Source organism: Pseudoalteromonas sp. SG43-7 (genome assembly GCF_014164295.1).
GTDB lineage: Bacteria > Pseudomonadota > Gammaproteobacteria > Enterobacterales > Alteromonadaceae > Pseudoalteromonas > Pseudoalteromonas rhizosphaerae.
The window spans coordinates 1-57,671 of the sequence record NZ_JACJEY010000026.1 but is presented as its reverse complement, the minus strand read 5'-3'; the positions used below and the strand labels follow the sequence as shown (position 1 = coordinate 57,671).

General features: G+C 41.0%; 50 protein-coding genes, 15 tRNA genes and 1 pseudogene (1 of these 66 running past the window's edge). 47 read left to right on the top strand and 19 right to left on the bottom strand.

What is annotated here, in order from left to right:
• The 8 genes from H5200_RS13205 to H5200_RS13170 all read left to right on the top strand — a co-directional run.
• Positions 1-525, top strand: partial view of a TIGR03503 family protein gene (locus tag H5200_RS13205; RefSeq protein WP_404699424.1) — the end only. The gene continues 819 nt to the left of window position 1, outside the view; the window shows 525 of its 1,344 coding nt (coding positions 820-1,344); its start codon lies off the left edge, out of view; the stop codon is at positions 523-525.
• Between the two features lie 98 nt (positions 526-623).
• A tRNA-Asp gene (locus tag H5200_RS13200) sits at positions 624-700 on the top strand.
• A gap of 27 nt (positions 701-727) precedes the next feature.
• A tRNA-Asp gene (locus tag H5200_RS13195) sits at positions 728-804 on the top strand.
• Between the two features lie 41 nt (positions 805-845).
• Positions 846-922 (top strand) — tRNA-Asp (locus tag H5200_RS13190).
• Between the two features lie 31 nt (positions 923-953).
• Positions 954-1,030, top strand: a tRNA-Asp gene (locus tag H5200_RS13185).
• Between the two features lie 38 nt (positions 1,031-1,068).
• Positions 1,069-1,145 (top strand) — tRNA-Asp (locus H5200_RS13180).
• A gap of 37 nt (positions 1,146-1,182) precedes the next feature.
• Positions 1,183-1,259, top strand: a tRNA-Asp gene (locus H5200_RS13175).
• Positions 1,260-1,313: 54 nt separating this feature from the next.
• Positions 1,314-1,390, top strand: a tRNA-Asp gene (locus tag H5200_RS13170).
• Positions 1,391-1,558: 168 nt separating this feature from the next.
• On the opposite strand, the gene H5200_RS13165 is transcribed toward H5200_RS13170, so the two are convergent.
• Positions 1,559-3,505, bottom strand: a complete 1,947-nt coding sequence (locus tag H5200_RS13165) for a S9 family peptidase (RefSeq protein ID WP_182761638.1) — start codon at positions 3,503-3,505, stop codon at positions 1,559-1,561.
• 191 nt (positions 3,506-3,696) lie between these two features.
• On the opposite strand from H5200_RS13165, the gene H5200_RS13160 reads away from it, so the two are divergent.
• Both H5200_RS13160 and H5200_RS13155 read left to right on the top strand, forming a co-directional pair.
• Positions 3,697-4,287, top strand: coding sequence for an ATP-binding cassette domain-containing protein (locus H5200_RS13160; RefSeq protein ID WP_182761637.1), 591 nt, complete (start codon positions 3,697-3,699; stop codon positions 4,285-4,287).
• A pseudogene (locus H5200_RS13155) lies at positions 4,284-5,398 on the top strand (DUF6136 family protein). The gene H5200_RS13160 and the pseudogene H5200_RS13155 overlap by 4 nt, the downstream one beginning before the upstream one ends.
• A 4-nt stretch (positions 5,399-5,402) precedes the next feature.
• Here H5200_RS13155 and fadE read toward each other — a convergent pair.
• Complete coding sequence (gene fadE / locus H5200_RS13150) at positions 5,403-7,859, bottom strand: acyl-CoA dehydrogenase FadE (protein ID WP_149982939.1); 2,457 nt, start codon at positions 7,857-7,859, stop codon at positions 5,403-5,405.
• 299 nt (positions 7,860-8,158) lie between these two features.
• Here fadE and H5200_RS13145 point away from each other — a divergent pair, with 299 nt between their 5' ends.
• Positions 8,159-8,923: a class II glutamine amidotransferase gene (locus tag H5200_RS13145; RefSeq protein ID WP_149982940.1), complete on the top strand. Its 765-nt coding sequence runs from the start codon at positions 8,159-8,161 to the stop codon at positions 8,921-8,923.
• Between the two features lie 103 nt (positions 8,924-9,026).
• Here the strand turns inward: H5200_RS13145 and H5200_RS13140 are convergent, their stop codons facing one another.
• The 5 genes from H5200_RS13140 to cmoA form a co-directional block, all read right to left on the bottom strand.
• Positions 9,027-9,824 (bottom strand): DUF3108 domain-containing protein, encoded by a 798-nt coding sequence (locus H5200_RS13140; RefSeq protein ID WP_404699423.1) that lies wholly within the window; start codon positions 9,822-9,824, stop codon positions 9,027-9,029.
• Positions 9,778-10,425 carry a phosphoribosylglycinamide formyltransferase gene (gene purN, locus H5200_RS13135; protein ID WP_145242362.1) on the bottom strand — a complete coding sequence of 216 codons (648 nt, stop codon included), beginning with the start codon at positions 10,423-10,425 and terminating at the stop codon, positions 9,778-9,780. Before purN ends, H5200_RS13140 begins: the two co-directional genes overlap by 47 nt.
• Positions 10,425-11,477: a phosphoribosylformylglycinamidine cyclo-ligase gene (gene purM / locus H5200_RS13130; RefSeq protein WP_145242360.1), complete on the bottom strand. Its 1,053-nt coding sequence runs from the start codon at positions 11,475-11,477 to the stop codon at positions 10,425-10,427. The genes purN and purM overlap by 1 nt, the downstream gene beginning before the upstream one ends.
• Positions 11,478-11,677: 200 nt before the next feature.
• Complete coding sequence (gene cmoB / locus H5200_RS13125) at positions 11,678-12,646, bottom strand: tRNA 5-methoxyuridine(34)/uridine 5-oxyacetic acid(34) synthase CmoB (protein ID WP_182717957.1); 969 nt, start codon at positions 12,644-12,646, stop codon at positions 11,678-11,680.
• A 20-nt stretch (positions 12,647-12,666) separates the two neighbouring features.
• On the bottom strand, positions 12,667-13,392 hold the full coding sequence (cmoA, locus tag H5200_RS13120; RefSeq protein WP_145242356.1) for a carboxy-S-adenosyl-L-methionine synthase CmoA: 726 nt from the start codon (positions 13,390-13,392) through the stop codon (positions 12,667-12,669).
• Positions 13,393-13,507: 115 nt separating this feature from the next.
• On the opposite strand from cmoA, the gene H5200_RS13115 reads away from it, so the two are divergent.
• Entirely contained in the window at positions 13,508-14,197 is a 690-nt protein-coding gene (locus tag H5200_RS13115) for a DUF3334 family protein (protein ID WP_145242354.1), read from the top strand.
• Positions 14,198-14,328: 131 nt separating this feature from the next.
• Here the strand turns inward: H5200_RS13115 and rarD are convergent, their stop codons facing one another.
• Positions 14,329-15,228: an EamA family transporter RarD gene (rarD, locus tag H5200_RS13110; protein ID WP_182717959.1), complete on the bottom strand. Its 900-nt coding sequence runs from the start codon at positions 15,226-15,228 to the stop codon at positions 14,329-14,331.
• A 107-nt stretch (positions 15,229-15,335) separates the two neighbouring features.
• Here rarD and H5200_RS13105 point away from each other — a divergent pair, with 107 nt between their 5' ends.
• On the top strand, positions 15,336-15,788 hold the full coding sequence (locus H5200_RS13105; protein WP_182740037.1) for an Lrp/AsnC family transcriptional regulator: 453 nt from the start codon (positions 15,336-15,338) through the stop codon (positions 15,786-15,788).
• Between the two features lie 162 nt (positions 15,789-15,950).
• On the opposite strand, the gene H5200_RS13100 is transcribed toward H5200_RS13105, so the two are convergent.
• Positions 15,951-17,207, bottom strand: a complete 1,257-nt coding sequence (locus H5200_RS13100) for an adenylosuccinate synthase (RefSeq protein ID WP_182717960.1) — start codon at positions 17,205-17,207, stop codon at positions 15,951-15,953.
• Between the two features lie 122 nt (positions 17,208-17,329).
• On the opposite strand from H5200_RS13100, the gene H5200_RS13095 reads away from it, so the two are divergent.
• Positions 17,330-18,223, top strand: coding sequence for a LysR family transcriptional regulator (locus H5200_RS13095; RefSeq protein ID WP_145242350.1), 894 nt, complete (start codon positions 17,330-17,332; stop codon positions 18,221-18,223).
• A gap of 48 nt (positions 18,224-18,271) precedes the next feature.
• Here the strand turns inward: H5200_RS13095 and H5200_RS13090 are convergent, their stop codons facing one another.
• Entirely contained in the window at positions 18,272-18,769 is a 498-nt protein-coding gene (locus H5200_RS13090; RefSeq protein WP_149982946.1) for a M48 family metallopeptidase, read from the bottom strand.
• Positions 18,770-18,807: 38 nt separating this feature from the next.
• Positions 18,808-19,656, bottom strand: coding sequence for a DUF72 domain-containing protein (locus H5200_RS13085; protein WP_182717961.1), 849 nt, complete (start codon positions 19,654-19,656; stop codon positions 18,808-18,810).
• A gap of 203 nt (positions 19,657-19,859) precedes the next feature.
• Here H5200_RS13085 and aspS point away from each other — a divergent pair, with 203 nt between their 5' ends.
• From aspS to H5200_RS13070, 3 genes are all read left to right on the top strand, one after another.
• On the top strand, positions 19,860-21,638 hold the full coding sequence (gene aspS / locus H5200_RS13080; protein ID WP_145242380.1) for an aspartate--tRNA ligase: 1,779 nt from the start codon (positions 19,860-19,862) through the stop codon (positions 21,636-21,638).
• Positions 21,639-21,751: 113 nt separating this feature from the next.
• Positions 21,752-21,979, top strand: a complete 228-nt coding sequence (locus H5200_RS13075; RefSeq protein ID WP_149982948.1) for a hypothetical protein — start codon at positions 21,752-21,754, stop codon at positions 21,977-21,979.
• On the top strand, positions 21,972-22,562 hold the full coding sequence (locus tag H5200_RS13070) for a pentapeptide repeat-containing protein (RefSeq protein ID WP_149982949.1): 591 nt from the start codon (positions 21,972-21,974) through the stop codon (positions 22,560-22,562). The genes H5200_RS13075 and H5200_RS13070 overlap by 8 nt, the downstream gene beginning before the upstream one ends.
• 30 nt (positions 22,563-22,592) lie before the next feature.
• Here the strand turns inward: H5200_RS13070 and H5200_RS13065 are convergent, their stop codons facing one another.
• Positions 22,593-22,916 carry a hypothetical protein gene (locus H5200_RS13065; RefSeq protein WP_182717963.1) on the bottom strand — a complete coding sequence of 108 codons (324 nt, stop codon included), beginning with the start codon at positions 22,914-22,916 and terminating at the stop codon, positions 22,593-22,595.
• A 176-nt stretch (positions 22,917-23,092) separates the two neighbouring features.
• Between H5200_RS13065 and H5200_RS13060 the strand changes: the two genes are divergently transcribed.
• Together H5200_RS13060 and H5200_RS13055 are read left to right on the top strand one after the other, a co-directional pair.
• The gene (locus H5200_RS13060; RefSeq protein ID WP_182761636.1) at positions 23,093-23,830 is read left to right on the top strand and encodes an alpha/beta hydrolase; all 738 of its coding nucleotides are present in this window, start codon (positions 23,093-23,095) and stop codon (positions 23,828-23,830) included.
• 46 nt (positions 23,831-23,876) lie between these two features.
• A complete protein-coding gene (locus H5200_RS13055) occupies positions 23,877-25,865 on the top strand; it encodes a DUF2207 domain-containing protein (RefSeq protein ID WP_182740042.1) in 1,989 nt (662 codons plus the stop codon).
• Positions 25,866-25,928: 63 nt separating this feature from the next.
• On the opposite strand, the gene H5200_RS13050 is transcribed toward H5200_RS13055, so the two are convergent.
• Positions 25,929-27,131, bottom strand: a complete 1,203-nt coding sequence (locus H5200_RS13050; RefSeq protein WP_182761635.1) for a bifunctional alpha/beta hydrolase/OsmC family protein — start codon at positions 27,129-27,131, stop codon at positions 25,929-25,931.
• Between the two features lie 254 nt (positions 27,132-27,385).
• On the opposite strand from H5200_RS13050, the gene H5200_RS13045 reads away from it, so the two are divergent.
• Positions 27,386-28,225 carry an isopenicillin N synthase family oxygenase gene (locus H5200_RS13045; RefSeq protein ID WP_145242335.1) on the top strand — a complete coding sequence of 280 codons (840 nt, stop codon included), beginning with the start codon at positions 27,386-27,388 and terminating at the stop codon, positions 28,223-28,225.
• Between the two features lie 210 nt (positions 28,226-28,435).
• On the top strand, positions 28,436-29,839 hold the full coding sequence (locus tag H5200_RS13040) for a DEAD/DEAH box helicase (RefSeq protein WP_182761634.1): 1,404 nt from the start codon (positions 28,436-28,438) through the stop codon (positions 29,837-29,839).
• A 54-nt stretch (positions 29,840-29,893) separates the two neighbouring features.
• Here the strand turns inward: H5200_RS13040 and H5200_RS13035 are convergent, their stop codons facing one another.
• Together H5200_RS13035 and H5200_RS13030 are read right to left on the bottom strand one after the other, a co-directional pair.
• Positions 29,894-30,640: a DUF3307 domain-containing protein gene (locus H5200_RS13035; RefSeq protein WP_149982955.1), complete on the bottom strand. Its 747-nt coding sequence runs from the start codon at positions 30,638-30,640 to the stop codon at positions 29,894-29,896.
• Positions 30,637-31,266, bottom strand: coding sequence for a hypothetical protein (locus H5200_RS13030; RefSeq protein WP_145242329.1), 630 nt, complete (start codon positions 31,264-31,266; stop codon positions 30,637-30,639). The genes H5200_RS13035 and H5200_RS13030 overlap by 4 nt, the downstream gene beginning before the upstream one ends.
• Before the next feature lie 154 nt (positions 31,267-31,420).
• On the opposite strand from H5200_RS13030, the gene H5200_RS13025 reads away from it, so the two are divergent.
• The 13 genes from H5200_RS13025 to H5200_RS12965 all read left to right on the top strand — a co-directional run bounded on the left by H5200_RS13025 (position 31,421) and on the right by H5200_RS12965 (position 42,833).
• Positions 31,421-31,927, top strand: a complete 507-nt coding sequence (locus H5200_RS13025; protein WP_179959226.1) for an NYN domain-containing protein — start codon at positions 31,421-31,423, stop codon at positions 31,925-31,927.
• 119 nt (positions 31,928-32,046) lie between these two features.
• Positions 32,047-32,475, top strand: a complete 429-nt coding sequence (locus H5200_RS13020) for a hypothetical protein (RefSeq protein ID WP_149982956.1) — start codon at positions 32,047-32,049, stop codon at positions 32,473-32,475.
• 1 nt (position 32,476) lies between these two features.
• The gene (locus H5200_RS13015; RefSeq protein ID WP_182717968.1) at positions 32,477-32,689 is read left to right on the top strand and encodes a helix-turn-helix transcriptional regulator; all 213 of its coding nucleotides are present in this window, start codon (positions 32,477-32,479) and stop codon (positions 32,687-32,689) included.
• Positions 32,690-33,063: 374 nt separating this feature from the next.
• Positions 33,064-33,978, top strand: coding sequence for an N-acetylglucosamine kinase (gene nagK / locus H5200_RS13010; RefSeq protein ID WP_182717969.1), 915 nt, complete (start codon positions 33,064-33,066; stop codon positions 33,976-33,978).
• On the top strand, positions 33,978-35,096 hold the full coding sequence (nagA, locus tag H5200_RS13005; protein ID WP_182761633.1) for an N-acetylglucosamine-6-phosphate deacetylase: 1,119 nt from the start codon (positions 33,978-33,980) through the stop codon (positions 35,094-35,096). The genes nagK and nagA overlap by 1 nt, the downstream gene beginning before the upstream one ends.
• Before the next feature lie 60 nt (positions 35,097-35,156).
• The gene (nagX, locus tag H5200_RS13000) at positions 35,157-36,299 is read left to right on the top strand and encodes a transmembrane glucosamine N-acetyltransferase NagX (RefSeq protein WP_182761632.1); all 1,143 of its coding nucleotides are present in this window, start codon (positions 35,157-35,159) and stop codon (positions 36,297-36,299) included.
• A 216-nt stretch (positions 36,300-36,515) separates the two neighbouring features.
• Positions 36,516-37,310 (top strand): glucosamine-6-phosphate deaminase, encoded by a 795-nt coding sequence (gene nagB / locus H5200_RS12995; RefSeq protein ID WP_182761631.1) that lies wholly within the window; start codon positions 36,516-36,518, stop codon positions 37,308-37,310.
• Positions 37,311-37,444: 134 nt separating this feature from the next.
• Complete coding sequence (nudC, locus tag H5200_RS12990) at positions 37,445-38,368, top strand: NAD(+) diphosphatase (RefSeq protein WP_182717972.1); 924 nt, start codon at positions 37,445-37,447, stop codon at positions 38,366-38,368.
• Positions 38,369-38,413: 45 nt separating this feature from the next.
• Positions 38,414-39,595 carry a cystathionine beta-lyase gene (locus tag H5200_RS12985; protein WP_182761643.1) on the top strand — a complete coding sequence of 394 codons (1,182 nt, stop codon included), beginning with the start codon at positions 38,414-38,416 and terminating at the stop codon, positions 39,593-39,595.
• Positions 39,596-39,718: 123 nt separating this feature from the next.
• Positions 39,719-40,537 carry an ABC transporter permease subunit gene (locus H5200_RS12980; RefSeq protein WP_182761630.1) on the top strand — a complete coding sequence of 273 codons (819 nt, stop codon included), beginning with the start codon at positions 39,719-39,721 and terminating at the stop codon, positions 40,535-40,537.
• Complete coding sequence (locus tag H5200_RS12975; RefSeq protein WP_182761629.1) at positions 40,534-41,448, top strand: ABC transporter ATP-binding protein; 915 nt, start codon at positions 40,534-40,536, stop codon at positions 41,446-41,448. Before H5200_RS12980 ends, H5200_RS12975 begins: the two co-directional genes overlap by 4 nt.
• Positions 41,448-41,822: a PH domain-containing protein gene (locus H5200_RS12970; RefSeq protein WP_145242310.1), complete on the top strand. Its 375-nt coding sequence runs from the start codon at positions 41,448-41,450 to the stop codon at positions 41,820-41,822. The genes H5200_RS12975 and H5200_RS12970 overlap by 1 nt, the downstream gene beginning before the upstream one ends.
• A gap of 216 nt (positions 41,823-42,038) precedes the next feature.
• The gene (locus H5200_RS12965; RefSeq protein WP_145242308.1) at positions 42,039-42,833 is read left to right on the top strand and encodes a putative porin; all 795 of its coding nucleotides are present in this window, start codon (positions 42,039-42,041) and stop codon (positions 42,831-42,833) included.
• Between the two features lie 86 nt (positions 42,834-42,919).
• On the opposite strand, the gene H5200_RS12960 is transcribed toward H5200_RS12965, so the two are convergent.
• Positions 42,920-44,764, bottom strand: coding sequence for a M2 family metallopeptidase (locus tag H5200_RS12960; protein ID WP_182761628.1), 1,845 nt, complete (start codon positions 44,762-44,764; stop codon positions 42,920-42,922).
• 180 nt (positions 44,765-44,944) lie between these two features.
• On the opposite strand from H5200_RS12960, the gene H5200_RS12955 reads away from it, so the two are divergent.
• On the top strand, positions 44,945-47,221 hold the full coding sequence (locus H5200_RS12955) for an acyl-CoA dehydrogenase (RefSeq protein ID WP_182717976.1): 2,277 nt from the start codon (positions 44,945-44,947) through the stop codon (positions 47,219-47,221).
• 68 nt (positions 47,222-47,289) lie between these two features.
• Here the strand turns inward: H5200_RS12955 and H5200_RS12950 are convergent, their stop codons facing one another.
• A complete protein-coding gene (locus tag H5200_RS12950) occupies positions 47,290-47,730 on the bottom strand; it encodes a hypothetical protein (RefSeq protein ID WP_182717977.1) in 441 nt (146 codons plus the stop codon).
• Positions 47,731-47,872: 142 nt separating this feature from the next.
• Positions 47,873-48,841, bottom strand: coding sequence for a cysteine synthase A (gene cysK, locus H5200_RS12945; protein ID WP_149982968.1), 969 nt, complete (start codon positions 48,839-48,841; stop codon positions 47,873-47,875).
• A gap of 421 nt (positions 48,842-49,262) precedes the next feature.
• Here cysK and H5200_RS12940 point away from each other — a divergent pair, with 421 nt between their 5' ends.
• The 12 genes from H5200_RS12940 (at position 49,263) to H5200_RS12885 (ending at position 54,819) form a co-directional block, all read left to right on the top strand.
• Positions 49,263-50,414, top strand: a complete 1,152-nt coding sequence (locus tag H5200_RS12940; RefSeq protein ID WP_145242298.1) for a dicarboxylate/amino acid:cation symporter — start codon at positions 49,263-49,265, stop codon at positions 50,412-50,414.
• A gap of 108 nt (positions 50,415-50,522) precedes the next feature.
• Positions 50,523-51,173 carry a UvrY/SirA/GacA family response regulator transcription factor gene (gene uvrY / locus H5200_RS12935; RefSeq protein WP_016707677.1) on the top strand — a complete coding sequence of 217 codons (651 nt, stop codon included), beginning with the start codon at positions 50,523-50,525 and terminating at the stop codon, positions 51,171-51,173.
• Between the two features lie 9 nt (positions 51,174-51,182).
• A complete protein-coding gene (uvrC, locus tag H5200_RS12930; protein WP_145242296.1) occupies positions 51,183-53,006 on the top strand; it encodes an excinuclease ABC subunit UvrC in 1,824 nt (607 codons plus the stop codon).
• A 42-nt stretch (positions 53,007-53,048) separates the two neighbouring features.
• Positions 53,049-53,594, top strand: coding sequence for a CDP-diacylglycerol--glycerol-3-phosphate 3-phosphatidyltransferase (pgsA, locus tag H5200_RS12925; protein ID WP_145242294.1), 546 nt, complete (start codon positions 53,049-53,051; stop codon positions 53,592-53,594).
• A gap of 216 nt (positions 53,595-53,810) precedes the next feature.
• Positions 53,811-53,886, top strand: a tRNA-Gly gene (locus tag H5200_RS12920).
• Positions 53,887-53,912: 26 nt separating this feature from the next.
• Positions 53,913-53,986: transfer RNA gene (locus H5200_RS12915), tRNA-Cys, on the top strand.
• A gap of 36 nt (positions 53,987-54,022) precedes the next feature.
• Positions 54,023-54,109: transfer RNA gene (locus tag H5200_RS12910), tRNA-Leu, on the top strand.
• 66 nt (positions 54,110-54,175) lie between these two features.
• Positions 54,176-54,251, top strand: a tRNA-Gly gene (locus H5200_RS12905).
• A gap of 39 nt (positions 54,252-54,290) precedes the next feature.
• A tRNA-Leu gene (locus tag H5200_RS12900) sits at positions 54,291-54,377 on the top strand.
• A 150-nt stretch (positions 54,378-54,527) separates the two neighbouring features.
• Positions 54,528-54,603: transfer RNA gene (locus H5200_RS12895), tRNA-Gly, on the top strand.
• 18 nt (positions 54,604-54,621) lie between these two features.
• Positions 54,622-54,695: transfer RNA gene (locus H5200_RS12890), tRNA-Cys, on the top strand.
• 37 nt (positions 54,696-54,732) lie between these two features.
• Positions 54,733-54,819: transfer RNA gene (locus H5200_RS12885), tRNA-Leu, on the top strand.
• A gap of 953 nt (positions 54,820-55,772) precedes the next feature.
• Here H5200_RS12885 and H5200_RS12880 read toward each other — a convergent pair.
• Positions 55,773-57,194: a sodium:alanine symporter family protein gene (locus H5200_RS12880; protein WP_182740048.1), complete on the bottom strand. Its 1,422-nt coding sequence runs from the start codon at positions 57,192-57,194 to the stop codon at positions 55,773-55,775.
• Positions 57,195-57,671 lie beyond the last annotated feature (477 nt).

Genomic DNA, 57,671 nt, shown 5'->3' with positions numbered 1-57,671 from the left:
ATTTATTACCCTAATAATGAAGAGCAAATGTTTACGCTTGATGCTAAAAACAGTTTGACCCGCCAGCTGACGATTAAAAATTATGATTGGGGGCGATACAGTGTTGAACTGTCTGTTTTTGGCACTAATGTGAATGGCCGTGAATTTATGGCAACTTTACCGACCTATAAATTTGAAATCGAGCGGCCAATTGAAGTGGTGCCTGAATTACCAGCACCAATTATTACCCCAGCACAGCAACAAGAAATAGAAAGAGTTGCTAAGGAAGCCGAATCAATGGCAACAATTACATTTATTAGTTTAATTGTTGGCGGGAATTTACTGGTTTTGCTGTTGGGTTGGTTAGCAATTCGTGTATTTGTGCAGAAAAAATCAATCATGCCGAAAATCAACTTACCATTTTTGAAGAAAAAAACAGCAGTTGAAAATGAGCCGCAAAGTAATGAAAAAAAAGAACTCGACAAAAATGGTTCAAAAAGTGATAGATCCGGTGAAATTTTAAACCTTTCGATGTCAGATGACTAAAAAACCTGTAAAAAAACAAAAAAGCCCTTGACGAAGTAGGGGTTGGTTCGTATTATTCACGCCGCTGTCAGGGGAGACTCAGACAGCAACGAAAATGTGGAGTGGTAGTTCAGTTGGTTAGAATACCGGCCTGTCACGCCGGGGGTCGCGGGTTCGAGTCCCGTCCACTCCGCCAATTTTCGACAATTTGTAAGTACACGCTGGAGTGGTAGTTCAGTTGGTTAGAATACCGGCCTGTCACGCCGGGGGTCGCGGGTTCGAGTCCCGTCCACTCCGCCAACACTTACACAACATATGGTTGTAAAACATATTCTTATTATGGAGTGGTAGTTCAGTTGGTTAGAATACCGGCCTGTCACGCCGGGGGTCGCGGGTTCGAGTCCCGTCCACTCCGCCAATAAGAAAAAATAACAGTTTAAATATGCGCTGGAGTGGTAGTTCAGTTGGTTAGAATACCGGCCTGTCACGCCGGGGGTCGCGGGTTCGAGTCCCGTCCACTCCGCCAACTATTTAAACAATGTTGTATTACAAAATTTGTATGCTGGAGTGGTAGTTCAGTTGGTTAGAATACCGGCCTGTCACGCCGGGGGTCGCGGGTTCGAGTCCCGTCCACTCCGCCAACAAATTAAGTAATAACAAGTATAATGATATCTCTGCGGAGTGGTAGTTCAGTTGGTTAGAATACCGGCCTGTCACGCCGGGGGTCGCGGGTTCGAGTCCCGTCCACTCCGCCACTTGATATCAGTAATAAAATTAGTAAGTGCATTACCCCATGCACATACCACTGCGGAGTGGTAGTTCAGTTGGTTAGAATACCGGCCTGTCACGCCGGGGGTCGCGGGTTCGAGTCCCGTCCACTCCGCCACTTGTTATTTCCTCAATAACAAGCTTATAAAATCCTTATATAAATTTTTGCATAAAACACCTTTTGCTATCAGCTACCTTATCTGAACTTGACAAAGAACATAATAAAACCTGCAATCTTGATCAGAATTACAGGCTTATAATTAAACTTCTAGTCAGCTTTAATATATTAGCCTTGTGGGCCAAAGCGTTCTTTTAAGTAGGTATCTAAAAAGTTTAGATACGCGTTGGAGGCACTGATACGGTTTTCTTTTTTGCTAAAACCATGACCTTCATCGTCAAATAATACATATTCGACCGGTACGCCATTGGCTTTCACTGCGGCAACTAACTCATCACTTTCTATCTGTAATACGCGCGGATCGTTGGCGCCTTGAATAACCATTAACGGTTTGGTGATATTCTTAGCATGGAATAGCGGTGAGATTGCACGATGACGCTCGCCGTCCGTTGCAGGGTCGCCCATTTCATCGTACAACGCTTTTTTAAAGCTTTCCCACCACGGTGGAATTGAGTTGAGCGTTCTTACCCAGTTGGTGACACCAAAAATATTAATGCCCACTTTGAATTCTTCAGGCTCAAAAGCAAGCGCTGCTGCGGTCATGAAGCCACCGTAGCTGCCACCTATGATACCGATTTTTTCTGCATCGACCCAATCTAAACTTTGTAAGTGTTTTTTACCGTAAACAATGTCTTGTAAGTCGTCGGTGCCGTGTTTTTTATCATCTAAATGAAAAAAGGTTTTACCATAGCCTGAACTGCCACGGTTATTAACCGCAAAAATAGCATAGCCATGATTGACTAAATGTTGTTGCATTGCACTGTAACCAGTGCGGCTTTGGCCACCTGGGCCACCGTGCACCCAAATTAGCGCTGGCACTTTATTATTGCTACTGGCTTGCTTGGGTTTATAAAGTACGCCGGGTATCTCTAAACCGTCAAAGCTTTTAAAGCGCACTATGGTACTTTCAACTAAATCATTTTGATCTATCTCTTTGCTTAAAGTATTACTTAATTGCTGTGCCTTATCACTACCCACTTGCCAGACAAACAGGTTACTTGGCGAGGTATCTGAATTTAAGTAAAACGCCATGCTTTTTTCATCTGCAGAAAAGTTAACACCACGTAAGTTACCTGCGGGTAACTGAGGCATCGCAATCTCTTTGTCTGACTGGGTATCAATCACCGTGACTTTAGTGCTGGCATCGGCATTGACACCGCTGACTTGATAACGCCCTGATTTAGAAAAATAAATGAAGCTGACATCCCAATTATCTTTTAATACAGGGCTATGCTCCTCTGAGGCCAGCTCATAACGCCACACTTGTGAAAACTCGCCTTTAGCATCCGTTGAGTAGTATAAGTATTTACTATCAACAGAGAAGGTTTCAGGCGTGTATTGAGCTGGTGTATTGTGTTTTGAAATTAGCTGTGGTTTGAGGGTCTTTTTATAGGTATCGAGAATAAATGTGTCGCTGTCTTTATTGGTGTTGTTTTTAGAGAGTGCGATATAGCGGCCATCGGGGCTGATTGCTCCGACATCTAAACCAAGCGTATTTTGATAAACCGGGGTGATTTTATAGGTTTTACTATCAACGCGGTATAAGTCCATAAATTTAGCATCGCGCTGGTTACTAGTAATAAAAAACTCGCTGCTATTTTCTGTAAATCCTGCAAAGCTTGCGCGGGTTTCATCGCCGGGGGTTAAATCTGTTATTGACCCGTCAAGTTCACGGACGTAGACGTGAAAGCGCTCATTGCCGCCAGAATCTTTGGTAAAGAGGACCCTTTCATCATTTGGGAAGTAACGGACAGGGTAGGTGCTATCCTGAAAATTGGTTAAGCGGGTTTTGTTGCCTGTTTTTGCATCTACTTCATACAAGCTGTAAATACCACTTTCATCAGAGCTTACCAGTACTTTATCGCCATTGGGTGAAAAGCTACTGCCCATAATTGCGGTCGTATCAAAGAAGGTTTTAGCATTATAGGTGCTAACTTGCTGAGTTTGCTGCGACTGTACTGTGGTGACGGCTGTTGTTGAGGTTGATTGGCTACAACCGCTCAAGGCAATACTGATTGCACAGGCGAGTGCGGCAAATTGCAATTTTTTGTTCATAGTACATTCCTTGGTTTATTGTTATCTAATCATATTTTTACCGGTTTTAGTGTTGCCCTAACCCTATTTTAACGCAAGTTTTTAGCTGATTTTAACTGCAACAAAGTGTTACAAAGCCTGTATCGTTAAAAATACAGCCTACGTTATAATACTCACTCATATAAAAGGCTCTCTCATATAAAAGGAAAGTGATGATTGAAGTTAGTGGTTTACACAAGCAATTTGCCCAAAACATCCTATATAAAGATTATCGCATCAGCTTTACAGCACCGAGAGTATGTATTGAAGCGCCGAACGGTCAAGGTAAAACCACGCTGCTAATGATGCTTGCTGGACTTGAGCAACCACAAAGTGGACAGATATTATTTGCAGGCAAGGTGTTGTCTGAGCCTTATAAACAGGTAGCAATTGCCAGTGATCGCATCGCGCTGCCTGAGTTTTTAACCGCGAAACAAATTATCAATTTAACGGTTGGCAGTTTAGGCTGCGATTGGCCGACAGCGCTTATCAGCGGCTTTAATTTTTCAGATTTTTTAGCGACTCGTTTTGATGCGTTGTCATCGGGTAATCAAAAAAAGTGCCAATTAATTTTAGCGTTAATGCGCGGTGCGCCGTATTTGTTACTAGATGAGCCCAGTGCGGCACTTGAACAAGCCAGCATTATATATTTACTTGGTTTACTAGATAATTATTTAGCAGATAAAGCGCATGGGCAAATCATTATCACTTGCCATGAGCCGGCGCCGTTTATTGAGCATGGCTTTGAGTGTGTCCCCTTATGAGCAAGCTAGGTATTAAGCTTGAGATTGCACAATATCGCTCATTTATGCAGTATCGTTATCAGGCCTATAAAATTGAGCTGGCACAACTACTACAGCAACTTAAAAACTTCGGCTTATTATTTTTAGTGGTACTTGGCTCAGCCATGCTTGGAATGATTTTGCTGTTATTTTTAGGTCTGGGCAAAATCATCGACAGCATAGATGCGCCGCAATATGGCGCTCAAATGGCGTGGCTGTATCTATTACTGCAAAGCGTGATGCTCAGTGCAATGAAATCAGCCATTCAAAATAGTCAGCAGCGGCTCTTTCAACGCACTATTGTAAGGTCAAACTGGCTTAAGTTAATGGATATAAAATTATTGCTTTTAAGCAATGGCTGGTTGCTAGCAAGTGCTGTAATTGCGCTGGATTTAAACTATTTACAGTGGCTACGAGCACCCCATTTTGTGCTGTTTATGTTACTGCAGTTTAGCCTCGGTGTACTGTGTTTGTACAAGCCAAGAGCATTAATATATGGCTTAGTATTTACTGCTATTTTAGTCTTGCTACCGATTAATATAGCGCCGTTAGCCTATCACTGTGGCTTTATTATATTATTTGCGCTGAGCATGTTGTTGCCAGCATTTTCGCTGAGCGACCAGTTACCGAACAATGCATTATCTACTTTTTGGCTGAGCTTTTTTATGCAACATAGCAGGGTACTAGTATGGCGAGTGGCTTTATTGTTGTGTGTATTTATGGCAATCACTACTTTGCTCAATGAGCGTGCTGATTTAGAGGCTATATTTAACGTGATAGCCGCAGCTTTTATGGTGTTGTTTACCAGCTCACTGCAATTTGATTGTGGTAAGTTACATGATAAGTATCAGTTGTTTTTCAAGCAAATTATCAACAACGGGTGTTTTTTATCAGCCAATTTATGCCAAGTTGCTTGTTCTTTTTGATAACACTGAGCAGCTATCTGCTGTTTGTTGAACAAATAGAATGGTTATTACTGAGCCTGAGTGTTGGCTGGTGTATATTACAATTATATATAGCACAAAAAAAACCAGCGCATTTTGCGCTGGTTTGGATGATTACAACAGGCGGGCTGTTGGCTGTGTTAACTTAATATGTTAAGCAGCATTCGCCTTTTTTGCCGTGTTATTACGTGCGGCTTTGCCTGCTAATAAATCTGCAGGGTCAAAGTCGTCAACGTTAATAACATCTAAACGTGCTTTTTCAACGCTTGCCAGCTGATCAGCCTCTGCTTGCGTTAAAATACCCGCTTCAAGTCCCATCTGAGCAACTTTATCAAGCTGGAAGAAAGGCAGTTTAACGCCTTTTTCACGACATACCTTATCAAATAAAGGTTCAACAGCTAGCACGTCTTTAAGCGTTTGCTCTTGACGACCAACTAAGTTAAGTGGTTCATTTGTTAAGTATACGTAGCTTGCTAAACGGTTACGTGTTTCGCTAGGTACTTGTAAAATTTGTGCTAATTTATGCTCAAGTTTATCAGTCGGTTTACGAACTGGACGACCGAACGGGAACAACATCAACTTAAGTGCTGCACGAAGCGGAGCTGATGGCATATTGTTAATTAAATCAGCAAGTGCACGTTGACAGTGGTAAAGGTGATCTTGACAGCTCCATTGTACAAGCGGTAAATCTTCTTTTTTACGGCCTTCATCGTTATAACGTTTCAGCGTTGCAGACACTAAATAAAGGTAACTAAGCAAATCACCTAAACGAGCGGAAATACGCTCTTTACGTTTTAGTGAGCCACCAAATACAGCCATGCTAATGTCAGACATCAATGCAAGTGACGCACTAAAGCGCGACGCAGTACGGTAAAACTCAGCTGTTTCGTCTTTAAATGGTGTAGTTGCAAAACGGGCTCCGGTAAAGCTCATCCACTTAGTACGTACAAGGTTAGACATAGTAAAGCCGATGTGGCCCATTAATGCTTTATCAAATACCGCTAGCGCTTCTTCACGATCTTCGATTGCGCAGGCACCCAATTCAGTCAGTACAAATGGATGGCAGCGAATGGCACCTTGACCGTAAATAATCATATTACGGGTCAAGATATTTGCACCTTCAACAGTGATGGCAATTGGTGCACCTTGATAGCCACGACCTAAATAGTTATTTGGCCCAAGCATAATACCTTTACCGCCGTGAACATCCATTGCATGATTGGTTGAATCACGCATTTGCTCGGTCAAATGGTATTTAATGATTGCCGAAACAACCGATGGCTTTTCGCCTAAATCAACCGCACCAGTTGACATGCTAACAGCCGCATCTGAGCTGTACGCATAACCTGCTAGTTTTGCTAGTGACTCTTCAACACCTTCCATTTGGCCAATAGGTAAACGGAATTGACGACGAATACGGCTGTATGCTCCACTTGCAAGTGCAATTGTTTTAATACCACCCGTTGAGTTTGACGGCAATGTAATAGCACGACCAACCGATAAACATTCAACCAGCATGCGCCAGCCTTGGCCGGCCATTTCTGGTCCACCAATAATGTAATCAAGCGGTACGAAAATGTCTTTACCACGAGTAGGACCATTCTGAAATGGTACATTTAGCGGGAAATGACGACGACCAATTTCAACACCTGGCATGTCTGTAGGAATAAGTGCACAAGTAATACCTGGCTCTTTAACATCGCTTAGTAGACCATCTGGGTCTTGTAGTTTAAACGCCAGACCTAATACTGTCGCAACAGGCGCTAGCGTAATATAACGTTTGTTCCATGTTAGGCTAAGACCAATGACTTCTTCGCCTTCCCACATACCTTTACATACCACACCATAATCTGGAATGGCGCTGGCATCAGAGCCTGCTTCTGGTGAAGTTAAGGCAAAGCATGGGATCTCTTGACCACTAGCAAGGCGAGGTAAGTAATGATCTTTTTGTTCTTTAGTACCATAGTGCTGTAACAATTCGCCCGGACCTAATGAATTAGGAACGCCTACAATTGATGAAAGCAGGGTAGATTTACTGGTTAACTTTTGCAGTACACACGATTGTGCAAAGGCAGAAAATTGCAGGCCGCCATATTCTTTTTTAATGATCATGGCAAAGAATTTATTATCTTTTAGGTATTGCCAAACATCTTGTGGTAAATCGGTTAACTCATGAGTTGCTTCCCAGTCGTCCAACATACTACATACCACCTCAACTGGACCATCGATAAAGGCTTGCTCTTCGATTGTCAATTTAGGCATTGGGTATTGGTGTAATTTGTTCCAATCAGGACGGCCGCAAAAAAGATCGGCTTCCCACCATGTTGTACCCGCATCAATGGCTGATTTTTCAGTTTCAGACATAGTTGGAGTAACTTTTTTAAACATGGCAAAAATAGGTTTAATAATATATTGCTGACGAATGCCAGTAACAGACAATGGCACTGCAATGATCAAGAAGATCAACCAGCTAATTGCGCCAAATGCACCTGCAAAGGTACCAATGACAAGTGTTGCGATGGAAACGCCAAGGGCAGTATTCCAGCTCGCTCTGTGGTAACTCGCGATGCTGAGCAGCACGATTAAACCAAGTGTAAATATGAGTGTCATGTATTCAATCCTTAATAGAGGTCAGACCACCTTTAGTTAGAGTAGCGCTAGAGTGAATAATTATCAAGTAGCTTAGTGAAAATATCAGTGACTGTTAATTTGTAATCTGTGCACATCAGCATACGGATAAATGTGTGATTCGTCAGTATGATTTATTTGAGAAAAAATTAAGCTGTTTTCTTGCTTGCCTTGCCCTTGCTTATGTTTAACAATGCCGCTAAGGCCTAAGTTACGGGTTTACGCTTTTTAAAAAGCAGTATTTTAAAAGTATAAAAATTTTTGAAAGGTTAATTTATTTTATGTGTGAGTTGCTTGGCATGTCGGCGAATGTGCCTACAGATATTTGTTTTAGTTTTTCAGGGCTGTTAGAGCGCGGTGGTAACACAGGTCCGCATAAAGATGGCTGGGGCATTACTTTTTATGAAGGGAAGGGGTGTCGTACTTTTAAAGATCCTGAGCCTAGCTGTCAGTCTGAAATTGCCAAGTTAGTAAAGGCCTATCCCATTAAAAGTGTCTCGGTGATTAGCCATATTCGCCAAGGTAATCGTGGCCGTGTCTGTCTTGAAAATACGCATCCTTTTACCCGTGAGTTGTGGGGCAGGGAGCTGACCTACGCGCATAATGGTCAGCTTTCGAATTATCATGATTTAAAACCTGAATATTATCGGCCAGTGGGTAATACCGACAGTGAACTGGCGTTTTGTTGGTTACTCGATCAAATTCGTGAAAAATACCCTAAACGTCCAGCTAATATGGCGTCAGTGTTTCGTTATGCGGCAAAGCTTGCACACACTTTACGTGAAAAAGGTGTGTTTAATATGTTGCTGACTGATGGTGTGTATGTGTTAGCGTATTGTACTAATAATTTGCATTGGATCACCCGCCGTGCGCCGTTCGGTAAGGCTACGTTAATTGATGCAGATATGGTGGTAGATTTTCAACAAGAAACTACGCCAAATGATGTCGTAACGGTGATCGCTACTCGGCCACTGACCAACGATGAGCGTTGGCAAAAAATGGAACCAGGTGAATTTGCGTTGTTTAAAATGGGTGAGTTAATTTAGCCGTCAGTTTTAACGTTTGAACTTAATTAATGTGGTTATAAGCTGAAAAGCCCAAGTTATGATCGTCACACTTGAGCCTTTCGTCTTGCATCTTGAAAGCAATTTATTCTGGTGTTATTTCGTTTTTAACTTCTTCAGGTAATGCAACTGGGTTGGTTACCGTGAACGAGTTAAGTTGCACTTCAAATTGTTCTACGCCTTTTTCGCCTTTCCACATCCTGACTAGCATGTAATCCATTTCAGGGGCGAACCATGCAAGCGCTTGGCGTTTATCATTATCATATAAGCGTTTTACTTTGATCGCTTCGATATTACCGATTGGTAGGGAAATAGTCTCTTTACCAACGACCTCAAAGTTATACTCACGGCAGTTGCCTTTTTTATCAACTAACGGATACGAAAAGCTGGTTTTACCCATTTTTAATTCTTCGCGCACTTGTACTTGGTATGAAATTGAGTCTTGAAATTGCTCAGACCACTCACACTCAATGGGGTATTTACTTTCACTGCTGTTTACGAGTTTTTTAGTGTGGTCAAATTGCAGTGTATATTCTTTATCCGGGCCTGTGCCTGTGCGGATCATGCTATAACTTTCAGGCGTGATTTTTTTGTCGCTGAAAGTAAAATTTGATGTTTCTTTGCGTGAATCTGAGAATATCATCCACTCAATGTCACTGTGGTAGCTAACTTGGTAACTGTTATCTGCTAGTTTTTTTAATGTGCGGACGCCTTGACCATGGTTTTCGCCTTTGCGCAAAATATCATAGTTAGCTTCAAATTGAGTAAGTTCACCAGCAATTAAACTAGTAGGAAGTAATAAAGTGCCCGCACAGAATAGCAAGGCACTTAGTTTTTTATTCTGGGTAGTGCGCGCCGTGTGCAGGAAGTTGTTTTTTGTCAAGAACTGCATAATCTGCTTCCATAGTAAGTCGTTGTTCACTGAACCACTTGACCACCAAAGGGTAAATTATATGCTCTTGTGCATGCACGCGTTTTGCTAATGTGTCAGCAGTATCATCTGCCAGCACGGGTACTTTGGCTTGAAGAATGACAGGACCACCGTCTAATTCTTCAGTAACAAAGTGCACACTTACGCCATGAATGTCATCTTTTGCATCAATTGCTCTTTGGTGGGTATTCAGCCCCTGGTACTTAGGCAACAAAGAAGGATGAATGTTCAACATTTTTCCTTTAAATTTTTGCACTAAGTTAGGAGTAAGAATACGCATAAACCCAGCTAATACAACTAGATTTGGTGCAAAAGAATCAATAACGTTCATTAATTGCGCATCGTAGGCTTCGCGCGAGTCAAAATCTTTATGGCTGAGCACTGCTGTTGCAATGCCCGCTTGCTTTGCTCGCTCAAGGCCATAAGCGTCTGCTTTATTACTAATTACAGCCGCTATGTTTGCATTTATCTCGCCGTTATTACAGGCGTCAATGATGGCTTGTAAATTAGAGCCACTACCTGAAATTAAGACTACTAGACGAGCAGGGGCCATTAATCACGGCCGCCTAGGATTTCTACTTGCTCTTCGCCAGCTTTAGCATCATGGATCTCACCAAGGTGCCAAGCATTTTCGCCAAGCTCTTTTAAGATGCTTAAGCTTTGCTCAAGTTTGTCAGCAGGCACAACCAATACCATACCTACACCACAGTTAAATGTGCGGTACATTTCGTGGGTGGTGATGTTACCGTTTTCTTGTAACCAATTAAAAATACCAGGCCACTGCCAGCTATCACCTTTAACTACTGCTTTTGCAGACTCTGGTAATACGCGTGGGATATTTTCCCAAAAGCCGCCGCCAGTAATATGCGAAAGAGCATGAACATCTACTTGCTTGAACAGCTCAAGTAATGGTTTAACGTAAATACGTGTTGGTTCAAGCAGAGTTTCGCCTAATGTTTTACCTTCAAATTCAGCACTTGTATCAGCATTTGATACTTCAAGTACTTTACGAATTAATGAGAAGCCATTTGAATGCGGGCCGCTTGATGCAAGCGCGATTAGTTGATCACCAGCAGCTACTTTTGTGCCATCGATGATATTTGCTTTTTCAACTACGCCAGTACAAAAACCAGCCATGTCGTAATCTTCGCCTTCGTACATACCTGGCATTTCAGCAGTTTCGCCACCAATTAATGCACAGCCAGAGATCTCACAGCCTTTACCAATGCCTGTTACTACGTCTGCGGCAGTATCAACATCAAGTTTGCCTGTTGCATAATAATCTAGGAAAAATAATGGCTCAGCACCTTGAACGATAAGGTCATTTACACACATAGCAACTAAATCGATACCTACAGTATCGTGTTTTTTAAGGTCGATAGCTAAGCGTAACTTAGTACCAACACCATCAGTGCCTGCAACAAGTACTGGTTGCTTATAACCAGCTGGGATTTCGCAAAGTGCGCCAAAGCCACCAATTCCGCCCATAACTTCAGGACGACGGGTTTTTTTAACTACGCCTTTAATACGCTCAACAAGTGCGTTACCGGCATCGATATCTACGCCCGCGTCTTTATAACTTAGAGACTGTTTTTGTTCGCTCACAGGATTTCCTCAAAAAAGTTGCATGGTTTTGCATGTGTATGCTTAGAAACGCGCGTATTTTACAACAATTGCAAGGGCGCGGCTAGTTCAAATATGAGTTTACTATTATTGACAAGGACACTTGTCCGTATAATGACACAATAGATTTAGGTCGCAGGTGCTAGGTAGTTCCTAGCACCTAAAACCTAGTTCCTTTAGTATTAAGCCTTTGCAGTCAAAATTGCACGCAACGGCGCTGGGTAACCTTCAATGGTTTTACTAGTATCGTTTGGATCTAAAAAGTCGATCAGGGACTCGTTTTCCATCCAATCTGATTTACGTTGTTCTTCAAGCGTTGTAATAGCGCAGTCTTTCACTTGCACATCTTTAAAACCAACACGTTCCATCCAGAGTTTTAGCGCTGCCGTGCTCGGAATAAACCACACGTTACGCATCTTCGCATAGCGGTCAGTGGGCACGAGTACTGTGTTTTCATCGCCTTCAATAACTAAGGTTTCAAGCACTAATTCACCACCTGGGCGAAGCTGCGCTTTTAATTGTGCTAAAAAGTCGATAGGGGAACGACGATGATAAAGCACACCCATCGAAAACACTGTATCAAAGGCTTTTAACTCAGGCAGGGCTTCAACACCTAGCGGTAATAAATGCACGTTTTCATCTGGGTTAAAGTGTTTGATGGCTTGAAACTGACATAAAAATAAATCAGACGGATCAATGCCAACCACAAACTCAGCGCCTTCACCGCGCATCCGCCATAAGTGATAGCCAGAGCCACAGCCGATGTCTAAAACCGTGCGGCCTTTTAGCGGCTCAATGTGCGGTAATAAACGGTCCCACTTCCAATCGCTGCGCCATTCAGTATCAATTTCAATACCGTGTAGGCTGAAAGGGCCTTTACGCCATGGCATCATTCGTTTTAATAAGTGTGTAACTTGTTTTTGTTCGCCGTCGGTCATTTCGCCTGGGGCACCAATTTCAACTTTGTCGATAATATTGACGTGTTTGGTCGCCACTTCAGGCAAGTTTTTTAACACTTTCTGCCATTTTGGTAAATCACCGTGACTTGCCTCTAATTGCCAGTGTTTTAATTGGCTAGGTAGCGTTTCCAGCCAGTGACTTAGCGGGCTTTGTGCGATTGCGGCGTAAAATTGGTTAAACCATTGAGACATTGAATTACTCTTTATATTTGTTACTTGATTGCTACCAGTGAGCAAAAATTAAAACATTGATACCACACTTGGGTTTGGCTAAAGCCAATATCGGTAAGTCGAGAAAGGTGAGCATTTAAAGTATCTGGGCGCATTACATTCTCAATGGCGGTACGTTTTTGGCTAATTTCTAATTCAGAATAACCATTGTGGCGTTTAAAATCGTGGTGCAAGTCAATTAGCAAGTTATCGCATTGCTCGTTCTCGCCTTTGATTTTTTCGCTTAACAGTAATACACCACCGGGTTTTAAATTCGCGTATATTTTTTCAAGCACGGCTTGGCGCTGTGCGGGTGGAATAAACTGTAAAGTAAAGTTCATGGCGACCACTGACGCGTTTTCAATATTTAGCTCATTAATATCACCAAGCGTGACTGTAACAGGCACTTCTGAGCGAAAGCCGTGCAAATGTAATTTACAGCGCTCAACCATGGCTTGAGAATTATCAACGGCAATAATATGGCAATTATCAGTGCGGATATTACGGCGCATGCTTAATGTTACTGCGCCAAGGGAACAGCCCAAATCATAAAGGTTTGAATTGCTTTGCGCATATTCACCGGCCAATTTACCCATCGTACTAACAATGGTTGCATAACCCGGAACTGAGCGCTGGATCATATCTGGGAAAACTTCTACTACATGTTGGTCAAAGCTAAAGTCTTTAACCGCTTGCTCAGTGGCATAAATGCTGTCTTTTATGTTCACACAAACAGTCTCTTGAAAAATAATAGGGCTATTTTAGCATTTTATGCTGGATAGTCAGTGATAATTTCAGTAGCTTGGCTAGAATAATGAATAACAAGTAGAAAAAGAGAAGTTTATGAGCAAAAGTAAAGTGATCAGCACAGATGATATATTGGCAACTCTTTGTCATTCTGTAACGAGTGTATTGTCATCGGCAAGTGGTAATAGTATTAGCTACTCAGCAATGGTACAAAAAATAACCCGCACCTGTATGCGTCCTGATATCGGTTGTTTTGTGTTATTTGATGGCGGATTTACAGGACTGGTAATTACTAATTTCACCTCGCAAGCGGCGATGGAGATTTATCATGATTACATGCGTAATATGGGGATGCCTGAAGAAGAACTCGCTCATAGTCACTTATCGGACGACGTATCAAATGTACTCGGTGAATTGATGAACCAAATCGTTGGTGATTTTACTTCAAAGGTACGCGAGCAGCTACATACTTCAATTACCCAAAATCAACCGAAGATGATGGCCATCAATAAGCAAGTACAGATTTCGGTCGATACTACGATGGATAGACCGCAAGCACGGCGCGTGACATTTACCACCAGTAAACAAAATATCTTTTATTTAGAATTAGCAATGGATAAAACTGAGTTTATCAAATTGCACGATTTTGATATTGCTGAAGCTATTGACCCAGATGACATCATTGAAAACGAAGCAAAGCATAAAGCAGAAAAACAAAAAGCTGCTGATGATGCTGCTAAAGCAAGTGATTTAGATGACGACTTTATGGCAGAACTTGGTTTATAAAGCTACCAAGCTTTAAGCTTTAAATAACACAACAAAAGCGCGAGTTTACCTTGCGCTTTTTGGTTTGTGTGGAGTTGGTTGCTTTAAGGGATTACTGATAAACCTCGTTGCAATATAAGAAGTAAGCAATGTTAGCGATAATGAGTTAAATGTAACTTTCTTATACCTTCAAGAATTAATGTGACGACCGCAAGCAAAATAGCTATGTACGTAAGCCAATCCTTTTGGTTGATAGTCTCGCCTAAAAGAATCGCCACTATTAATAGCAGCACAGGCTCAACATAAACGAGTAAACCAAAAAGGCTTAAATTTAAATAGGGGGCAGATAGGGATTGAAACGAAAGCGCTAGAGCACTAATCCCCCCAAGTCCTACTACTAAATAAAGCAATGTTAAATTTACGGTTAACTCCGTGACAACTTGTCCATTGGCAAAGATAAAATAACAGGCTATGGGAAGGCTCAAGAGCATATCAACCCATGTGCAACCAATGTTATTAGTGTTTGTTTTTTTTCGTAGCCAAAAATAAATAGGGTAACCTATGCATACAACCCAAACCGGCCACAAAAATGATTGAGAAACAATTAATAGATTTAAAATCGCTATGAGAGCAAATAAACATGCTACTTTTTGATGCGGGGTTAAACGCTCTTGAAAAGCAAGCCGTCCGATAATTACCATAGTAATTGGCATGATAAAGTAGCCTAATGAAACCGCTAGACCATATCCATTTACGGGTGCCCACATGAATAGCCATAATTGTACACCAACTAAAAAAGATGAAAGGAGCCGTGTTAGCCAAAAATACTTTTCATATCGCACCCTCGTATATATGCCCAGTACTAGTGGCCAGTAACCTTTTAGTAGAATAAAAACAGTTAAAAATGGCACCGTAAATAAAACTCGCCAACCATATGTTTCTTGACCTTGAAGTTCATTTAACAGTGAAGTGTAAGCAAACATTAGTGCAAAAAGTGCTGATGAAATTATATTTAAAGTAACTCCCAATGAAGTTTTAGTAGAGTTTTGCATAGTCGGTATATAGAAGAGATTAGGTGTGTATATTTTATTTCAATACCATTGATAAATGGGCTCTAAAAAAGTACTGTTTGCGAGAAAATTTATCACCTTGAGATATTATGAAACTAGATCGCTATGACTATGCGCTTTTAGAATTAGTCCAGAAAGATTGCCAAACTCCACTTCGAAAACTGGCTGAAGCGGTACATCTATCAACCGCCTCGGTGCAGCGCCGTATCCATAAACTCAGGGGAAGTGGTTATATTGTATCAAATGTGGCGATTTTAGACCCAGATAAGCTAAATCAAGTTATCACTATTTTAGTAGAAGTGGAGGTTAACAGGACACATATTTCTGAGCTTGAGCTACTAAAGCAACGTTTTTCAGGTCCTGAAGTGCAGCAATGCTATTATGTTACGGGTGCAGCTGATTTTGTACTGATATTAGTTGTGCCTAATATGCAGCGCTTTCAAGAGATTTGTGATAAGTTTTTTCATGAGAACGATAATATCAAATCATTTAGAACCACCGTTGTACTAGAACGCGTTAAATCGAGTTTAAATGTGCTTTAAATACACTTGTGGTGACAATCAATTATTTTATGATGGAATGATTAATATTTTTGAATAACTGACTCAAAATATTTTTGTTCAGATAGTGGATGAAAATCTGCAATTGCCTAGCGTATAACCCAAGTGGTTTATAAAACCACTTGGGTTATAGCAATTGAGTGTTTAGCGGATAATCATTTGCTCACGCTCAGGGCCTACAGACACCATACTTACAGGTACTCCCATCAGTGCTTCGATGCGTTCTACATAATGCTGCGCTGCAGCAGGCAGACTGTCGAAGGTACGACAACCGGTAATATCTTCATCCCACGCTGGCATGCTTTCATAGATTGGCGTTAAAGCCGCTGTTTGTGGCCAAATAGGGTTTTCGCTGTGATCGCCTGCATAACCAACGCAGATTTTTAAATCTTTCATGCCAGATAGGCAATCAATTTTGGTTAAAGCGATTTCAGTGGCTGCTTGTAATTCAACACCGTTACGGGTGGCAACTGCATCAAAATAACCCATATCACGTGGGCGGCCAGTCACTGCGCCATATTCGTTCGCGCTTTCACGAAAATTGTCTTGCTCTGCCATGGCGGTAACGAGTGTACCTGTACCAACAGATGAGCTAAATGATTTAGCCACAGCGATAACACGCTCAGGGCGCAAAGCTGGCAGCCCGCTGCCAATTCCTGCATAGGCAGCAGTCACGTTTGATGATGTAGTATACGGGTATTCGCCGTAAACTAAATCGCGGCCTGCGCCTAGTTGCGCTTCAAACAATAAGTTGGCATCTTGCTTTTGCAGTGCTTTTAAAGGCTCTGTTACATTACAAATAAATTCACGCCAAGGAGCGCTGACAGCTAATAACCACTCAGTCATTTGTTCAGCTGTTTGTGAAAAATCACAGCTTGGGTAAAGGGCTTTTAGCTGTGGCATTTTCCAATCCAGCATAAATTGAATACGCTCTAATAAAACGTCTGGCTGATTTAACCAGCCAACTAAAATGCCTTTTTTCATTACTCGGTCGCCGTATGCAGGTGCAATTCCTTGACGAGTAGAGCCGTAAGCAGCATCGCCTAAGCGCACTTCTTCGAGGGTATCTTCAAGGGCGTGTAATGGTAAGCATAACGTTGCACGATCAGAAATACATAATTTTACATCAACACCGGCGGCGTTAACTTCGGCTATTTCTTCGCTTAATGCGCCAGGGCTTATCACCATGCCTGGGCCTAGTACTGCAATACAATCAGGATTAAAAATACCGCTTGGTAATTGGTGTAGTTTAAACGTACCAAAGTCATTCACAACGGTATGTCCGGCGTTATTACCACCTTGAAAGCGAATGCTAGCAGATGCGTTCTCAGCTAGAAAATCGACGATACGGCCTTTGCCTTCATCACCCCAGTTTGCACCTACAACAACAATTGACGGCATAGTTTAATCTCCAAATTGATTGAACGAATATGGTATGCGCTCTATTAAAATAAGAGAAATTAATTATAATTATTATCTTGATAAGAATTTCATATCGATTTCACACCATTAAGGTCATAAAGATGCTAGATATTCACTGGTTAAAAACTTTTGTCACATTGGCTGAGTTAAAGCACTTTGGTAAAACAGCCAATGCGCTGCATATGACACAGCCAAATGTTAGCTTGCATATTAAGCAGTTAGAAAAAACGACACGGGTTAAACTGATAGAACGTAATCCTTTTAGTTTGACCCAAGCGGGTTTACGGCTATTAGAGTCTGGACAAAAAACCTTATGGGAATTACAGGTTTGCCAATCTGACTTAAATGCGATTAATGATCTCAGCCAAGGCACACTGACAATTGCCGCCAGTGATATAATTTCTCGTTTATTGTTGATTGAGCCTTTTCAGCTTTTTAAGCGCCAGTTTCCTGGCATTGACTTTACTTTGCTCAATACAACGTCTTCGCAAGCGTCAGCATTGGTTAAAAGTGCTGAAGCTGATTTAGGGTTTGTGATTGCCCAAAAAGAAAGTGAGCCGCTGCATTTTACGCAATTACAGCAGATAAAATGGTGTGCATTAGGTAATCATTTAAAGTTATGGCAGCAGGCCAAAAACGATAACAATGTTACATTGACTGAGCCGCCAACATTAATCTTACTCGGCCATGATACGCGAACCCGAGACTTGCTCGATAGTGCCTTGCCATCTTTAAACTTACCAAATTACCGGGTGATGGAAGTGGGCAGTGTCGATGCGCAAATTGATTGGGCTGAAGCGGGGTTTGGCGTTGCCATCGTGCCAGAGTTTTCCCTGCGCAGTAAAGCAAATCTAACTACTACAGTGACCGCATTACCGCAATTTCCAACTACCAGTTTAGGTTATATAGTGAGGCAAAATCAGGTACTTTCAAAAGCGATAAAGCAATTACTACATTGGGTAAATGAAGAAATCTCCCGTACTCATCTTGCATAGTATTTATATGTTAACTGTACGGCTATGTACTTTGTGATTCAGTTATTTTTATGTGTAAGGGTTTTTACCTTCAGCTACTAGTACACAAAAAATCCGTAAATCTAATTCGAGTTGATGGTAGCTTGGCTCCATGTGGCAGCACAGGGCGTAAAAGCTTTTGTTGTGGTCTTTTTCCTTAAAGTGGGCGAGCTCGTGTACTACTAAAGCTTTGAGTAATTCCTCTGGTGCACGCAGTAAATCACTGTTGATGGCTAAATCGTGCTTGCGGGTTTTACCTTGCATACGATACGTATGAGTACCTAGCGCGTTAGTGACCATATCGCCTTGTTTTTTAAACGCGGCGCGGCCAAACGGTGGCGCATTTTTTAAATAGCGCTTTTTAAGCTCAGTGGCGTATGCGTATAACGACTTGTCACTGGTAATATTATGGGAGCTTGGGTATTTTTTAGTTAAATACGCGCCGTGTTTATCATTTTCAATAAGCTGCATTACTTGCGTTACAATTTGCTCTGGATAGCCGCTAAAATAGCGTTTAAAATCACTCATTCAATACTTCTTTGTAGTTAATTAATTTTCAACGCGAGTCAAAAAAGGCTGGCTTGACTGGCTTCTTTTTCACCAGTGAAAGGGTTTAGCACGGGGTGCTGGTAACCTAAATCTTGGCAAAACTCGCGTGCTAATAATGGTGCTTGGCGGTTATCTGCAGTATGAAAAAATACATACGGGTGCTTACCCTCATCAAGCCATTGTTTTACTTTTTTAAGCCACGGTTGGTAATAGCTTTTATAGTCATGATCTAAATCGGCAATCACAAAGCGGGCCATAGGTTGATTGCCTGTTGCAATGGCATGCACGGGTAAATGGGGCTTTTTTTGTTGGGCATCGATGAGTGCTTCAGTGTTCGGCTTAACTGCAAATAATGCGCGGGTGTCCATTGAGATACGGTTGACATTGTTTGCTATTAATAGCTGATTAAAGGCAATTTCGGCTGCGCCTTTCTTAAAAAATTCGGGGTGGCGAACTTCAACGCCGTAGTTTAAACCTGTCGGGAGCTTGGCAATAAACTGTGCTAATAACGGCAGTTGTTTGGGGCTAAAACTACTTGGTAGCTGCAACATGATTTGCCCAACATGAGACAATATTGGCTCGAATAAATTAAACCATTCAGTGAGTTCGTCATCGATATGAGTAAGCTGTAATTCATGACTAAAGCGTCGATGGAATTTAAAAGTAAATTTAAAGTCATTGCCGACAGCATCACGCCAGCGATTTAATGATTCAACACTAGGATCGGCATAAAAGCTGGTATTGCCTTCGACTGAATTAAACACCTGTGCGTATTCGTGCAACATATCGGCATTTTTGCAGTGACTTGATAATAAATTGCCTTTCCACGCGGTACTTGACCACTGCGGACACCCTAAATACAACATAAAACGGTTAACTGATTGTGTGTTTTGGCTAGTATACCAAATCTATAAATTGAAAGCATAGTAGCTGCTGCCGAGCTCGCATTTTCAAGTAACTTGGGTATAATGCTCCCCCTAAAATGATTTATAAATAGTGGCTTATTCTCCCTCAAAAACAGCAATTCTTAGGGGAAGCGGCTATTCGTCTTTACACTGACAGGAAAACTATGCGCTCTATATACTGCGGACAGCTAAATAAAACTCACGTAGATCAAGAAGTTGAACTATGTGGTTGGATCAACAAACGACGTGACCTTGGTGGACTTATCTTTGTCGATTTACGCGATAGAGAAGGTTTAGTACAAGTTGTATTCGATCCTGAAGTTGAAGGCTTAATGGATACCGCGAATACATTACGTCAAGAATTTTGCGTACAATTAAAAGGTGTAGTTCGCGCACGTCCTGACAGCCAAATCAACAAAGATATGGCAACGGGTGAAGTTGAAATTTTAGGCACAGGCCTTACTATCATCAACCGTTCAGAGCCGTTGCCACTTGATTTTAATCAGGTAAACTCTGAAGAGCGTCGCTTAAAATATCGTTACTTAGACCTTCGTCGTTTAGAAATGAGTGACCGTATTAAACTACGCGCTAAAGCTAGCAGCTTTGTGCGTCGTTTCTTAGATGAAAATAATTTCTTAGATATCGAAACGCCAGTACTTACAAAAGCTACCCCAGAAGGAGCGCGCGATTATTTAGTACCGAGCCGTGTTCACAAAGGCAGTTTTTACGCATTACCGCAGTCTCCGCAGTTGTTCAAGCAATTGTTGATGATGTCGGGTTTTGACCGTTACTACCAAATTGTTAAATGTTTCCGGGATGAAGATTTACGTGCTGACCGTCAGCCTGAGTTTACTCAAATCGATATAGAGACCTCGTTCATGAGCTCTGCTCAGGTACGTGGTATCACAGAAAAAATGATCCGCGAAATGTGGCAGCAATTGCTAGACGTGGATTTAGGCGAGTTCCCAATCATGCCTTACGCTGAGGCAATGAGCTTGTATGGTTCTGATAAGCCTGATTTACGTAACCCAATGACATTAATTGACGTTGCCGATTTAGTAAAAGACGTCGAGTTTAAAGTTTTTTCTGGTCCTGCCAATGATGAAAAAGGCCGTGTTGCGGTATTAACAGTACCAGGCGGTGCATCACTTTCGCGTAAGCAACTAGATGACTACACTAAATTCATCGGCATTTACGGCGCGAAAGGGCTTGCGTGGATGAAAGTAAACGACCGCGGTGCAGGCGCTGAAGGCGTGCAATCGCCAATCGCTAAGTTCTTAAATGAAGAGGTGATCAACGAACTTCTTGCACGCACTAACGCACAAACTGGCGACATCATTTTATTCGGTGCTGATAAACGCAACACAGTAAACGAAGCTATGGGCGCGCTACGTATTAAGATTGGCCTTGATTTAGAGATCACTAATCTAAATAGCTGGGCTCCGCTTTGGGTTGTTGACTTCCCAATGTTTGAAGAAGACGACGAAGGTACATTGCATGCTGTTCATCACCCATTTACAGCACCAAAAGATGTAAATGCAAGCGAACTTGAAGCAAACCCAGCAGCGGCTATTTCAGATGCATACGATATGGTACTAAATGGCTACGAAGTAGGTGGTGGTTCGGTACGTATTCATAATACAGATATGCAAGAAGCAGCGTTTAGAATCCTAGGTATTGATGCACAAGAGCAGCAAGACAAGTTTGGTTTCTTACTTGAAGCGTTAAAATACGGTACGCCACCACATGCTGGTTTAGCGTTCGGTTTAGACCGTTTAGCAATGCTACTGTGTGGTACTGATAATATTCGTGACGTGATTGCTTTCCCTAAAACAACCCAAGCGTCGTGTTTGTTAACTAACGCACCAAGTAAAGCAAATGCAGATTCGCTTACAGAGCTTGCTATTAGTGTTGTTGAAAAAGCTGAAAAATCAGCAGAATAAGTGATTAATTAGCACTTAATCTTACTATTGATTTAAAACCCTTAAGTGTAGGCTTAAGGGTTTTTTTATGGTGTAATCAAAATGGTTTAATAAAAATATATTAAGGATAGTAAATGAGTATTAGTGCAACTTTGCTTGGTGAGTTCTTGGCTTTGATATTTATAGTATGCATCCCATTTTTTACGTGGATAAGTTATCGCCTTGGTAAAAGAAAAACAACAACACCGGTTATTGTTGCTGTAATTGGTGGGCTATTAGCGATTATTCCTATTTTTGGGTTGATCTATATCGCAGTTCTTGCTTTGAAAAACGATTTAGAGGTTAAGCATTCGAGTGTTTAAAGAGTTCGATTATTTCGATCAGCAATTTTCAAAATGTGTTGCCAGCGCGCAGCGCTTTAGTGACATTGAGTTTGAACAGTGCCAGTTTATTGAATGTGATTTTAGTCATAGTCAATTTAGTAATTGTCGTTTTATTGAGTGTGAATTTATTAACTGTAATTTAAGCGATTTAAATTGGGGTTATAGTTCGTTAGAAGAAGTCAGCTTTGTTGATTGTAAGCTCAACAGTATTCAATGGGCGCAGGTAAATTGGCCACAATTGTCACTTACTTCATCGGTGAGTTTTAAAAATTGCCAACTTAGTCATAGCTCGTTTTATGAGTTACAGTTAAAAGGCTTGATCATGACGGACTGTTTTGCCAAAGATGTTGATTTTAGACAGGCTAATTTAGCTACCAGTGATTTTAGTAACACTGATTTTAGAGATAGCCTGTTTCAGCAAACAAACTTGAGTAAAGTAAACTTTGTCGGTGCGATGCATTTTAATATTGATATTAAAAATAATAATGTTAGCCGGGCTAAGTTTGAGCGCTTTGCAGCGTTAAACTTACTCAGCGGACTAGATATCGAGCTGGTGGATTAGCCGTTATGACACGGCTAATCTAATGCTTAATTAGCAGGCAGGGCCATTTTTATTTCGTGCGCTGGCAAGTGCGCGGGCAATTTCAAGTAATGCAGGGGAAATATCACTGGCGCCATCTTTGATGAGTTTTGATACATCACCTGATGAATACAAACTATCGCGTGGTGATTTAATGCCTAATTCACGCACAAAATCTTTAGTCTTGCCGGTGCTGCCTGTTTCGATAAATTTGAAAATAATACGCTCGTTATTATTTTTTGGCTCTGTTTCTAGCGTTTTGATTTCATCTTGATACGCTTCAATTCTGCTTTGTAAAATATCGATACGCTGTTCGATGCTGTTGTATGATTTCATGGATAGGTTCTTTTCTAAATAGACGTTAGGACAATACGACTATTATCGCATAAATTTATAATAATTATTTTTTTCTTTAAAACTCTTCTGCTGTTTTAGGTACCTCGTTTTATTGCAATTAATATTCAAAAGCTTAAAGTACTTTATAATTTAAATAAAATAAGTCGAGCAAATTAATGCCACTACCTTTTAAGTACCTTGTGAGCTTCTTCTTTCTCATAGTCAGTGCCGTCGCCAGTTCCGCAACAAACAGCGAAATGATTGTTGATAAAGCGCGTGACCGCGCGATCCCGATCAGTATTTCATTACCAGCATATAACGAGCATTGTAGCCAACAAACAAAATGCCCTGTGGTATTTATTAATGCCGGATATGGTATTGCGCATACTGACTATCAGTTTGCGGCTGATATATTTACAGCTAAGGGCTATTTAACCATTGCTGTAGCCCATGAATTAGACAGCGATCCTGCGCTCAACCGCACGCCACCTTATATGGCCACTCGTATGGAAAACTGGCATCGTGGTGTGGTCACTCTTAAATTTTTAGTGACCGAGTTGAGCCCTCGCTACCCAGAGTATGATTTTACGCGGTTAACGTTATTTGGCCATTCTAATGGCGGTGATATAGCCGCGCTTTACGCGGCGATTTATCCTAAGCAAGTGAGTCAAATTATTACGCTTGATCATCGGCGTATGTTGTTACCTCGCAATAAAAACATTCGGGTTTTAACGTTACGTGGCAGTGATTACCCTGCGGATAATCAGGTATTACTCAATGAAGATGAATTAGCACAGTATCCGGTTACGCAGATTTCGATAGAGAACTCACGCCATAATGATATGTATGATGGTGGGCCTGCTGATTTAATAAATGAAATGAAAAAAAATATAAAAGAGTTTTTATTATATTAAGCATCTAATGAAAAGATAAGTGTTGTTTAAAAGGATCAAACTAACAATGAAATATTTTTTGCAAGGAAGCATAATTTTTTTACTTTTAATTATGTTGATGCCTTCTTATGCAGAAGCAAGGGAGGCTGATTCAACAGCTGGATTACATGTAACAATTGATGTAAAACCCAATGGCAATCTAATAGTCACTGAGCAGTTTGATATAACGGCCGGTGGTTATATATTCAAGCATGGTATTTATAGACGAATCCCATTATTACTTGAGGGCCGTTATGGTGGTGAATATTTAGCTGGCTTCAAGATGCTAAGTGCTCAGTTAAATAATACATCAATACCTTATCAAGCAACCATTTCAAATGGCAACGCAATCATAAAAGTAGGTGATCCTAAAAAAGAGTTAGATTATGGGCCTGCTAGCTTTATTATTACTTATCAACTATCAGATGAAATTCGGTTTTTTGAAAATTATGATGAGTTATATTTTAATGCCATTCCTCATCAATGGGCAACTTCAATAGAGAAGTCAATGGTTGTAGTTAACCTACCAGAACAAACCAGCGTCCTAAAGTACAAAGCCTATACCGGCTCTTACACAGAGAAAGAAGATAATTATATTGTTGATAATCCAGTACAAAATCAATTTAGGTTTACTGCTACGCAAGACTTAGGTTTAGGGGAGGGGATGACAATTGTTCTCGCGCTTCCTAAAGATATAATAGATCAACCTTCGGTATTTTATTTTATATTTTTACTGGATTTTTTAGAGTGGATTTTGCTTATCACGTTTTCGGGTACGGTGGGTGGTTTTGTTTATTGGTCTTGGCGTAAGGTTGGTATATATCCAGATGAAAATGTCGATACTCCAGATATTACTGATGTGCCCAGTGAAATTAGCCCTGCAATAATTAATTACATATTAAACCACGCAATTTTTTCAAATAGTACAATGAGAGATTTAACTTCTGCCAGCACTCACTTAGCTATTAAAGGCTATCTAGGCATAAAATATGAATACCTCCCCTCTGATAGTGGTATTAAAGAAGGTTCATTTTATACCCATACATTAACATTATCACTTAAGACAAACCTACCAAACACTCCTTTACCAAAAAATGAACAATGTATTCTCGATTGGGTTATTAAACAGGGTGGGAGTTACCAAGTTAGCCGTGAAAATAGAAAGAAAAATCGAGAACTCTTTAAACTTTTTTCTAGTGCGATTAGCAAAGACTTAAAAGCGACAAGTATTTTTACGTGGAATATTAAATACACACTTTTTACTGTTGCTCTGTCGTCGGTATTTGTTAGCTTACAATTGATATTTGGCGTTTCAGATTGGACTGATATTCTGTGGGGGCCGCTTGTTATTCTTATGACTGCTCCCGTGTGCATTATATGGTTGGCTATTTACGAAAGTATTTTTGAGGACACTGATGAGAATGTTGAGCCACAGTGGGAAAAAAAGTGCTTACTTATATGTATTACTTGGCTTCCTTGGATGTGGCTTCTTTGTAGTTTTGTACCCTTGTTGTCGATCTCGATGGCTTTTTTATTGTTACTTAGTATAACTGCATTATCTTTAAATCGCGGCCCCTCCCAATACGGGAAGCCATTACTGGTAAGTTCAATGCAAATACGAAAATATATATCCGCTAAAAAACTGCCTGAAGACGATCTCTTGCTCACTGAAACTGAATATGAGAAATTTTTACCGTATGCAATTTCGCTGGATTTGCATGATGAATGGTGTGCTCGATTTGATAATGTTCTTAGGTTTAAAAGAGGACAATTTAGAAAACAAAAAAGACGTAAAAAGAAGAAAATTTCAGAATCTCTCAATCCTTATAGATATACACCGATGTGGTTTTCAGGTGGTTTTTCTGACCAGACAGAATTTCTTAATTGTGTAGATGGAATGAGTTATTCAGCTTTGGGAAACTCAAGTGTTTCATCCTCTATGTCGAGTTCAGGCTTCTCCAGTAGTGGCGGTTTTTCTGGCGGAGGAGGAGGTGGAGGTGGCGGAGGTGGTTGGTAGGCAAATGATAAAAATACCAAATTTCAGGTGTATAAATCAAATGCCTAAGCGGGAAGTTTGTTGTTAATCAACCAGCTCACTTACAATCAGTGGGTTGTTATGCAGGGTTTTATGCACAGGGCATTTGTCGGCAATTTCTAATAGGCGCTGGCGCTGAGCGTCACTTAAATCGCCCACCAGGGTGATTTTACGAGTGATGGCTTCGAGTTTGTCGGTTTGCTCGCAGTTATCACAATCGGCGTGATAATCACGGCTGTGGTCCAGTTCTACCTTTATGTGTTCAAGTGGCAAGTTTTTACGACTTGCATACATACGTAAAGTCATCGCGGTGCATGCACCAAGTCCAGCAAGTAAGTGGTGATAAGGGTCTGGGCCTAAATTATTACCGCCAACACTTAGTGGTTCATCGGCAAGCCAAGTATGATCCTTGGTACTTACATGCTGAGTAAAGACATGATCTTTCTCTTCAACTAATACATTGCCGCTGCTAAGTTTGGCACTGTACTGGTTTTTATCAAAATCCACATAACGTTTTGCCCATGATGCTATAACGTCTGCTGCGTAGTCTGCATCGTCTTTGTTAGTGAGTAAGTGGTCGGCGTTATCTAGGCTAATAAAGCTTTTTGGATGTTTAGCAGCGGCGTAAATCTTTTCAGCTTCGTTAATACTTACCGTGGCATCAATAGGGGAGTGCATTACTAACAATGCTCGCTTTAATTTACTGATATGGCTGCGGTCGTAATTGGCAATGTCGTCCACAAACTGTTTTTTAATGGTAAATTCTCGCCCTGCTAAATTTACCTTGGCTTCGCCCTTGCTATTAATTTCATCAAGATGAGCGGCAAAGTTATGCGCTACATGTTGCGCATCTGATGGTGCGCCAATAGTGGTAATGGCTTGTACTTCAGCAATGTGTTCGGCAGCTGCAAGTACCGCTGCGCCCCCTAAACTATGACCAATTAATAATTGTGGCGCTTTAAAGTGTTCACGTAAGTGATCTGCCGCGGCAATTAAATCTTGGATATTTGATGAGAAATTACTGTTGGCAAAATCACCATCGCTATTACCAAGGCCAGTAAAATCAAAGCGTAATACCGCAATACCTTGTTGAGTGAGTGCTCGGCTAATTCGACTTGCTGCGGCGATATCTTTACCACAGGTAAAACAATGGGCAAACAAGGCATAAAATTTAATATCACTGGCGGGTGTTTCAAGCTGACCGGCGAGTGTTAAATCACCACTTTTGAACGAAATTTTTTGGCGCATAGGTTACCTTTGCTTAATGAAAGAGGTTAGTGAAGAATAGACCATTAAAGTGCGTTTATAATTACAGTTGTTTTGGCGTTTTATCCACAATAGCAACATTTTGATTTGCATCAAGTAATAAACGCTTACCCAGCTAAAGAGGACATAAGTCCTTATGTTTTTTTGCCCGTTTTATTATGCTCGCGAAGCGCTACAATGGAGCAACTGCTATGATTAGCAAAGGCTTTTAACAACTTAATTCATTGGATACGAACATGCAATTACCTACCGTTGATTATAAAGCGAGCGATGCGGCCGCTCAATTTGTTGAGTCTCTTAGAAATACGGGCTTTGGTGTATTAAAAAACCACCCAATTCCACAGTCTCTTGTTGAATCAATTTATAAAAATTGGCAGGATTTTTTTAATTCTGAACAAAAACATGAATTCTTATTCTCTAAAGACACTCAAGATGGCTACTTTCCGCCTTCGGTATCAGAAGTTGCAAAAGGCTTTACAGTTAAAGACATTAAAGAATACTTTCATGTTTATCCAAAAGGCCGTGTACCAGCGCAGTTAGAAGCAGATATTCGCGAATATTATCGTTTAGCCAATGAGTTTGCTGCGACATTGTTAAGCTGGGTGCAAGCTGAAGCACCAGCGGATGTGCGTGCTAAGTTTTCAATCGATTTAAAAGATATGATTGCTGATTCAGAGCAAACATTATTACGTATATTACATTACCCGCCGATGACAGGTGATGAAGAACCTGGCGCTATTCGTGCTGCTGCACATGGTGATATTAATTTATTAACGGTATTACCTGCTTCAAATGAGCCAGGCTTGCAAGTACAAAAAACAGATGGCGGTTGGTTAGATGTGCCATGCGATTTTGGCAGTTTAATTATTAACATTGGCGACATGTTGCAAGAAGCGTCAGGTGGTTATTTTCCGTCGACTATTCACCGTGTTATTAACCCTACTGGCAAAGCGTCATCTAAGTCACGTATTTCGTTGCCGTTATTTTTGCACCCGCGTCCAGATGTGGTGTTATCAGCGCGTTATACTGCTGACAGTTACTTACAAGAGCGTCTGCGTGAGTTAGGTGTTAAATAGCATCACTCAAGTGATGATAGCTTTTCAACAGCGGCCACAGTGCCGCTTTTTTGTTTTTTTAAGGTTGTGTTTTTTTAGTGAGTTATAGTGTGATGTGGCTAGTTAAATTTGGCTGACGCTATTTCAAACGTGAATATACCATGCATTATTGCGTACGATCGGTATAATGCGCCATTGGCCGATTGGGCCTTAAAATTATTGAGAGAAAATATGAGTTTTGATGGGTTAGGTTTATCACAGTCTTTAGTTAATGCGGTTTTAGAAAAGGGCTATGAAACGCCAACACCAATTCAGGCTCAAGCCATTCCTGCGATCATTGAAGGTCGTGATGTTATGGCTGCAGCGCAAACTGGTACAGGTAAAACAGCGGGTTTCACTTTACCGTTAATTGAGCGCTTATCAACAGGCCAAAAAGCCAAGGTTAACCAAGTTCGTGCTTTAATTTTAACCCCAACCCGTGAGCTGGCATTACAAGTAAGCGAGAACGTTGAAGAGTATGCTAAGCATTCTAATATCAGTTCTTTTGTTGTGTACGGTGGTGTTAAAATTAATCCGCAAATGATGCGTTTACGCAAAGGCGTAGATATTTTAGTTGCTACTCCGGGTCGTTTAATGGATTTGCATAACCAAAATGCCTTGAAGTTCGATAACCTCGAAGTGTTGGTGCTTGATGAAGCTGATCGTATGCTTGATATGGGCTTTATTCATGACATTAAACGTATCATCAGCAAGTTACCTGCTAAACGTCAAAACTTGATGTTCTCAGCGACGTTCTCAGACGATATTAGAGCGCTTGCGAAAGGGCTTATTAATGATCCGGTCGAAATTTCAGTCGCTGCAAAAAATACCACGGCAAAAAGTGTTACCCAATGCGTTTATGCGGTAGATAAAGCACGTAAAACCGCCTTGTTAAGTCATTTAATTCGTACTAATGATTGGCAACAAGTGTTGGTATTTAGCCGCACTAAACATGGTGCAAACCGTTTAGTAAAGCAGTTAGAGCGCGATGATATTGTTGGCGCTGCAATTCATGGTAATAAATCTCAAGGCGCGCGTGTTAAAGCGCTTGAAGGCTTTAAAAGTGGCGAAGTACGCGTACTTGTGGCAACGGATATTGTTGCCCGTGGTTTAGACATTGTTGAACTGCCACATGTAGTTAACTATGATTTGCCTAATGTGTATGAAGATTATGTGCATCGTATTGGTCGTACCGGCCGTGCGGGTGCATCTGGCGACGCAATTTCATTTGTAACACCGGAAGATGCTGATGACTTATACGGTATTGAACGTTTTATCGGTGAATTGATCCCACGTGCAAAAGAAGCTGGTTTTGAGCCAACAAAAGGAGTGCCTGAAAGAGAGCTTGATGCACGACCTATCAAACCTAAAAAGCCTAAAAAAGCGGGTCAGCCTTTTTCTAAACCTAAGTCTGATAGCAAAAAGCCAAATAATAACGGCGGTAATGGCACCGGCCCACGCCGTGGTGGCTCAGGCAAAAAACCTGCTGCTAAAGCCGCTGGTGAGCAAACACAAAACCCATGGGCTAAGCGTCAATCTGTTGGTGGCAGTGGTCAACGTCGTCGCTCTGGTAATGATGGCGCGAGTAACACGTAATAATATTTTGATAAAAACGCGCCTAAGCTGGCGCGTTTTTTATGCTTTTTATTTCTATAATGCTTTAAGATAATTAACTGCTAAGCCAATAAATAAGGTGACGGTGACACTTAAAAGTGTACCGAGCATAACATATTCGGTGAGTTTTTTATCTTTACTGGCACGTAAGTCGCCAAAGCGAAATACCGATTTTGCTGCTAATAAAAAGCCAACGCCAGCCAACTGATCTAGCAAAATAAATGTAAGCATTAAAACTCGCTCAAGCATGCCAATACTTTGCCCCGCTGCTGGTAAACTTCCTGTGGAGCTAAACCCGGTAGTGAGACGCTCTAACATCATACGAATGAACACAGCACTGGGACTCAATACCAGTAAATAGCCACATAGCACCCATAATGTAGTGGGGGTTATCAGCCATTGCCAAATGCTGGTAATAAATTCACTGTTGTCGCTCAACCACACAGTCAGTAGTAGTATCACGACAAGATGAGCAAGTTGATCAATGATAAATGGCACAACCCCTTTGTTTGAATATGATTTTGCTAAATCAATTAAGTAGTGGGTCACGATAACAATAGCTGTGGCAATACCGATACGCGAGAGCTCTTGCCAGCCAAAACTAAACTCCCACCAGCTGACAATTGCTGCCGTAGTTAGACCGTGCACTAGCACATGCAAGTACAGTTTTTTAGCACGAAAGTGACGTGTATTACGGTTATTAACCCAACTCATTGGCTGCCAATAAAAATCAGCTAAAATATGACCGATAAATAATGCAACTAATAACAACATAAAACTCATTTTTTTACTCCTATCACGGCATTAGCAATGGCCTGCTCTGCATAGTCTAAAAAACGCTCGATCAACTGATAATGTGCAAGATTAAGTAACTTGGTCACATTCTCACGACTGGTTTTTAATTGTTTAGCAAGTTCACTATGTTGATTGTTTTCTGCGGTTAAATAGACATATAAGGCATTCGCTTGTTTGTGTGTCATTTTGCTCAGGAGCACGTCAATAAAAGCTAGATTAAGGGTTAAGCCATCATTTTTGAGTTCATCAATACTGCTAAGAGTAAAGCGTTGGTTATGGATTTCGTCAAGACCGCGCCCCGATAATGTAAATGCAGAGCCTGTTGCTGTTTTAATATCGGCTCTAGCATTATCTATTTCACCAATGGCAAGGCTTTGGCGAATTTCATAGCCGGTGGCTTTAAGATGTAAGTAAAGTAGCACTGCGACACGGCATACTTGGGGTGGTTGATTTATTTGCACCTGAAAAGCATCGCCTCGATAAATAATACTTTGTCCTAGATGGCGTTGAGTAATTGCTCGCAAACTTTGGTCGAGCTGGTAGAGCATCGCATCGTAGTCGTGCTTTGGAATATGTTGTGATTTGATCACATCACCGCTGATCACCGCAATCATAAATGTCCTTGATTTAAGTTACATAAAGAAAAGTAACCAATTTTGGTTACATGCTTCAATGTAACTAATTTAGGTTACTTGTAAGCTAAATGCAAGGGCTTGAAATTAATCAGGATATGCTACAGTAGTGTGATTAATTTAAAAGGGATAACGCATGAGTCAAGAAATACATAGTACAACGGCGAAAAAGCCGAGAGTGGGGATTTTTGTCGATGTCCAAAATATTTATTACACCTGTCGAGAGAGCTACCGAAAAAACTTTGATTACAATGCCTTTTGGGCAAAAATCAGTGATGACTATGATATAGACTGCGCGATTGCATATGCAATTTATCGCGGGGACGAAAAGCAATCTCAATTTCAAAATATTCTTCGTGCGATTGGTTTTGAGGTAAAGCTAAAACCATTTATTCAGCGTAAAGATGGCAGCGCAAAAGGCGATTGGGACGTCGGCATCACCATCGACATGCTAGAACAAGGTAAAAACCTCGACAAAGTTATTTTACTCTCCGGCGACGGGGATTTTGCCTTATTGCTGGGTCATTTACAGCATCATTATAATGTACCGTGTGACGTCTATGGCGCTGATAGACTGACGGCTGATGCATTAAAACAAAGTGCGGCACAGTTTTTTTGCATTGATGATTCCCTGTTACTTTGAAACTAATGTATTAAAAATATAACATTATGTTAAAAATATTTGATATGGTGCGAGCTCACTCTTATATTCATTAATGTTAAGTATACTTAACATAAAATTTATTTTTATAAGGGGGGGATATGAGTTATACACAAAAATCGCGGTTACTTGAGATGTGCATAACGATGGTTGTGTTGTTTAATTACTTGCAGTCAGTATTATCAATGACGCCAGAAGCTCAGATGGATCCGTTATTAGCAAGTGGCTTGTTGATATCACTTACGATACAAACCGTTGTAATGCTTATTGTGATGCACATTATCTTAGCGATATTTAATACTAAATATGCGGATCAAGCGAAAGATGAACGTGAACAGGCTATTGCCTTAAAAGCAAAAAGTGTTGCACTACTTATTTTACAATTAGGCGTTGTGAACGCGGTGTTTGCAATGCTGATTGACCCACATTTTGGGTTTGCAATTAGTCCGGTTCACCAGTTAGTAATCGCAGCGTTGGTGAGCGAGATAATCGGCGCTGGGGCCGAAGCTTGGCTATTATATAGAGGTTAGAATGGCAAAGTTAGCGATTACTAATACGATCCGTACATTACGGTTTCAGCATAATGAAATGACGCAGCAGCAATTAGCTGAAGTCGTTGGGGTGACGCGTCAAACAATTGCCGCAATTGAAGCGGCAAGGTATTCACCGTCGCTGGAGGTCGCTTTTAAGATAGCGATTGTTTTTAATCTACCACTAGAAAAAATATTCCAATATCGTCAGTGAATCTTTACTAAATTATTTTCTTTGGTAAACTGAATGCATATTCTGCATTTTTATTTATGTTTTGGCCATTTAAGTTATGAAAATAGTGTTATAAATCACCATTTTTGTTGTTTTTTTAGGTAATAATGTCATTTTTAAACCTTATTATTACGTTAAAAGATAGTCGACACTAATTTAATTGATATTAATTATTTATTTAATTCAATTAATTAGAGATAAATGTGGGATATGTGAGATTTTTTATAAAAAACTTAATGACAACGCTGTCATTTTTTGTGTAACATTAATTCAACATGGGTTGCGGGTGAATCGCATTAAGATAATAAAAAACATGCGATTAATACAAATATAAAACGAAGGTTAGAGGTCGTTAAATGATGGCTAAGAGTGCGAATGAGGACCAATTGTATATTGGTATCGACGGTGGCGGAACTAAGTGCCGTGCAACTATATACTCTGCGCAAAACGGGGTATTAGGAACAGGTTTAGGTGGCCCTGCGAATCCATTACATGGGTTGGAGCGCACATTAGAGTCAATAATGGTATCTACACAATTGGCGATGCGCGATGCAGGTTTGCCATTAGAGTCTATTCATCAAGTGTATGCCGGTTTAGGATTGGCGGGTGTTAATTTACCGAACTTATATGAAAAAATAACAGAGTGGGAGCACCCATTTAAACAAATGTTTTTAACTACTGACTTACATACGGCGTGTATCGGGGCTCATGAAGGCGGTGATGGTGCTGTGATAATCACGGGTACTGGCTCATGTGGTTTTTCATATGTAAAAGGGCAGTCGGTGAATTACGGCGGTCATGGTTTTGCACTTGGCGATAAAGGCAGTGGCGCATGGATGGGCTTAGAGGCAATTAAAGCGGTGTTAATGGAGCTAGATGGTTTAGGTCCTCACACGATAATGACGCCAGTGGTTAAAGAGCATTTTAATGTCACCACAGCAATGGGCATTGCAGAGCAAATGGCCGGACAACCGTCAAGTAGCTATGCAAAACTTGCTCGCTATGTATTTGATGCAGCACACCAAGGCGATCAAATCGCTTTAGCCATTGTAAAAGACGGAGCGCAATACGTGAGTCAGTTAGCGCATCGTTTATTAGAGAACAATCCTCCGCGTTTATCTATGATCGGTGGTCTTGCAGAGCCTTTAAATCAATGGCTTGACCCAGCAATTGCAAAACTCGTTGAAGTACCAAAGCAACCGCCTGAAATGGGCGCAATTTATTTTGCACAGCAATCAGTATTAGAGCAAAACCAAAAGGTAGCACTGTAATGAAAACCTTCTATCGCGCGACACGTTTATTCACGGCTGAAAAATTTCTAGATAATGCATTATTCAGCGTTGAAAATGGCATTTTTCATCTTGAAACTTCCACCACAGGCAGTGTTATTGAGCTAAATGGTTTAGTTGCGCCAGGCTTTATCGATGTACAAGTTAATGGCGGTGGCGGGGCATTTTTTAATGCTGAGCAAAGCACACACTGCTTAGATCGTATCGCAAAAGCGCATGGTCAATTTGGTACAACGGCACTGATGCCAACACTTATCACCGATAAAGTTGAAACCATGCAAGCAGCTGCTGATGCAACAGCAAAAGCAATATGCGAAGGGGTCGCGGGTGTATTAGGTATTCACTTTGAAGGTCCGCATTTGTCTTTTCCAAAAAAAGGCACACACAGTGAGCAGTTTATTCGCCCAATTAGCGAACAAGAATTTGCCATTTATGCGCGTCAAGATTTAGGTATCAAAATGGTTACCTTAGCGCCAGAAAATGTCAGCATTGCTGATATTGAGCGCTTAGTGGCGTGTGGTGTAAAAGTATCACTAGGTCACACTAATGCTGACTATACAACGACAATGGCGGCACTCAATGCTGGCGCCGATGGGTTTACACATTTATATAACGCGATGTCGCCGTTTACATCGCGTGAACCAGGCGTGGTTGGCGCTGCGCTTTGGCATGATAACAGTTGGTGTGGCTTAATTGTTGATGGGCATCATGTACATCCATTGTCTGCACAATTAGCTATTCGCACCAAACAGCGCGGCAAAATTATGTTAGTCACTGACGCAATGCCGCCAGTGGGTACCGATGATATGGAATTTGATTTTTTTGACGGGCGCAAAGTAATTCGTACTGGGGATAGATTAAACTCAAGTACGGGCGAATTAGCAGGCAGTGTATTAGACATGGCCAGTGCTGTGCGTAATACCATTAATACATTGGATGTAAGCCTCCGTGAAAGTTTACGCATGGCTGCACTGTATCCAGCAGAATATTTAAACCTCAAGAAAAAGGGACGTTTACTTGATGGCTTTGATGCAGACTTCGTGGTGCTCGATGAACACCAGTTTGTAAAAGCCACTTATATTGCAGGTAATGCAGTGTAATGTTTCCCTGTAAAAACCCCGCAGTTGTATCGCGGGGCTTTTTATTTAAGAGTAAAAATAATGACAACAGCACATACAGACACAAAGCCGAGTAAAAAGCGCTTAGCATCTCTTGATGCTTTACGTGGCATGGATATGTTTTGGATTTTAGGTGGGCAATCTATTTTTGCCGCTTTATTTGTTTTAACCGGTTGGACTGGTTGGCAGGTATTTGAAGCGCATACGCTACACAGTGCATGGCATGGATTTACATTTTACGATTTGATTTTTCCGTTATTTATCTTTTTATCAGGTGTGGCGATGGGCTTAGCACCAAAACGCATCGATCATCTGCCATGGCAAGAGCGAAAAGTTTTTTATGCTAAAGCGTTAAAGCGGTTATTGCTATTGTGCGGGTTAGGGGTGATGTATAACCATGGTTGGGGCACAGGTATTCCGCTTGCCTTCGATGAAATACGCTATGCGAGTGTACTTGGTCGAATAGCGATTGCATGGTTTTTCTGTGCAATGCTAGTGTGGCATACCAGTATTCGCACACAGCTCTTTACAGCAATCGCTCTCCTGCTAGGGTATTGGATCTTGATGTGTTTTATTCCTGTACCAGGAGGTAACGCTGGTGATTTAAGTGCACAGGGGAGTTGGAATGCATGGTTTGATTCGCATTTTTTACCCGGTATTAGTTATCAAAATAGAGCCGTCGACCCCGAGGGCGTGTTATCGAGTCTACCAGCTATTGTGAATGCCATGTTTGGGGTATTTGCAGGACAACTAATCGCCAGAGCAAGTAAGATTGGCGAATGGCAAACAGCAGGCATATTATTTGTTGCAGGTGTTGTGAGTGTTTGCTTAGGTTGGCTTTGGGATTTACAGTTTCCAGTTAATAAAGAATTATGGACCAGTTCATTTGTTTTAGTCACAGTCGGATGGAGCGCAATATTACTGGCTGTGTTTTATGCGGTGATTGATATTCTCAATGGCCAAAAATTAGCTTATCCGTTTGTGATTATTGGCGCTAACTCAATCATTATTTATTTGGCATCAAGCTTAGTGAATTGGGAGTTTATAAGCCATAGCGTGTTTGGTGGCTTTATTACAGCTGCAGCTACCGATTGGCAGCCACTGATTGGCGTGGTTGCGCTTTTGCTGGTGCAAATGCTTTTATTACATTGGATGTATAAGCGCAAAATATTTGTCAGTGTTTAGCTGGCTAATGTACAGCACAGTAAAAAAGGTAAATTTTTATTCACTTTTACTTTACAAACTAAAATTGAATGGTAATAATGACAGCGTTGTCATAATGGTGTTGACCAAATAGTGTATCCCTGTTTGGTTTGATCTAAGGCCCAATCCGATTGCACATGGGGTTGGGACTTAGGTCCCATTTTTTCATCAACTAATTTAATAACTGAGCAAATTAATATGCAAATAGTAATTTTAAATGATGCAGCAGCCGTAGCAGCATATGGCGCAAATATTTTCGCAACACAATTACAAAAAAAACCAACGTCAGTGCTCGGTTTAGCAACGGGCTCTACGCCAGTTGCGTTATATCAACAATTAATCGCTAAAAATAAAGCGGGTGAGATTTCATTTTCACAAGCAACAACGTTTAATTTAGATGAATACTTAGGTTTAACGGGCGATCATCCACAAAGTTACCGCCACTTCATGAATGAGCAATTGTTTAGCCATATTGATATAAACAAAGATAATACCTTTGTACCGCCAGGGGATGCCCTAAACCCAATTACAGCATGCAAAGAATACGAAGACAAAATAGTTGCAGCAGGCGGTGTTGATGTACAGTTATTAGGCATCGGACGTAATGGTCACATCGGCTTTAATGAGCCTTCATCAGGTCTGCGTTCACGTACTCGTGTAAAAACCCTGACTAAAGCAACCGTTGATGATAATGCCCGTTTTTTTGCTGAGGGTGAATATCAGCCTCATCTATCTATTACCATGGGTATTGGTACTATTTTAGAAGCGAAAAAGGTTGTTTTACTTGCTACCGGTGAAAATAAGGCTCATGCAGTGCATGCTATGATTGAAGGCCCGTTAATGGCTAAATGTCCAGCATCTGCGCTTCAGTTACATAAAGACGCAGTGATCGTTATTGATAAAGCGGCTGCAAGCAAACTGGAAGATTTAGAATTTTATCAGCATATCGAAGCTGAGAATCAAAAGTTACAGGCTCATTTAGCTACATTGTAATTACGACAGAATTTATTGTGTGTTTAAAAAGCCCTTCAGGGCTTTTTTTTTTGGCTGTTTCAACGTCAGTAATAAATTGGGTTTCGTGTAAGCTTATGGTAGTTTTAGCCATCTAAATAGTAACAAGGATAAGCATGCTAAATTACAGCCAGATGCCTTTAAACCGCGCATCAAACCTACGTAAAGAGCAACAATGGGTGGCAGCACAAATAAATGAGCAAAGCCGTTGGTTATTGGTGAATAACAATCACACTTTATTTGATATAAATAATATTGCTGTGACTTTTTTAAGCTTTAGTGATGTGAGTCACTTAGCACTAAACGAAGCGATATTTTTAGGTTTAGATGAGCAGCAAACCAGTCATTTCGCACTTGATGTAAGCAAGCTAGACGAAGCCGCCTTAAGCCAGCTGATAGGTGACGCTGAGTTTGTCGATATTCGTCGCTTTGGGGTGCAAGTGGAAATCGCGCAAGGCTCAATGGCTGCACTGGCACGAGGTTTGTGTTACTGGCATGCAACTCATCGTTTTTGTGGACGTTGTGGCAGCGAAAATGAGCTGGTTGAAGCGGGTCATTCACGTTTATGTAGTAATGATGGGTGTAAACACCAAACGTTTCCGCGAACTGATCCGGCCGTGATCATGGTGGTAACGCGTACATTTGCTGATGGTGTTGAACGCTGTTTACTTGGTCGCCAAGCTGTGTGGGCAGCAGGTATGTATTCGTCTTTAGCTGGTTTTGTTGATCCGGGCGAAAGCTTAGAGCAAGCGGTGGCGCGTGAAGTGATGGAAGAAGCGGGCATTGTGGTTGAAAATGTTAAGTATATTGCCTCGCAGCCGTGGCCATTTCCATCATCGATTATGCTGGGCTTTATCGCTGAAGCTGTTACGGAAGATATCCAGGTTGATAAAGACGAACTAGACGATGCGCGGTGGTTTAGCCGTGAAGAGCTTGCTCAATTTGGCAATTGGCACGAAGAGGGGGAGCATTTAAAGCTACCAAGAGCTGATTCTATCTCGCGCTATTTAATCGACTATTGGTGTAATTTGCAAGATTAAGCATAGTGCAGAGTATGTTCTAACGAAATATTTTAAGGATTAATGATGACGACAAAAAGCAATAAAAGTACGCTGTTAGTAAGTACCGGACGTAAAAAAGCATATACTCATGGGGTGGTTAACCCCGTAGTGCAACGTGCATCGACAGTTGTTTTTGATTCAGTGGCAGAGCTTAAAAAAGCGGCAAAAAAACGTGGCGATAAAACACTTTTTTATGGTCGTCGTGGTACTACTACACATTTTGCATTACAAGAGGCGATCACTGAGCTTGAAGGTGGTGAGGGATGTGCGCTTTATCCATGTGGTGCAGCGGCAATTAGCAGCACACTATTGGCTTTTTTGAAAGCGGGCGATCATATCTTAATGGTAGATAATGCCTATGAACCAACGCGTAATTTTTGCGATAAAATTTTAGCTGGCTTTGGCGTTGAGACGACTTATTATCCACCAACAATTGGGGCAGATATTAAAGCGCTGATCAAAGACAACACCAAAGTGCTGTTTTTAGAGTCGCCAGGTTCTATCACCATGGAAATTCAAGATGTACCAGCCATGGTTGCAGTTGCCAATGAGCATGGGGTAATGACCATGCTTGATAACACCTATGGTAATGGCTTGCATTATCGCCCACTTGAACACGGGGTGGATATTAGTATTCAAGCGGCAACTAAATACATTGTGGGTCATTCGGACGTGATGATGGGGGTGGCAGTGGCCAATAAAAAATACTGGCCGACACTTCGAGAAAATTCATATTTACTTGGTCAATGTACGTCGGCTGATGACGCTTATTTAGCGTTAAGAGGCCTGCGCACTATGGCGGTACGTTTAAATCAGCATGAAAAAGCCGCGATCGAAGTCGCTACTTGGTTAGAGCAGCATCCATTGGTTGACCATATTCGTCACCCGGCATTTGCAACGTGTCCGGGTCATGAGTTTTTTAAGCGTGATTTTGATGGTAGTAATGGCTTGTTTTCTTTTGTTATGAAACAAGGTAACCAAAGCGCGATTGATGCTTTTTTAGATAGTTTAGAGCATTTTAAAATGGGCTTCTCGTGGGGCGGCTTCGAGAGTTTAGTGACTGCCAACTTAACTATGAAAGGTTTACGCTCAGCAACTGGTTGGACGCAAGGACCAGTGATCCGCTTACATATAGGCCTTGAAGATGTGGACGATTTGATTGCTGATTTAAGCCAAGCACTCGACATATACCAGCAGAATTTGTAGCTTGCGGATCAATAAGACTACATTATTTGTTACAAAGCTCGTATTAATACGGGCTTTTTTTTGCTAGTAATTCAACACGTTTGCCCTTAGTGTAAGCTGTATATAGATTAATAAGGAATATCTGTGACGCAACTCCACCCTCAGCGATTATTAAAGATTGCCCAGTTTGAACTAGTGAGATTATTTTTAACCAAGCGCGGCTTACTTGCTGTTGCCGCATTTTCGATTTGTTGGTTATTGATTTTACGCTATCCGATAGGTCAAGCGGTCAGCTTAATTAGTTCGCCCCAAATAGCCGATTTAGCACAACAAGTATTTGGTGCTATTGGACTGAGTAAATTACTCGATTGGCCTGAAGCTGAATTAGCAATGTATTGGTTAATTGCATTGTATAGCTTTCCTAGTTTCTGCTTGTTTTTATGTAGCGACCAACTTGTTGGTGATAAACAACGAGGAACACTACGCTTTTTATCTCTTAGAGCTACCCGAAATGAAATGTTATTTGGCCGCTTTTTAGGACAGGTATTTATTTTAGCAGCATTAATACTTGTTACCTTGGTAGCTTCAGTTGCAGTTATGGTCTTTAGAGATCCAGCATTATTAGTCAGTGGCATAAGTCGCAGCTTTGTTTTGTTCTGTTATTTATTAATTGCTGTTTTGCCCTTTATAGCATTAATGACGTTGTTAAATACTTTTGCACGCTCAGCGCGTTTAACTGTGGTGCTTGCCGTATTATTTTTTGCTGGCGGGAATATTGTGGTCAGTATTTTAAGCTGGCAAATACCCGTTTTGGCAATGCTTGATTATGTTTTCCCTGGCGTACAACTTGATCAAATGGCAGGACAAAACGCAGGAATATTTAATAGCATTGGCATTGTGTTAATACAAACTACCGTGATGCTAGCGATTGCTCAGCGTATTTTTGCAAGGAGTTCTCTATGAGCACACTAATACACGCAACAGGTTTAACTAAGCAGTATGGTAATAAATTGGCCCTTGATCAGGTAAGTTTTGAGATACAGCAAGGCGCGCCAGTAGCACTGGTTGGGCCAAATGGTGCAGGCAAAACCACCTTGTTTAGTTTGTTATGCGGTTATATTTTACCAACAAAAGGCACGCTCAATATTATTGGACATAATCCAGGCAGTAGTGAATTGTTTGGCAAGCTCAGTGCGTTACCGCAAGATGCTCAACTTGATCCGCGCTTTAGTATCGCTCACCAACTGGCGTTTTATGGCCAGCTACAAGGGCTGTCAAATAAGCAAAGCCAAGCAGAAGCGATCCGCGTACTTGAGTTAGTCGGACTAGCTGACGTTGCTAAACAGCGTTCTGATGATTTATCACATGGAATGCGTAAACGTGTCACCATAGGTCAAGCGCTGATCGGGAAACCACAAATAGTCATGCTGGATGAAGCAACCGCTGGGCTTGATCCTATTCATGCTCGCGAAGTACGCGAAGTGGTTGCGAATCTTAGCAGTGAGGCTACCTTTATTTTAAGTTCGCATGATTTAACTGAACTAGAACGCTTATGTTCACATGTACTGCACCTTGATAAAGGTAAGCTCACAGAGCATCCAACGCACAGTGATAATAGCGAACTAGAGTCTGGATTTATTACATTGTTATTGAGCGAGCATTACCCGGATGTTGAAGAGAAAATACAAGCTTTAGCAGATGTGTCTAAAGTATATATGAGTCAAGCTAAAGAATATGTTATCGAGTACCAAAAAACGGCGACACCATTTGATATCACCATACTGCAACATTGTTATCAGCAAGGTTGGCGGTATCGCCAATTGGTAAACGGCCATACATTAGAAAATCAAATATTTAAACAGGAGCAAATATAATGGGTTTATTAAGTGGTTTAATGGGTAATGCCAGTGAAATTGATGACAATGATTTAGAAAAAGTATTGGCAAATACACTGATTGAAGGTGAACAAGTTGAAAAGGCCTATAAAGTGGTACGTGACATGTTTATTTTTACTAACAAACGTTTAATTTTGTTGGATAAGCAGGGGGTCACTGGCTCAAAAATAGAGATGATCAGTATTGCTTATTCAAAAATAACTAAGTTTAGTAAAGAAAGTGCAGGTCATTTTGATTTAGATGCTGAATTAAAAATTTGGGTTGGCTCTGATCCAACACCGATCAGCAAAGACTTTAAATCGGGTGATAATATCAATGATGTGTACCGGATAATCAGCCAGTACGCGCTTTGATCATAATTGAGCTTTTAAAACGGTAGCGATTAACATTCCTATTCGCTACCTTTTTTTTACACTTCCTTACATCCACTTACATTTTTATAATAAAATACAAGCACTTAGTTAAGTTTCAATTCAGTTTACTCGCGTTAGGATGTGCCCCGTCTTAACCAACCGGTTAAACGTTAAACCTTGTAGCAATAAAACAATGTAAAATAGGGAAATCTTTTTATGAAAAAATTAGCAGTTATTATTTCGAGTATTCTTCTTTCTAGTGCCGCGACTGCTGCGGATAACTATCAGTCAATCAGCCATTTAGGATATATGGATACCGATGGCAACGACACAGTTAGTGTTGATTCAAAATATTACTTCTCACCAAAAGCAACATTAGGTCCTTACGATCAATTTGAGTATATTAACAAGCAAACCAACGTATATGGTTCATACATTGATAATGACTTTAGCGATGTAACAACTATCGGTGGTGAGTACTTTGTTGAAAATTTTGTGGTAGGTGCTCAATATAGCAACCTTGATGTTGATTCTGTTTCAAGCAAAGACGTATTTAATGTATCAGCAGGTTACTTTTTTAATCCAAATTTATTATTAAAAGCGACATTCATTGACGTTGAAGATGGCGAAAATTCAGTAATATTTGATCTTGCTTATGATCATAAACTTAATAGCACAGATTACATCGGTTTCACTGTAACATCTGATGACGAGTTTGATTACCGCGCTGTGAACGCTAAATACTTCATGGATCTTAAGCAAGGTAACTACCTAACTGTTGAAGGTACTATTTCAGATACTGACGACAGTGGTAGTTCATGGGAATTAGGTTCTAATTACTACTTCACTAAAGCGACATCAGCGTTTGTTACATTTAATAAAAACGATGATTACACTTTTGGTGCTCAACATTTCTTCAACAAAAATGTTGGCTTAAAAGCGGGTTACGGCAATAACTGGGATGATTCTGGTTATGACGCTTACTTTGCAAATGTAAGCTTACAGTTCTAATCAAACTGTAATACTAGTACTGCAATACTAAAAAAGCCCGCTCAATTGAGCGGGCTTTTGCATTTTTGTTATTTAACTAAGTTTACTTACCAACCACATTGTCGGCCTTTATTTTGCTCATCAAGATATTTTTGCAGTGGCGCAAAGTAATCAAGTAGGGCTGTTGCATCCATTTCAGGTTTACCTGTTACGGTGGCTAATGCTTCTTGCCAAGGGCGGCTTGAACCCATTTCTAGCATAGCATTGAGTTTTTCACCTGCTTCTTTAGAGTTGTATACTGAGCAGCGATGAATGGCTTCTTTGTTACCTGCTATTTCACATAAACTACGGTGGAAATCAAACTGTAAAATATGCGCTAAGAAGTAACGTGTATATGGTGTATTACCTGGCACATGATATTTTGCACCTGGATCAAAGTCAGCTTCGCTTCGTGTGATAGGTGCTTTTACACCTTGGTATTTTTCACGTAATTCCCACCATGCCTTATTGTAGTTTTCAGGGGTTACTGCACCTGAAAATACTTGCCAACGCCATTGGTCCACAAGTAAACCAAATGGAATAAACGCTACTTTATCTAGCGCCATTTTCATCAGTAAGCCAATGTCTTTCGATTCATCAGGCACTTGCTCTAATAAACCAATTTCTTTTAAGTAACCAGGTGTTACCGAGAGCGCAATAGTATCGCCGATGGCTTCGTGGAAACCGTCGTTAGCACTTTCTTGATAATAAAGCGGTTGGGTATTGTAAGCGCGTTGATAAAAATTGTGACCTAACTCATGGTGAATAACTGAGAATTCTTCACCAGTACGCTGAATACACATTTTAATGCGTAAGTCGTCTTTACTATCTATATTCCACGCTGAAGCATGGCACTGTACATCACGATCGGCAGGTTTAGTGAATAACGAACGTTGGTAAAAGGTGTCAGGTAAAGGTGCAAATCCCATTGAGGTGAAAAATTTTTCAGCGCCGCGTACCATTTTAAGTTCATCGTAGTTATGCTCGGCTAATAATGCGGTTACATCATAACCAGGATCGGCATTTTCAGGTGCGACTACATCGTAAATGTTGCCCCACGATTGCGCCCACATATTACCTAATAAATGCGCTGGGATAGGTTGGTCTTGAGGTACTTTGTCTTCACCGTATTTTTCACCTAACTTGGCACGAACATGACAATGCAGCGAATCATATAATGGTTTTACTTGCCCCCAAATACGATCAAGTTCTTTGGCAAAATCATCTGCTGGCATATCATACTTACTACGCCACATTGCACCAGTGTCTGCATAACCAAGCTCTTTAGCGCCTTCATTGGTTAATACAACTTGTTGTTCATACAGTGGACGCATTGGTTTTGATACCTGGCGCCAACCTTGCCATAAATCAAGCAGTTCGTTGTAATCACGGCTGGTGGCCATTGTTGCAGTCATATCACCTAGGCTTAAACAGCTGCCATCGTCTTTACAATATTTACCTTTACCATATATACCGCCAAGTTCAGCCACAAGCTGTGATAGTTTTGCTGTTTTTTCTGCATCTTGTGGGGCAGGTAAAGTCAGTGCCAATTTTAATTTGTCGAGTTTACGACGTGCGTCATAATCAAGTTCGAGAGAGTCAAACTGTGCAGCTTCGTTAGCAAGGCGAACCACCGCTTCGGTCATTTTACGATTTACTTCAGCTGATAGGGCTGATGTATCATGCGTTATAAAGTTAGCGTATATCCATTCCGCGCGACTTGATTCTAGATATAAAGCACTGAGCTCTTGCTCTGTCGTATCTAAAAAGGCTTGCGCGTCTTTTGCAGTTACCGGCGCAGGGCTTGCAGCTTGAGTTACTGTGTTAGTGGCTTCTTGGTTACAGCCGCTTAATGCTAATGTGCTGGCAACCATTATTGCGCTCAAACTGAGCTTAAAATGTGGAGTAGTCATGTTAACCCTTATATTTGTTATTTATCGGGTAGGATGATAGCAGCGTCTATGTGTTAGGCAAAGTTTATCAATAACCGACTCTTTAGCTCAGGCAATGCGAGTTTACAGTGGCATTGTATTTATTAAAGGATCGGTCATAATTAAGTCAATCTGTTTTATTAATTAATAAGGATAGTTTCCATGTCAGTGTTTATTTTGTTACTGGTGTTGGTGATAGTTATTTTTGCGGTTAAAGATATCCGCTTAAATCTCGTCAGTCGCCCGACATTTAAAATGTTTAAAAAGGTATTACCGCCGCTTTCGCAAACTGAGCGTGAAGCGATGGAAGCGGGCGACGTGTGGTGGGATGGAGAACTATTTAGTGGCAATCCTGATTGGCAACTACTTCACAGCTACCCAAAGCCAGAGTTGAGCGAAAAAGAGCGAATATTTTTAGACAATGAAGTGGACACACTGTTGGCAATGCTTGATGACTATCATATTGTGCAAAAAGATAAAGACTTGCCAAAAGAAGTATGGGATTACCTAAAGACCCAAGGTTTCTTTGCGCTGATCATTCCCGAGAAATTTGGCGGACGCCAGTTTTCAGCAATTGCAAACTCAACCATCGTAGCTAAAATCGCCACTAAAAGCTTAACAGCTGCAGTCACCGTGATGGTGCCCAACAGTTTAGGCCCTGGTGAATTACTATTACATTATGGTACAAAAGAGCAGCAAGAGCGCTGGTTACCTTCACTTGCGAAAGGGGATGATGTGCCGTGTTTTGCTCTAACAGGCCCTGAAGCAGGCTCTGATGCTGGCAGTATTCCTGACTCTGGCGTAGTGTGTAAGGGTGAGTTTGAAGGCCAAGAAGTTGTAGGCTTACGATTAAATTGGTCAAAACGCTACATTACGCTTGCACCCGTAGCAACGGTTCTTGGACTTGCTTTTAAAATGTATGATCCCGATGGATTACTTGGTAAACATAAAGAGCTAGGTATAACCTGTGCGCTGATCCCAACAGATCACCCTGGTGTGGAAACGGGTGAGCGCCATTATCCATTGAATATGGCGTTTATGAATGGCACAACCTACGGTAAAGATGTATTTATTCCTCTTGATTGGATCATTGGCGGTCAAAAAGGGGCTGGACGAGGTTGGCGGATGTTGGTTGAGTGCTTAAGTGCCGGGCGCGGTATTTCATTACCAGCATTGAGCAGTGCAACAGGGCATTTATGTGCCCGTATGACATCGGCCTATGCAATGGTACGTCAACAATTTGGTGTTTCTATCGGGCAGTTTGAAGGCGTGCAAGAGGCGCTGGCTCGCATTGGTGGACTAACCTATAGTCTTGAATCATGCCGCTTAATGACTGCCGGAGCCATTGATTTAAAATTAAGCCCATCAGTGGTGACTGCGATTGCCAAATATCATATGACAGAGATGGGCCGTACGGTAATGAATGATGCTATGGACATTCATTCGGGTAAGGGGATCCAAGTGGGGCCAAATAACTATTTAGCGCACGGTTATATGGGCATTCCAGTATCAATTACTGTTGAAGGGGCGAATATTTTAACCCGTAATCTGATGATCTTCGGTCAAGGTGCAACTCGTTGCCACCCATTTGTACTCAAAGAAATGGAAGCCGCAGCAATGGAAGATGACGATCTTGCGTTAAAAGAATTTGATTCATTATTACTGCAGCATATTTTATTTGCCGCTACTAATGCGAGTATGGCTTTTATACATGGATTAACGCGAAGCTATTTTGCAAAATCGCCCGTTTGCGGTGAGACTGCTTCATATTATAAGCAGTTAGGGCGTATGAGCCGAGGACTTGCCTTTAGCACTGATGTGGCAATGTTAGTACTTGGTGGTGAGCTTAAACGTAAAGAGATGATTTCAGCGCGTTTAGGGGATGTCTTAAGCCACTTATACTTAGCATCTTGTGTATTAAAACGTTTTGAAGACGAGGGGCGTCAACAAGCTGATCTTCCGTTCGTAAAATATGCGGTTGAATTGTCACTGTTTGAAATTGGCCAAGCATTTGACGGTTTTTTCAAAAACTTTTCAAACCCAGTTATTAACTTCATTTTAAAACGTATTGTATTTCCGCTTGGTAATCATTATCAGCGCCCAAGTGATGAACTTGCACAAACAATTTGTGAGCATATGACCCAACCTGGGGTATTTAGAAACCGCTTAACTCATTTATGTTATGTGGATGATAAAGCGGGTACTGGTGTGATGGAGAATGCGTTTATGGCGATGCATGATACCAGCTCCGCCTTCAAACGATTGAAGAAATGGCAACGTGACGGCACACTTAACCGTAATGCTGATATAGCAACTGCAATCGACAGTGCGCTTGAAAAACAGTTAATAACTGATGAGCAAGGCGAAAAGCTACATGCTGCAAATAACCTACGCAAACAGGCTATTGCGGTAGATAATTATCAGCCAGGTGAACTGTAATAGCGAAAACTAACAAGCCTTGCTGCGAGCAAGGCTTGTTAAGCTATTTAAATATTTAATATAAAGCGTTAGCGTGCAAAAGGATCGGCATTGATTTTATCAACATACCAATTGCCTTTTTTACGCACCATTTTTACGCTGCGCATATCATCAACTTTATTACCATTGAAGTGGCCTGTGAAAATAAGGTTGATATTGGCTGTATCGCCATACTGTTCTCTTAAACTCATATTAGTCATATCAACTTCAATTACTACATCATCGTATTGCATGTTGACTAAATTGCGGGCAAATTGTTTTGAGGTGCCATAAGAGTTCATGATCCGCGCCATTTTAGGTGTGGCCATGGTAGTGGCTTTGCTCAGATCCTGTTCGTTATAAAGTGTATCAAAAAATAGTGCTGCGCTATTTCCTGGGGTATTTTTTTCACCTTTTGGTGAATCTTCATTTCCACAGCCGCTTAACAGCAGTAAAAATGTAGCAGTGCAAAGAGTTATAAATGATTTCATTAGATAAATAGATTTATTAGTGATGATTTAGTGTGTGACGAAATACGACAGATGTAAAGTTTACGGTAAGAATTAGTGATGTGAATGCAATAAATAATAAAAAAGGATGCAGTTTGCATCCTTTTTCAAAAGCTATTTAAACTTATTGAACCAGCTCTTGCTCTGAAAACTCTTCAGCAAAAAGTGGGCTTGATAAATAACGTTCAGTTGCACTAGGTAAAATTACTACGACATTTTTACCTGCATTTTCAGGTAACTCAGCAATGCGTTTTGCCGCAACAACCGCAGCGCCAGATGAAATACCAACTAATATACCTTCTTTTTTCATCAGCTCATGAGCCATTGCTATACATTCTTCATTAGACACTTGCTCTACACCATCGATCATTGATAGATCTAAATTACCAGGAATAAAGCCTGCGCCAATACCTTGAATTTTATGTGGCCCAGGTTTAATTTCTTCACCCGCGAGTGTTTGGCTGATCACTGGCGAATTAGTTGGTTCAACAGCGATTGATTTTACATTAAGGCCTTTTTCAAGTTTCAAATAACGGCTGACACCAGTAATTGTACCTCCAGTACCCACACCAGCCACAAAGAAATCAACTTTACCATCTAATGCATTAAAGATTTCTGGGCCTGTTGTTTCAAAGTGAATTTTAGGGTTTGCAGGGTTTTCGAATTGTTGCAATAAAATAAACTTTTCAGGGGCTGATGCTTGAATTTCCTTTGCCTTAGCGATCGCACCGTTCATACCTTTAGCGCCATCTGTAAGTACAAGGTTTGCACCAAGTGCTTTTAATAGTTTACGACGTTCTAAGCTCATAGTGTTTGGCATCGTAAGCGTTAACTTGTAACCACGAGAGGCTGCAACAAATGCCAGTGCAATACCTGTGTTACCTGAAGTAGGCTCGATGAGCTCTTTGTCTTTGGTAAGTTGACCTGATTTTTCAGCCTCCCAAATCATCGATGCACCAATGCGGCATTTAATACTAAAGCTTGGGTTACGCGACTCAACTTTAGCGTATACATTCCCACCTGTAACACGATTAAGTTTTACCAACGGTGTGTTACCGATGCTTAGTGAGTTATCTTCAAAAAAAGTAGACATAATGTTCCCTTAGGTGCAATTTATTCAATCGTGACCGATTTTTATGTAATCGATCTGTAATAGTGACACTTTACTGCTGAATTAAAAAAACTAAAGTAAAGTTTGGCTATAAGATATATCTATTCGGCTTATAACTGAATGAAATAAAAACAGCGACTGCTTGTAAGTATAGTTATTAAGACCAAAATACTATCAGTTATGCTGACATAGGATTATTAGGGATACAAATACTGACCAAAATTTATATGCGCTAGATCATAATGAATTGCCTAGTTGATATTATAATGAACAAATTAGACGGGCGTTTAACGCTAAAAGTGATTGTATTTTGTGCAAACAGGCTGTTGTTGAGCGGTTTTATGATACATATAATTAAAAACATGCTAAAACCTCACCCATCAAAATTTATGAAGTGATGACAATGACGTTAATCTTAAAATTAATTGCCGGTATATTGGCCGGTATTTTAGTGGGCTTATATGTTCCACTAACAGGTGTTGAACTCCTTTACACGGTAAAAGAAATAATTGGTCAGCTGATCACTTTTACTATTCCACTAATTATTTTATTTTTTATAGCATCAGGAATTGCAGGTTTACCAAAAGGTTCAGGCCATTTGTTAGGTAAAACCGTTGGTTTCGCCTACGGTTCGACCATTATTGCAGGCACATTAGCTGTGATGGTTGTTAGTGCAATTATTCCGTTATTTGATGGCGGTTTAACCTTTGAAGCTGAAATAGCAACCGAAGTGGCAAGTTTTATTGATTTAGAGATCCCACCATTGATGGGTGTTATGACCGCGCTTGCCACAGCGTTTGTGTTTGGCATCGGTATGAGCCAATTAGAGCTAGAGACCTTGAAAAAAGTATCGGATCAGGGCCGCGATGTGATTGATGGTTTGCTAGCAAAAGTTATTATTCCAGCATTACCGTTTTATATTGCAGGTGTGTTTGCTGAGATGACAGTTGCAGGCACTGTTGTTGATACCTTACAAACGTTTGGTGTGGTGTTGATTGCTGCATTAATAATGCATTGGGTATGGTTAAGTATTCTTTATATCGGTACGGGTATTTTATTAAAACGCAACCCAATTGAATTAATTAAAAATATGCTCCCAGCTTACTTTACAGCCTTAGGCACTATGTCAAGCGCTGCGACTATTCCAGTGTCTTTACGCTCAAGCAAAGCAAATAATGTAAAAGAAGATGTTGCTAACTTTACTGTACCTTTGTGTGCGACTATTCATCTATCTGGCTCAACGATCACTATCGTAACTTGCGCGATGGCGGTGATGTTTTTATCACCAAATATGGATGTACCATCATTATTTGGGATGTTGCCGTTTATTATGATGCTAGGTGTGGTAATGATTGCCGCGCCGGGTGCTCCGGGCGGGGCAGTCATGTCTGCGCTGGGTTTATTAACCAGCATGCTCGGTTTCAATGAAGGTGCTGTGGCACTCATGATAGCGCTTTATCTGGCTCAGGATAGTTTTGGCACAGCCTGTAATGTTACCGGTGATGGGGTAATTGCCTTGTGGGTTGACCGCTTCAGTGAAAAAACGCCATCTTAAATTAGTTATCTGAAACGATAATTGGGTTATCGTTTCAGATTTTCTGTGTTAGTGTGACGAATTAAATTGTCATACTGACATGCTGTTAGGTTATATGAGGGTGTCCCATTGATTAATGTACTTTTAGTTGATGACCATGAACTCGTACGAACGGGTATCAAACGTATTTTAGATGATGTTCGTGGGTTTAAAGTAATTGGTGAAGCTAAAACAGGTGAAGAAGCGGTACAGTTTTGCCGTCAGCATTCTCCTGATATTGTGCTAATGGACATGAATATGCCAGGTATTGGCGGATTAGAAGCGACCAAGAAAATTTGTCGCTATTGCCCTGATGTGAAAATTATTGTGTTAACTGTACATTGTGAAGACCCATTCCCAAGTAAAGTGATGCAAATTGGCGCTCATGGTTACTTAACCAAAGGGGCGGGCTCTGATGAAATGGTCAATGCAATTCGCGCAGTAAATGCAGGACAACGCTATATTGCACCAGAAATAGCTCAACAAATTGCCCTTGCGCAAGTGACGGGTCGTACTGATGAAAGTCCATTTCAGAGTTTATCTGAACGTGAATTACAGATCATGTTAATGATCACTAAAGGTGAAAAGGTGCAAGACATTGCCGAACGCCTTAATTTAAGTTCTAAAACAGTGAACAGTTATCGCTATAGAATGTTTGAAAAGCTGAATGTGGGTGGTGATGTTGAACTAACTCATTTGGCTATTCGTCATAAGATGATCGACATCGACAGCGCCCACTAGTGTTGCCCCATGGCAGAATTTGATCACGCCCATTTCTTAAAAACACTATCAAGCGAACCCGGCGTTTATCGGATGCTTGATAGTGATGATAAAGTTATTTATGTTGGTAAAGCTAAAAACCTTAAAAAACGTGTTAGTAGCTATTTTCGTAGCAATGTCACGGATGGCAAGACTCGCGCTTTAGTCAGTAACATTAGTGATATTGACATCACTTTAACCAATACTGAAACCGAAGCCTTACTGCTTGAAAATAACTTAATAAAAAAATATCAGCCACGTTACAATATTTTACTGCGTGATGATAAATCCTATCCGTATATTTTATTAACTGCTCACAAACATCCAAGACTTGCATTTCATCGCGGTAGCCGCAAAGTGAAAGGCGAGTATTTTGGGCCATTTCCAAGCGCTGGCGCTGTCTCTGAAAGTTTGCGGTTAATGCAGAAAATATTTCCTGTTCGTCAATGTGAAGATGCGTATTATCGCGTTCGCAGTCGACCTTGTTTGCAATTTCAGCTAAAACGTTGTTCTGCACCTTGCGTGAATGAAGTGAGTGACGATGAATACAATCAGCAAGTTGATTTTGTACGTAAATTTTTGACTGGCAAATCTCATGAAGTCATCGCAGCGTTGATCTCTAAAATGGAAGCTGCGAGCCACGCTTTGCAATTTGAATTGGCAGCTAAAGTACGCGATCAAATAATGCTACTGCGTAAAATGCAAGAGCAACAATCAATATCAGGTAATTATGCCGAAATGGATGTTGTGGGTTTTGCTCATTTAAATGGCCTTAATGGCATTCATTTGTTGATGATCCGCGATCATAAAGTACTCGGTAGCAAAACGTACTTTCCAAAAGTACCGAAAGATTCACAGCCACAAGAAATACTGGCTTCATTTCTTGGGCAATATTATTTAGCGCCAGGTGCAACAGGGCGAATTGCTAAAGAAGTTATTTTGCCATTTGCACTTGATGAAGTTGATGTACTCAGTGAAGCATTAAGCCAAGTGAGTGAACGCAAAGTAACTTTAAAAACAGTTACACGCGGTGAGCGTGCGCAATACTTACAGCTCGCTAATAAGAATGCGCTTAATAGTATTACCGTGAAGCAAAGCACTCAGGATTCGATTAATAAGCGTTACGCACAACTTAAAGCGACGTTAGGGCTTGATGATATTAATCGTATGGAATGTTTTGATATCAGCCATACAATGGGAGAAAACACAGTTGCCAGTTGTGTGGTGTTTGATTCGCAAGGACCGAATAATAAAGAATATCGACGCTTTAATGTCACAGGGATCACTGGAGGTGATGATTATGCTGCAATGGAGTTTGCGTTAAACAAGCGTTACAACAAGTTGGTTGACGAAGATAAAATTCCTGATGTGATTTTTATCGACGGTGGTAAAGGACAACTTTCTCGTGCCGAGCAGTACTTTGCTAATTGGCCACATGCAAAAATGCCGCTGTTAGTCGGTGTGGCAAAAGGCACCAGTCGTAGGCCAGGCCTTGAAACACTATTAATTGATGGTGGCCGGAAAACAATCCCAATGGATTCAGACGCACCAGCGCTACATTTGATCCAACATATTCGCGATGAATCACATCGCTTTGCTATTGCAGGGCACCGTAACAAGCGGCAAAAACAACGCACTCAATCACTATTAGAAGAGATAGGTGGTATCGGCTCGGTACGACGCCAAACATTATTAAAATTTTTAGGGGGCATGCAGGGAGTAAAAGCTGCTAATATAGATCAATTAAAGCAAGTACCCGGGATCAGCTCTGACATGGCTGAGAAGATATTTAACCATTTGCATGACAAGGGCTAGCCCTTCGTGCGAATATAGAAAAAAAGACATCCCCAAGTAGTTATGTGGAATATTCCAAACACACTCACAACATTTAGACTTTTTCTTATCCCCATTTTTTTGGTGGTATTTTATCTGCCTTATTCATGGGCTTTCTTTGCTGCAGCTTTTATTTTCTGGCTTGCATCGATCACTGATATTCTTGATGGCTATCTAGCGCGCAAGCTTGAGCAGTCTACGCCATTTGGTGCATTCTTAGATCCTGTTGCTGACAAAGTGATGGTGTGTACAGCATTGGTTGCTTTAGCTAGTTATTATCAATCAATGTATATGACTATTCCTGCTTTAATCATAATAAGCAGAGAAATTGTTATCTCAGCACTTCGAGAATGGATGGCAGAGCAAGGCAAGCGTGGTAATGTAGCTGTATCAAATATGGGTAAGTTTAAAACTGCTGCGCAAATGTTAGCTATTATTGGACTCATTTGGCAATACGATAGTTGGATGATGTACTTAAGTTATGGCTTACTTTACATTGCGACCTTCTTAACGGTTACTTCTATGCTGCAATATTTGATAGCAGCGTGGTCTGAATTGACTAAAAATTGACTCTAAACGTATAATAACGCACCGTTTTAGATAAAAAATAATCAAACAGTTCAAAACTAGCATTTTTTGTATTGACGCGTTTAATAATCTCTGTAGAATGCGTCCGTGTTGAGAGGGCATAGCCCCCTAGATAAACAAAGTGACACTGGTTAAGTTGCTAGAATGTTTTACCGCGACAAGGTTGCGATGAAACATATTAATACTTACATGCGTTATGCGGCACTAGCTCAGTTGGTAGAGCGCGACCTTGCCAAGGTCGAGGTCACGAGTTCGAGCCTCGTGTGCCGCTCCAGTTTATCAAAGGTTACCCAGTATTGAGGCGGAATGGCAGAGTGGCCATGCACCGGATTGCAAATCCGTTTACCCCGGTTCGACTCCGGGTTCCGCCTCCAATCAACACTCCACACGCTTTAATTAGCAAACTCGATGCCCGAGTGGTGGAATTGGTAGACACAAGGGATTTAAAATCCCTCGACTAACAAGTCGTGCCGGTTCAAGTCCGGCCTCGGGCACCACTTTGTGGTTTAGTTGCATATACCAAATGTAACTTTTAAAAATGTAGTAATTAGAATTAATATGATGCGGCACTAGCTCAGTTGGTAGAGCGCGACCTTGCCAAGGTCGAGGTCACGAGTTCGAGCCTCGTGTGCCGCTCCATATTAGTTTTATCCACTTGCTTTAAATAGCAAACTCGATGCCCGAGTGGTGGAATTGGTAGACACAAGGGATTTAAAATCCCTCGACTAACAAGTCGTGCCGGTTCAAGTCCGGCCTCGGGCACCACTTTAAATTACTCAACCAAGGTAATTTAAGGGCGATAAAAAATATTTCTTACAAAGAATTATATCTAATTATACGGCACTAGCTCAGTTGCCAGAACGTTTACCGCGACATAGTCGCGCACCAACGTACAAATTACTGACAAAGTTTTATGCGGCACTAGCTCAGTTGGTAGAGCGCGACCTTGCCAAGGTCGAGGTCACGAGTTCGAGCCTCGTGTGCCGCTCCAAATTATTTGTTACATTTAGGCGGAATGGCAGAGTGGCCATGCACCGGATTGCAAATCCGTTTACCCCGGTTCGACTCCGGGTTCCGCCTCCAAATAATTACTCCACACGCTTTAATTAGCAAACTCGATGCCCGAGTGGTGGAATTGGTAGACACAAGGGATTTAAAATCCCTCGACTAACAAGTCGTGCCGGTTCAAGTCCGGCCTCGGGCACCACTTTATATTCACTATTACTTAATTTATACCTACAGCGTAAAAAAACACACCCAAAATTGCTTATCTATCTATTAAATTAAACTTTCACCTTATAGCTTTTGTATGCGTTTAACTTTTATCCATAGCGCGTACGGACAATCTTAATACCAAAATATACGCAAATCACTTTGTTGATTGATGCCAGAGAAATTAGCTTAACTAACACTAATACCAATCTGCATAAAGATTAAGTAAATTTGATCCAATCTCTAGAGCATATAATTTTAACCGTATCAGGGACGGAGATGAATTTATTCCACGCTTGCGAAACCTGTTCGACTATTTCTTCATAACCACTAAATACACGATTAGATAGACAGTGTTGTCGTATCCAACTCAATTGTTAAGGTAGTTTGAAATCCATTTTTGACACTGCAGCGTGCTGTATTTGGCCGCTTAGCAATATTCGTTCTGTTTCCCCCCTCAAAGAATAATGAAACAGCAAGCAGGCGTATGCGTTTTCTTGCATTAGGCTCTTTACGTGATAAAACTAAAAGTTGTTTGGATTCTTTTAAGTTCAATTCAGTAAAAGTAGATAAGTATCTGTGCGCTAATTAGATCACATAATTTGGCAGATTGGTATAAAAAGCAGCAGGCTTTACTTTTGTGGTGACGCTTGATAAATGGCCAATGCTGAGAACAGTAAAGCGTCACTATGCCAATTGCAGCCGCATGCATACCCAATAGATTCAGAGCAACACTCCTGTGTGGCGCTTCGCTGAAGCATTGTTGAAGCATTGTTGAAGCATTGTTGAAGCTGTAGCCAGATTTATAAAGCACTCAATAAGGGCCGCGCTTTAGCGATGAATATATTAGACGCTTGTGATAGCAAATCTGAATAACTACTAAGGCATTATTATTTTGATCAAAAAAGGGAGCACATAGACTCCCTCTTTGATTGTAAATAAGCTTATTTACTTTTTATGCCAAATCCCTTTCGGGATGGTTTGATCAAGCTGAGTATTTTTGGTTGGATCAAATGTTGGTAATTTGCCAGCTTTGCGCTGTGTGGTGTAGTCGTTCGCAAGCCAGATCACCACGCCTGATAACATAAACAGTGCAATAACATTCACGATTGCCATGAGGCCCATCGAAATATCAGCTAAGGTCCAGATCAACCCCAGTTCACTCACAGAGCCAAACATCACCATACCTAATACTATAAGTCTAAAGATCAACATACCATGCTCATGATTATGCTCTAAGAATAATAGATTAGTTTCTGCGTATGAATAGTTAGCAACAATTGAGGTAAAAGCAAAGAATAATATAGCAATCGCAACAAAGATTGTGCCCCAGCTTCCAACATGTTCTTCAAGAGCAGCCTGAGTTAATGCAATACCAGTTACACCTGAGTCAGCTACTAATTGATCAGAGAGCAAAATCAGCGCGGCTGTTGCACTACATATAACAACCGTATCAATAAATACACCAAGCATTTGCACATAACCTTGTGAGGCAGGGTGGGGCGGATTTGGCGTCGCAGTCGCTGCCGCATTTGCTGCGCTACCCATACCTGCTTCATTTGAGAATAAGCCGCGCTTTATTCCTTGGATCATTGCTTGCATAACGCCATAACCAATCGCACCGGCACCCGCTTGCTCAATTCCAAATGCACTATTAATAATACGCATAAATACAGTCGGTAATTGCTCTGCATTAATAGCGCACACATATAAAGCTACAAGTAAGTAAGCTAATGCCATAAATGGTACAACCAACTCTGCAAAGCGAGAAATAGTTTTCAGGCCACCAAATATAATAATGCCAGAGCCAACGACTAGTACTAAACCAACAACATAGTTTGGAATGTCAAAAGCGACTTTAAATGCAGCGGCTATAGAGTTAGATTGCACTGCATTGAATACTAGGCCAAATGCCAATATCAAACAGAGTGAGAAAATCACCCCCATCCAACGTTTGCCCAAACCATATTCCATATAATAAGCAGGGCCTCCTCTGAAGTTACCATGTTCATCACGAATCTTATAAGCTTGAGCCAAAGTACTTTCTGCAAAACTCGTTGCCATACCTATTAAGGCAATTAGCCACATCCAGAAAATAGCCCCAGCACCACCTAAATACAGTGCAACAGCAACACCAGCCATATTTCCGGTACCAACACGTGCGGCTAAGGAAGTACAAAAAGCTTGGAAAGATGAAATACCGTTTTTATCACACTGACGAGAATTGAACATGACTTTAATCATGTGGGGGAATTGAACAAATTGAATGAACTTGAGTTTAATAGTAAAAAAGAGTCCTGCCGCTATTAATAGGTAGACGAGAATATGACCCCAAAGCAGCCCACTAATACTATTTATTATATCTATCATGTTATATGCCTAATGAACGAGTTTAAAAAACAGCGGGCAACTTACCATAAGCAAAGCAGATAGTTTAGTGAAACGATGAAAAAAACGAGGTTATCCACAGGCTTCTGTGGGTAAGGTGTCAGTTTCTTTTGGGTATCTTGAGGGTATAAAATAAATGCGAATTTAATGATAAAAACGCTTGCGTAAAATTCGCCGCGCCCTATAATGCGACCCCACTGAGACGGCAGACAGCAACGCTTAAGCTGCAAGAGTTAATCAGTTAGTCGAGTAAAACTTGAGTTTAGATTTTTAATAAAGTTTAAAATTAAGTGTTGACAAGAAAATAGGAAAGCGTAATATGCGCAGCCCTAGTGAGATAAAGTTTAACTTTAACCGCAACGTTCTTTAACAATATAAAGCAATCATCTGTGTGGGCACTCGTACAGATTGAGTTCTAACAGCCGAGCTTAACTTTCTTTTAGATAGCTAAGCAAGGCA

What these genes read in the sequence shown, in the direction of transcription:
- H5200_RS13165 (WP_182761638.1), bottom strand. Translation starts at nt 3,505, where the DNA reads ATGAACAAAAAATTGCAATTTGCCGCACTCGCCTGTGCAATCAGTATT.
- H5200_RS13160 (WP_182761637.1), top strand. Translation starts at nt 3,697, where the DNA reads ATGATTGAAGTTAGTGGTTTACACAAGCAATTTGCCCAAAACATCCTA.
- fadE (WP_149982939.1), bottom strand. Translation starts at nt 7,859, where the DNA reads ATGACACTCATATTTACACTTGGTTTAATCGTGCTGCTCAGCATCGCG.
- H5200_RS13145 (WP_149982940.1), top strand. Translation starts at nt 8,159, where the DNA reads ATGTGTGAGTTGCTTGGCATGTCGGCGAATGTGCCTACAGATATTTGT.
- purN (WP_145242362.1), bottom strand. Translation starts at nt 10,425, where the DNA reads ATGGCCCCTGCTCGTCTAGTAGTCTTAATTTCAGGTAGTGGCTCTAAT.
- cmoB (WP_182717957.1), bottom strand. Translation starts at nt 12,646, where the DNA reads ATGTCTCAATGGTTTAACCAATTTTACGCCGCAATCGCACAAAGCCCG.
- H5200_RS13115 (WP_145242354.1), top strand. Translation starts at nt 13,508, where the DNA reads ATGAGCAAAAGTAAAGTGATCAGCACAGATGATATATTGGCAACTCTT.
- rarD (WP_182717959.1), bottom strand. Translation starts at nt 15,228, where the DNA reads ATGCAAAACTCTACTAAAACTTCATTGGGAGTTACTTTAAATATAATT.
- H5200_RS13105 (WP_182740037.1), top strand. Translation starts at nt 15,336, where the DNA reads ATGAAACTAGATCGCTATGACTATGCGCTTTTAGAATTAGTCCAGAAA.
- H5200_RS13100 (WP_182717960.1), bottom strand. Translation starts at nt 17,207, where the DNA reads ATGCCGTCAATTGTTGTTGTAGGTGCAAACTGGGGTGATGAAGGCAAA.
- H5200_RS13095 (WP_145242350.1), top strand. Translation starts at nt 17,330, where the DNA reads ATGCTAGATATTCACTGGTTAAAAACTTTTGTCACATTGGCTGAGTTA.
- H5200_RS13090 (WP_149982946.1), bottom strand. Translation starts at nt 18,769, where the DNA reads ATGAGTGATTTTAAACGCTATTTTAGCGGCTATCCAGAGCAAATTGTA.
- H5200_RS13085 (WP_182717961.1), bottom strand. Translation starts at nt 19,656, where the DNA reads ATGTTGTATTTAGGGTGTCCGCAGTGGTCAAGTACCGCGTGGAAAGGC.
- aspS (WP_145242380.1), top strand. Translation starts at nt 19,860, where the DNA reads ATGCGCTCTATATACTGCGGACAGCTAAATAAAACTCACGTAGATCAA.
- H5200_RS13075 (WP_149982948.1), top strand. Translation starts at nt 21,752, where the DNA reads ATGAGTATTAGTGCAACTTTGCTTGGTGAGTTCTTGGCTTTGATATTT.
- H5200_RS13065 (WP_182717963.1), bottom strand. Translation starts at nt 22,916, where the DNA reads ATGAAATCATACAACAGCATCGAACAGCGTATCGATATTTTACAAAGC.
- H5200_RS13060 (WP_182761636.1), top strand. Translation starts at nt 23,093, where the DNA reads ATGCCACTACCTTTTAAGTACCTTGTGAGCTTCTTCTTTCTCATAGTC.
- H5200_RS13055 (WP_182740042.1), top strand. Translation starts at nt 23,877, where the DNA reads ATGAAATATTTTTTGCAAGGAAGCATAATTTTTTTACTTTTAATTATG.
- H5200_RS13050 (WP_182761635.1), bottom strand. Translation starts at nt 27,131, where the DNA reads ATGCGCCAAAAAATTTCGTTCAAAAGTGGTGATTTAACACTCGCCGGT.
- H5200_RS13045 (WP_145242335.1), top strand. Translation starts at nt 27,386, where the DNA reads ATGCAATTACCTACCGTTGATTATAAAGCGAGCGATGCGGCCGCTCAA.
- H5200_RS13040 (WP_182761634.1), top strand. Translation starts at nt 28,436, where the DNA reads ATGAGTTTTGATGGGTTAGGTTTATCACAGTCTTTAGTTAATGCGGTT.
- H5200_RS13035 (WP_149982955.1), bottom strand. Translation starts at nt 30,640, where the DNA reads ATGAGTTTTATGTTGTTATTAGTTGCATTATTTATCGGTCATATTTTA.
- H5200_RS13030 (WP_145242329.1), bottom strand. Translation starts at nt 31,266, where the DNA reads ATGATTGCGGTGATCAGCGGTGATGTGATCAAATCACAACATATTCCA.
- H5200_RS13025 (WP_179959226.1), top strand. Translation starts at nt 31,421, where the DNA reads ATGAGTCAAGAAATACATAGTACAACGGCGAAAAAGCCGAGAGTGGGG.
- H5200_RS13020 (WP_149982956.1), top strand. Translation starts at nt 32,047, where the DNA reads ATGAGTTATACACAAAAATCGCGGTTACTTGAGATGTGCATAACGATG.
- H5200_RS13015 (WP_182717968.1), top strand. Translation starts at nt 32,477, where the DNA reads ATGGCAAAGTTAGCGATTACTAATACGATCCGTACATTACGGTTTCAG.
- nagK (WP_182717969.1), top strand. Translation starts at nt 33,064, where the DNA reads ATGATGGCTAAGAGTGCGAATGAGGACCAATTGTATATTGGTATCGAC.
- nagA (WP_182761633.1), top strand. Translation starts at nt 33,978, where the DNA reads ATGAAAACCTTCTATCGCGCGACACGTTTATTCACGGCTGAAAAATTT.
- nagX (WP_182761632.1), top strand. Translation starts at nt 35,157, where the DNA reads ATGACAACAGCACATACAGACACAAAGCCGAGTAAAAAGCGCTTAGCA.
- nagB (WP_182761631.1), top strand. Translation starts at nt 36,516, where the DNA reads ATGCAAATAGTAATTTTAAATGATGCAGCAGCCGTAGCAGCATATGGC.
- nudC (WP_182717972.1), top strand. Translation starts at nt 37,445, where the DNA reads ATGCTAAATTACAGCCAGATGCCTTTAAACCGCGCATCAAACCTACGT.
- H5200_RS12985 (WP_182761643.1), top strand. Translation starts at nt 38,414, where the DNA reads ATGACGACAAAAAGCAATAAAAGTACGCTGTTAGTAAGTACCGGACGT.
- H5200_RS12975 (WP_182761629.1), top strand. Translation starts at nt 40,534, where the DNA reads ATGAGCACACTAATACACGCAACAGGTTTAACTAAGCAGTATGGTAAT.
- H5200_RS12970 (WP_145242310.1), top strand. Translation starts at nt 41,448, where the DNA reads ATGGGTTTATTAAGTGGTTTAATGGGTAATGCCAGTGAAATTGATGAC.
- H5200_RS12965 (WP_145242308.1), top strand. Translation starts at nt 42,039, where the DNA reads ATGAAAAAATTAGCAGTTATTATTTCGAGTATTCTTCTTTCTAGTGCC.
- H5200_RS12960 (WP_182761628.1), bottom strand. Translation starts at nt 44,764, where the DNA reads ATGACTACTCCACATTTTAAGCTCAGTTTGAGCGCAATAATGGTTGCC.
- H5200_RS12955 (WP_182717976.1), top strand. Translation starts at nt 44,945, where the DNA reads ATGTCAGTGTTTATTTTGTTACTGGTGTTGGTGATAGTTATTTTTGCG.
- H5200_RS12950 (WP_182717977.1), bottom strand. Translation starts at nt 47,730, where the DNA reads ATGAAATCATTTATAACTCTTTGCACTGCTACATTTTTACTGCTGTTA.
- cysK (WP_149982968.1), bottom strand. Translation starts at nt 48,841, where the DNA reads ATGTCTACTTTTTTTGAAGATAACTCACTAAGCATCGGTAACACACCG.
- H5200_RS12940 (WP_145242298.1), top strand. Translation starts at nt 49,263, where the DNA reads ATGACGTTAATCTTAAAATTAATTGCCGGTATATTGGCCGGTATTTTA.
- uvrC (WP_145242296.1), top strand. Translation starts at nt 51,183, where the DNA reads ATGGCAGAATTTGATCACGCCCATTTCTTAAAAACACTATCAAGCGAA.
- pgsA (WP_145242294.1), top strand. Translation starts at nt 53,049, where the DNA reads ATGTGGAATATTCCAAACACACTCACAACATTTAGACTTTTTCTTATC.
- H5200_RS12880 (WP_182740048.1), bottom strand. Translation starts at nt 57,194, where the DNA reads ATGATAGATATAATAAATAGTATTAGTGGGCTGCTTTGGGGTCATATT.